47 protein-coding genes (2 of these 47 running past the window's edge) are annotated in these 57,405 nt (G+C 67.3%); 24 read left to right on the top strand and 23 right to left on the bottom strand.

Translation table 11 applies throughout. The annotated features are described in order from the left end of the window. The 10 genes in view from ABD693_RS01715 to ABD693_RS01670 are tightly spaced (at most 55 nt apart) and all read right to left on the bottom strand, a layout consistent with a single transcriptional unit that may run on beyond the window. Nucleotides 1-720, bottom strand: partial view of a glucokinase gene (locus ABD693_RS01715; protein WP_344695229.1) — the 5' portion only. It extends 252 nt beyond the left edge of the window; only the first 720 of its 972 coding nucleotides appear in the window; its start codon is at nt 718-720; its stop codon lies off the left edge, out of view. Continuing rightward, nucleotides 717-2,534 (bottom strand): phosphogluconate dehydratase, encoded by a 1,818-nt coding sequence (gene edd / locus ABD693_RS01710; protein WP_344695228.1) that lies wholly within the window; start codon nt 2,532-2,534, stop codon nt 717-719. The genes ABD693_RS01715 and edd overlap by 4 nt, the downstream gene beginning before the upstream one ends. After that, nucleotides 2,527-3,969 (bottom strand): glucose-6-phosphate dehydrogenase, encoded by a 1,443-nt coding sequence (gene zwf / locus ABD693_RS01705; protein ID WP_344695227.1) that lies wholly within the window; start codon nt 3,967-3,969, stop codon nt 2,527-2,529. The genes edd and zwf overlap by 8 nt, the downstream gene beginning before the upstream one ends. Continuing rightward, a complete protein-coding gene (locus ABD693_RS01700; RefSeq protein WP_344695226.1) occupies nt 3,969-5,474 on the bottom strand; it encodes a tryptophan halogenase family protein in 1,506 nt (501 codons plus the stop codon). Before ABD693_RS01700 ends, zwf begins: the two co-directional genes overlap by 1 nt. Further along, entirely contained in the window at nt 5,471-6,382 is a 912-nt protein-coding gene (locus ABD693_RS01695; RefSeq protein WP_344695225.1) for an alpha/beta hydrolase, read from the bottom strand. The genes ABD693_RS01700 and ABD693_RS01695 overlap by 4 nt, the downstream gene beginning before the upstream one ends. Next, nucleotides 6,379-8,412 (bottom strand): glycoside hydrolase family 97 protein, encoded by a 2,034-nt coding sequence (locus tag ABD693_RS01690; protein ID WP_344695224.1) that lies wholly within the window; start codon nt 8,410-8,412, stop codon nt 6,379-6,381. Before ABD693_RS01690 ends, ABD693_RS01695 begins: the two co-directional genes overlap by 4 nt. A gap of 5 nt (nt 8,413-8,417) precedes the next feature. Then, a complete protein-coding gene (locus ABD693_RS01685) occupies nt 8,418-9,998 on the bottom strand; it encodes an alpha-amylase family glycosyl hydrolase (protein WP_344697553.1) in 1,581 nt (526 codons plus the stop codon). Nucleotides 9,999-10,008: 10 nt separating this feature from the next. After that, nucleotides 10,009-11,802 carry an alpha-amylase family glycosyl hydrolase gene (locus ABD693_RS01680; protein WP_425567240.1) on the bottom strand — a complete coding sequence of 598 codons (1,794 nt, stop codon included), beginning with the start codon at nt 11,800-11,802 and terminating at the stop codon, nt 10,009-10,011. Next, nucleotides 11,799-13,316 (bottom strand): tryptophan halogenase family protein, encoded by a 1,518-nt coding sequence (locus ABD693_RS01675; protein WP_344695223.1) that lies wholly within the window; start codon nt 13,314-13,316, stop codon nt 11,799-11,801. The genes ABD693_RS01680 and ABD693_RS01675 overlap by 4 nt, the downstream gene beginning before the upstream one ends. Before the next feature lie 55 nt (nt 13,317-13,371). After that, complete coding sequence (locus ABD693_RS01670) at nt 13,372-16,089, bottom strand: TonB-dependent receptor (RefSeq protein WP_344695222.1); 2,718 nt, start codon at nt 16,087-16,089, stop codon at nt 13,372-13,374. 142 nt (nt 16,090-16,231) lie between these two features. Between ABD693_RS01670 and ABD693_RS01665 the strand changes: the two genes are divergently transcribed. Continuing rightward, on the top strand, nt 16,232-17,257 hold the full coding sequence (locus ABD693_RS01665) for a LacI family DNA-binding transcriptional regulator (RefSeq protein WP_344695221.1): 1,026 nt from the start codon (nt 16,232-16,234) through the stop codon (nt 17,255-17,257). Here the strand turns inward: ABD693_RS01665 and ABD693_RS01660 are convergent. Next, complete coding sequence (locus ABD693_RS01660; RefSeq protein ID WP_344695220.1) at nt 17,243-18,532, bottom strand: sugar MFS transporter; 1,290 nt, start codon at nt 18,530-18,532, stop codon at nt 17,243-17,245. The genes ABD693_RS01665 and ABD693_RS01660 overlap by 15 nt on opposite strands. A gap of 140 nt (nt 18,533-18,672) precedes the next feature. Between ABD693_RS01660 and ABD693_RS01655 the strand changes: the two genes are divergently transcribed. From ABD693_RS01655 to ABD693_RS01625, 7 genes are all read left to right on the top strand, one after another. Continuing rightward, on the top strand, nt 18,673-20,181 hold the full coding sequence (locus tag ABD693_RS01655; RefSeq protein ID WP_344695219.1) for an MFS transporter: 1,509 nt from the start codon (nt 18,673-18,675) through the stop codon (nt 20,179-20,181). A 33-nt stretch (nt 20,182-20,214) separates the two neighbouring features. Further along, nucleotides 20,215-20,973, top strand: coding sequence for an inositol monophosphatase family protein (locus ABD693_RS01650; protein WP_344695218.1), 759 nt, complete (start codon nt 20,215-20,217; stop codon nt 20,971-20,973). A gap of 48 nt (nt 20,974-21,021) precedes the next feature. Beyond that, nucleotides 21,022-22,104 carry an ABC transporter ATP-binding protein gene (locus ABD693_RS01645; RefSeq protein WP_344695217.1) on the top strand — a complete coding sequence of 361 codons (1,083 nt, stop codon included), beginning with the start codon at nt 21,022-21,024 and terminating at the stop codon, nt 22,102-22,104. Then, a complete protein-coding gene (locus ABD693_RS01640; protein WP_344695216.1) occupies nt 22,101-22,988 on the top strand; it encodes a carbohydrate ABC transporter permease in 888 nt (295 codons plus the stop codon). The genes ABD693_RS01645 and ABD693_RS01640 overlap by 4 nt, the downstream gene beginning before the upstream one ends. Then, entirely contained in the window at nt 22,978-23,820 is an 843-nt protein-coding gene (locus tag ABD693_RS01635) for a carbohydrate ABC transporter permease (RefSeq protein WP_344695215.1), read from the top strand. Before ABD693_RS01640 ends, ABD693_RS01635 begins: the two co-directional genes overlap by 11 nt. Then, entirely contained in the window at nt 23,817-25,121 is a 1,305-nt protein-coding gene (locus ABD693_RS01630) for an ABC transporter substrate-binding protein (RefSeq protein ID WP_344695214.1), read from the top strand. The genes ABD693_RS01635 and ABD693_RS01630 overlap by 4 nt, the downstream gene beginning before the upstream one ends. A 138-nt stretch (nt 25,122-25,259) precedes the next feature. Continuing rightward, nucleotides 25,260-28,037 (top strand): TonB-dependent receptor, encoded by a 2,778-nt coding sequence (locus ABD693_RS01625; RefSeq protein WP_344695213.1) that lies wholly within the window; start codon nt 25,260-25,262, stop codon nt 28,035-28,037. 34 nt (nt 28,038-28,071) lie between these two features. On the opposite strand, the gene ABD693_RS01620 is transcribed toward ABD693_RS01625, so the two are convergent. Further along, the gene (locus tag ABD693_RS01620) at nt 28,072-29,085 is read right to left on the bottom strand and encodes a glycoside hydrolase family 43 protein (protein ID WP_344695212.1); all 1,014 of its coding nucleotides are present in this window, start codon (nt 29,083-29,085) and stop codon (nt 28,072-28,074) included. A gap of 29 nt (nt 29,086-29,114) precedes the next feature. Further along, nucleotides 29,115-30,467: a glycoside hydrolase family 43 protein gene (locus ABD693_RS01615; RefSeq protein ID WP_344695211.1), complete on the bottom strand. Its 1,353-nt coding sequence runs from the start codon at nt 30,465-30,467 to the stop codon at nt 29,115-29,117. Between the two features lie 86 nt (nt 30,468-30,553). Here ABD693_RS01615 and ABD693_RS01610 point away from each other — a divergent pair, with 86 nt between their 5' ends. After that, nucleotides 30,554-31,591, top strand: a complete 1,038-nt coding sequence (locus ABD693_RS01610; RefSeq protein WP_344695210.1) for a glycoside hydrolase family 43 protein — start codon at nt 30,554-30,556, stop codon at nt 31,589-31,591. Here ABD693_RS01610 and ABD693_RS01605 read toward each other — a convergent pair. Genes ABD693_RS01605 through ABD693_RS01595 form a run of 3 tightly spaced genes read right to left on the bottom strand, consistent with a single transcriptional unit; the run spans nt 31,581 to nt 34,014 of the window. Further along, complete coding sequence (locus ABD693_RS01605; RefSeq protein ID WP_344695209.1) at nt 31,581-32,510, bottom strand: Gfo/Idh/MocA family protein; 930 nt, start codon at nt 32,508-32,510, stop codon at nt 31,581-31,583. The genes ABD693_RS01610 and ABD693_RS01605 overlap by 11 nt on opposite strands. Further along, on the bottom strand, nt 32,507-33,136 hold the full coding sequence (locus tag ABD693_RS01600) for a 2-dehydro-3-deoxy-6-phosphogalactonate aldolase (protein ID WP_344695208.1): 630 nt from the start codon (nt 33,134-33,136) through the stop codon (nt 32,507-32,509). Before ABD693_RS01600 ends, ABD693_RS01605 begins: the two co-directional genes overlap by 4 nt. Continuing rightward, nucleotides 33,133-34,014, bottom strand: a complete 882-nt coding sequence (locus ABD693_RS01595) for a 2-dehydro-3-deoxygalactonokinase (RefSeq protein WP_344695207.1) — start codon at nt 34,012-34,014, stop codon at nt 33,133-33,135. Before ABD693_RS01595 ends, ABD693_RS01600 begins: the two co-directional genes overlap by 4 nt. Before the next feature lie 85 nt (nt 34,015-34,099). Between ABD693_RS01595 and ABD693_RS01590 the strand changes: the two genes are divergently transcribed. Genes ABD693_RS01590 through dgoD form a run of 3 tightly spaced genes read left to right on the top strand, consistent with a single transcriptional unit; the run spans nt 34,100 to nt 37,476 of the window. Then, nucleotides 34,100-34,963, top strand: a complete 864-nt coding sequence (locus tag ABD693_RS01590) for an SMP-30/gluconolactonase/LRE family protein (RefSeq protein WP_344695206.1) — start codon at nt 34,100-34,102, stop codon at nt 34,961-34,963. Nucleotides 34,964-35,014: 51 nt separating this feature from the next. Further along, nucleotides 35,015-36,322: a family 1 glycosylhydrolase gene (locus tag ABD693_RS01585; protein ID WP_344695205.1), complete on the top strand. Its 1,308-nt coding sequence runs from the start codon at nt 35,015-35,017 to the stop codon at nt 36,320-36,322. Further along, the gene (gene dgoD / locus ABD693_RS01580; RefSeq protein ID WP_344695204.1) at nt 36,319-37,476 is read left to right on the top strand and encodes a galactonate dehydratase; all 1,158 of its coding nucleotides are present in this window, start codon (nt 36,319-36,321) and stop codon (nt 37,474-37,476) included. Before ABD693_RS01585 ends, dgoD begins: the two co-directional genes overlap by 4 nt. Nucleotides 37,477-37,534: 58 nt before the next feature. Here the strand turns inward: dgoD and ABD693_RS01575 are convergent, their stop codons facing one another. Further along, nucleotides 37,535-37,843, bottom strand: a complete 309-nt coding sequence (locus ABD693_RS01575; protein ID WP_344695203.1) for a hypothetical protein — start codon at nt 37,841-37,843, stop codon at nt 37,535-37,537. A gap of 125 nt (nt 37,844-37,968) precedes the next feature. On the opposite strand from ABD693_RS01575, the gene ABD693_RS01570 reads away from it, so the two are divergent. The 3 genes from ABD693_RS01570 to ABD693_RS01560 are packed head-to-tail and all read left to right on the top strand — an operon-like array spanning nt 37,969 to nt 40,422. Then, nucleotides 37,969-38,853, top strand: coding sequence for an aldose 1-epimerase (locus ABD693_RS01570; protein WP_344695202.1), 885 nt, complete (start codon nt 37,969-37,971; stop codon nt 38,851-38,853). Then, the gene (locus tag ABD693_RS01565) at nt 38,850-39,635 is read left to right on the top strand and encodes a ZIP family metal transporter (RefSeq protein ID WP_344695201.1); all 786 of its coding nucleotides are present in this window, start codon (nt 38,850-38,852) and stop codon (nt 39,633-39,635) included. The genes ABD693_RS01570 and ABD693_RS01565 overlap by 4 nt, the downstream gene beginning before the upstream one ends. A gap of 34 nt (nt 39,636-39,669) precedes the next feature. Next, nucleotides 39,670-40,422 carry a TonB family protein gene (locus tag ABD693_RS01560; protein WP_344695200.1) on the top strand — a complete coding sequence of 251 codons (753 nt, stop codon included), beginning with the start codon at nt 39,670-39,672 and terminating at the stop codon, nt 40,420-40,422. On the opposite strand, the gene ABD693_RS01555 is transcribed toward ABD693_RS01560, so the two are convergent. Together ABD693_RS01555 and ABD693_RS01550 are read right to left on the bottom strand one after the other, a co-directional pair. Next, nucleotides 40,419-41,222, bottom strand: coding sequence for an energy transducer TonB (locus ABD693_RS01555; RefSeq protein ID WP_344695199.1), 804 nt, complete (start codon nt 41,220-41,222; stop codon nt 40,419-40,421). The two genes, ABD693_RS01560 and ABD693_RS01555, sit on opposite strands and share 4 nt — an antisense overlap. Nucleotides 41,223-41,265: 43 nt before the next feature. After that, entirely contained in the window at nt 41,266-41,961 is a 696-nt protein-coding gene (locus tag ABD693_RS01550; RefSeq protein ID WP_344695198.1) for a potassium channel family protein, read from the bottom strand. A 150-nt stretch (nt 41,962-42,111) separates the two neighbouring features. Between ABD693_RS01550 and ABD693_RS01545 the strand changes: the two genes are divergently transcribed. Both ABD693_RS01545 and ABD693_RS01540 read left to right on the top strand, forming a co-directional pair. After that, nucleotides 42,112-43,242: an alpha/beta fold hydrolase gene (locus ABD693_RS01545; RefSeq protein WP_344695197.1), complete on the top strand. Its 1,131-nt coding sequence runs from the start codon at nt 42,112-42,114 to the stop codon at nt 43,240-43,242. 26 nt (nt 43,243-43,268) lie between these two features. Continuing rightward, nucleotides 43,269-43,580: a hypothetical protein gene (locus ABD693_RS01540; protein WP_344695196.1), complete on the top strand. Its 312-nt coding sequence runs from the start codon at nt 43,269-43,271 to the stop codon at nt 43,578-43,580. A 7-nt stretch (nt 43,581-43,587) separates the two neighbouring features. Here the strand turns inward: ABD693_RS01540 and ABD693_RS01535 are convergent, their stop codons facing one another. Further along, nucleotides 43,588-44,100: a PilZ domain-containing protein gene (locus tag ABD693_RS01535; RefSeq protein WP_344695195.1), complete on the bottom strand. Its 513-nt coding sequence runs from the start codon at nt 44,098-44,100 to the stop codon at nt 43,588-43,590. A 230-nt stretch (nt 44,101-44,330) separates the two neighbouring features. Here ABD693_RS01535 and ABD693_RS01530 point away from each other — a divergent pair, with 230 nt between their 5' ends. The 6 genes from ABD693_RS01530 to ABD693_RS01505 all read left to right on the top strand — a co-directional run bounded on the left by ABD693_RS01530 (nt 44,331) and on the right by ABD693_RS01505 (nt 54,138). Further along, nucleotides 44,331-44,828 (top strand): Csu type fimbrial protein, encoded by a 498-nt coding sequence (locus ABD693_RS01530; protein WP_344695194.1) that lies wholly within the window; start codon nt 44,331-44,333, stop codon nt 44,826-44,828. Further along, the gene (locus tag ABD693_RS01525) at nt 44,829-45,527 is read left to right on the top strand and encodes a fimbrial biogenesis chaperone (protein ID WP_344695193.1); all 699 of its coding nucleotides are present in this window, start codon (nt 44,829-44,831) and stop codon (nt 45,525-45,527) included. 2 nt (nt 45,528-45,529) lie between these two features. Next, nucleotides 45,530-47,857, top strand: a complete 2,328-nt coding sequence (locus tag ABD693_RS01520; RefSeq protein ID WP_344695192.1) for a fimbria/pilus outer membrane usher protein — start codon at nt 45,530-45,532, stop codon at nt 47,855-47,857. Next, entirely contained in the window at nt 47,854-48,333 is a 480-nt protein-coding gene (locus tag ABD693_RS01515; RefSeq protein WP_344695191.1) for a Csu type fimbrial protein, read from the top strand. Before ABD693_RS01520 ends, ABD693_RS01515 begins: the two co-directional genes overlap by 4 nt. Nucleotides 48,334-48,529: 196 nt before the next feature. Beyond that, the gene (locus ABD693_RS01510) at nt 48,530-51,364 is read left to right on the top strand and encodes a S8 family peptidase (RefSeq protein ID WP_344695190.1); all 2,835 of its coding nucleotides are present in this window, start codon (nt 48,530-48,532) and stop codon (nt 51,362-51,364) included. Between the two features lie 83 nt (nt 51,365-51,447). Next, on the top strand, nt 51,448-54,138 hold the full coding sequence (locus tag ABD693_RS01505) for an EAL domain-containing protein (RefSeq protein WP_344697551.1): 2,691 nt from the start codon (nt 51,448-51,450) through the stop codon (nt 54,136-54,138). A gap of 15 nt (nt 54,139-54,153) precedes the next feature. Here the strand turns inward: ABD693_RS01505 and ABD693_RS01500 are convergent, their stop codons facing one another. Both ABD693_RS01500 and parE read right to left on the bottom strand, forming a co-directional pair. Beyond that, nucleotides 54,154-54,420 carry a hypothetical protein gene (locus tag ABD693_RS01500; RefSeq protein ID WP_344695189.1) on the bottom strand — a complete coding sequence of 89 codons (267 nt, stop codon included), beginning with the start codon at nt 54,418-54,420 and terminating at the stop codon, nt 54,154-54,156. A gap of 135 nt (nt 54,421-54,555) precedes the next feature. Continuing rightward, nucleotides 54,556-56,535 (bottom strand): DNA topoisomerase IV subunit B, encoded by a 1,980-nt coding sequence (gene parE, locus ABD693_RS01495; RefSeq protein WP_344695188.1) that lies wholly within the window; start codon nt 56,533-56,535, stop codon nt 54,556-54,558. 182 nt (nt 56,536-56,717) lie between these two features. Between parE and ABD693_RS01490 the strand changes: the two genes are divergently transcribed. Then, entirely contained in the window at nt 56,718-56,888 is a 171-nt protein-coding gene (locus ABD693_RS01490; protein ID WP_344695187.1) for a hypothetical protein, read from the top strand. An 80-nt stretch (nt 56,889-56,968) separates the two neighbouring features. Here the strand turns inward: ABD693_RS01490 and ABD693_RS01485 are convergent, their stop codons facing one another. Beyond that, nucleotides 56,969-57,405: the 3' portion of a GcrA family cell cycle regulator gene (locus ABD693_RS01485; RefSeq protein ID WP_344695186.1), read on the bottom strand. It continues 271 nt past the right edge of the window; the window shows 437 of its 708 coding nt (coding positions 272-708); the start codon falls outside the window, past its right edge; it ends in the stop codon at nt 56,969-56,971.

Genomic DNA, 57,405 nt, shown 5'->3' with positions numbered 1-57,405 from the left:
GTCGAGCGCGGCGGCGGCCAGGCTGTCGCTGCCGTCGAGCGCGGCGCCCCACAGCAATTTCTCGTCGCGAAGCTCGGCCGGACGTCCTTCGATCGACGCCAGCGCTTCGTAGATGTTCATCAGGCCGCGGCCGGACAGGATGCGCTCGACCGACACGCGGCGGAAGCTGCGGCGAAGCTCGGCGAGGATCCGGTCCTCGAGAGCATCGAGCGGCGCGAAGTCGACGTGCCCGCCCTCGGTCTCGATCACGCGATAGTCGGCGCCGTCTCGCAGGAGGCCGGCCACTCCCAGACCCGTGCCCGGGCCCAGGATGGTGATCATTCCCTCGGTCGGAAGCGGCCCATCGGGTCCGCACAGATGCATGTAGGCCGTGCCGTCGAAGGCGGCGACGGCATGGGCGACCGCGCCGAAGTCGTTGACGACGACATAGTCCTTTACGCCGAGCTTTTCGGGGATGAGCGCCGGCCGAATCACCCAAGGGTTATTGGTCAGCTTGAGGAGTTCGCCGCCGACGGGACCGGCGAAGCTGATCGCGAGCGCGTCGGGGAGTGGAGCACCCACCCGGCGGCCGAATTCCTGCCATGCGAGCTGGAAGCTGCCGTGGTCGGCGGTCTTGAGGGTGACCGGCTCGTCGAGCGTCAGCGTGCTTCCCTCGCAGGTCGCCAGCGCAAAGCGGGCGTGCGTTCCGCCAATGTCGGCGGCCACGATCTGACGGGTCATGCGGTTTCGGTTTCCATGAGGTGGAGCATGGCGGACGCGCCCCGTTCGGCATCGTCGGCCTCGCGGCGCATCAGCGCGAAGAGTTCGCGGCCGGTGCCGACGGGCGGCGGCGGCGCATTGGCCGGCGACCGCGTGGCAAGGTCGACGCCGACGGCTTCGAGCGTGCCGGTCTCGGCGCACAGGCGCACGACGTCGCCGTCCTGCAGCTGCCCGAGCGGGCCTCCGCCGAGTGCCTCGGGCGAGACGTGGATTGCGGCCGGCACCTTGCCGCTTGCTCCCGACATGCGGCCATCGGTGACGAGCGCGACGCGGTGGCCGCGGTCCTGCAGCACGCCGAGCGTCGGCACGAGCTTGTGAAGCTCGGGCATGCCATTGGCGCGCGGGCCCTGGAAGCGGACGACCACCACGACATCGCGGTCGAGTTCGCCGGCCTGGAAGGCCTGTAGCACCGCGTTTTGATCCAAGAACACACGGGCCGGCGCCTCGACCGTCCAGCGGGCCCGCTCGACCGCGCTCGTCTTGAAGGTCGCGCGACCGAGGTTGCCCTTGACCAGGCGCATGCCCCCGTCGGGCAGGAAGGGCTTGTCGACCGTGCCGAGCATGGTGTCATTCCGGCTCTCGGTGACCTCGCGCCAGACGAGTCGGTCGCCGTCGAGCTCGGGATGGCTCGTCCACGCCGCAAAATCATCGGCACCGGCCGCGAGGATGTCGGTGTGAAGCAGTCCGGCGTCTCCCAGCTGACGGGCGATCCACGCGATGCCGCCGGCATAATGGAAGTCGTTCACGTCGCCCGAGCCATTGGGATAGACGCGCGCCAGCAGCGGCACCGCTGCCGAGAGGTCGTCGAAATCTTCCCAGTCGATGACGATCCCAGCCGCGCGTGCAATCGCCGGCAGGTGGATGGCGTGATTGGTCGAACCACCCGTCGCCATCAGCCCGATCATCGCGTTCACGATGGCGCGCTCGTCGACGCAATGGGCGAGCGGCCGCTCGTGCTTCGCCGCGAGGTCGGCAAGGCGGTGCACCGCTGCCTGCGTGAGACGCGGGCGGAGCGGGGTATTCGGCTGGACGAACGCGCTGTTGGGGATGTGCAGCCCCATCAGCTCCATCATCATCTGGTTGCTGTTGGCGGTGCCGTAGAAAGTGCAGGTGCCAGGCGAGTGATAGCTGGCGCTTTCGGAGGCGAGCAGTTCGTCGCGGCCGACCTTGCCCTCGGCATAGAGCTGGCGGACGCGGACCTTTTCCTTGTTCGGCAATCCCGAGGGCATCGGCCCGCCCGGCACCAGCAGCATCGGCAGATGGCCAAAGCGCAGCGCGCCGATCAGCAGGCCGGGCACGATCTTGTCGCAGATGCCGAGCAGCGCGGCCGCGTCGAACATGCCATGACTCAAGGCCACTGCCGTGCTCATCGCGATGACGTCGCGGCTGAACAGCGACAGGTCCATCCCGTCCTGCCCCTGCGTGACGCCGTCGCACATGGCCGGAACGCCGCCCGCGACCTGCGCGCTGGCGCCGACCTCGCGGGCATAGATCTTCATCTGCTCGGGAAAGCGCGCATAGGGCTGATGCGCCGAGAGCATGTCGTTGTAGGCGGTGACGATGCCGATATTCGGACCGGCCATGGTCCGGATCCGGTCCTTGTCGCCCTCGGCGGCGGCGAAGCCGTGCGCGAAGTTGCCACAGCTCATTCGGGCGCGCGAAATTCCGCGCTCGGCCTGCTCGGCCATGAGGTCGAGATAGCGGCGCCGGCCGGGCTTCGAGCGCTCGATGATTCGGTCTGTGACGCGCGCGATGCGGGCGTCGAGGCTAGTCATTCCAGCTTCTCCCGTCGCGCTCGATCAGCGCGATCGCCGCCGACGGACCCCAGGTGCCCGAGGCATAAGGGCGGGGCTGCATGCCGGCCTGGGCCCAGGCGGCGCGGATGCCGTCGACCCATTGCCATTGTGCTTCGACCTCGTCGCGGCGCACGAACAAGGTGGGATCGCCCTCGATGAGGTCAAGCAGCAGCCGTTCATAGGCAATGCGGCGGCGAACGTCGGCGAAGGCGTCGGCACGACCGATCGCCAGCGGCACCTCGCGCAGGCGAATCCCGCCGCGGTCGAGACCGGGCTGCTTGGCCATCAATTCGAGGGTGATGTTCTCCTCGGGCTGGATCGCGATGATCAGCCGGTTGGGCGCCGCGCCCGCCCCCCGGCTGGCGAACATCGAATGGGGGACGTCCTTGAACTGGATCGCGATCTCGGTCTTGCGCTCGGGGCAGCGCTTGCCGGTGCGGAGGTAGAAGGGGACACCGGCCCAGCGCCAGTTGTCGACATGAGCCTTGAGCGCCACGAAGGTCTCGGTCCCGCTCGTCCGGCCGAGGTCCTCGGCATAGGATCCGACCGGCTGGTTGCCGACCGCGCCGCCGGCATATTGGCCGATGACACTGTCCTCGGCGCGGATCGGGCGGAGAGAGCGGAGCACCTTGACCTTCTCGTCGCGCACCGCGGTCGCGTCGAAGTGCGACGGCGGTTCCATCGCCACCAGCGCGAGGAGCTGGAGCATGTGGTTCTGGACCATGTCGCGCAGCGCGCCAGCGCCGTCGTAATAATCGCCGCGTCCTTCGAGCCCGATCGTCTCCGATACGGTGATCTGGACATGGTCGATGAACCGCGCGCTCCAGACCGGCTCGAACAGCAGGTTCGCGAAGCGCAGGGCGAGGAGGTTTTGGACCGTCTCCTTGCCGAGATAATGGTCGATCCGGAACGTTTGGCTTTCCGGGAAGGCCGAGGCGACGGCGTCGTTGATCTGGCAGCTCGAGGCGAGGTCCGACCCGAGCGGTTTCTCGAGCGCGAGGCGGACGTGGTCGCCGGCGAGGCCGACCGCGGCGAGGTTGTCGATTGTCGGCTTGAATAATGAGGGGGCGGTCGACAGGAAGATCGCAGTCTCGCCCGGGGTCCCGGCGGCCTCGGCCAGGCGCTTGTAGCCGTCCGCATCGGTCGCATCGAGGGTGACATAGGAGACCTTCTCGAGGAACCGGTCGGCGGCCTCGGGCTCGAAGGCCGCGGCGGGCACGTGTGCCTTGAGGGCCTCGAGCGCGAGCGCGCCGAAGCTCGCATCGTCATGCGCCGATCGCGCGGTTGCGACGATGCGCAGGTTCTCGGGCAACAGTCCGTCGCGGACGAGGCCGTAGAGCGACGGCAGAAGCATGCGTGCGGCGAGGTCGCCGGTCGCGCCGAACAGGATGAGGGTCGTGGCCTTGTCGGGCATCAGGCAGCCTTGGCGGCAGCGAGGCGGGACAGCACCTCGGCATGGGATGGGAAATTGAGGGCGCATCCGCTGACGAAGCGGTCGACCTCGGCGAGATCCACGGGCGATGGCGCCAGTGGTTGAAGCTTTTCGGGCGGCGGGAAATTGCCGTAGCCGGCGAGCATGACGTGCCACGACATGGGCGAATAATAAGCCGCAATGTCCTGCCGGTGCACCTCTTCCTCGAGGTCGCCGCCGGTGAACCAGGTGGTGATGATGCTCTTCAAGCTGTCGCTCAGCCGATCGTGGGACGTCGCATCGCGCCAATAGTCGGTGTCGCGCCGCTGGGCCATGCGATAATGGCAGACGACATAATCGCGGATGCCCTCGTAGCGGCGGGCGATGCTGGCGTTGAATCCGTCGCGGTCACCGCGCTCCCACGCGTCGGTGAAACCCTTCACGGTCGCCAGCACGATGTGGAGAGCTGTTGCTTCCAATGGCTCGAGGAAGCCCTGCGCGAGGCCGATGGCAAGGCAGTTCTTGACCCAGCTTCGCTCGACCCGCCCGCACTTCATCGAGAGATGTCGGACCTCGGCGTCGGGTGGCAGGCCGCAATGCCGGCGAAGCTCGGCGGCGGCATCATCGCGATCGATGTAACGGCTCGAGTAGACGTAGCCGTTGCCCGCCCGCGTGGTCAGCGGGATGTGCCAGATCCATCCAGCAGACGCCGCGGTCGCGCTGGTCATCGCCTTGGCGCCATCGGGCGGCAGCGGGGTCGGGGTGACCACCGCGCTGTCGTTGAAGAGATTATCGCCAAAGCCGCGATGGGGTTCGCCGAGCGCCCCTTCGATCAAGGTCGCGCGAAAACCGCTGGCGTCGAGGAACAGGTCGGCTGCGAAGTCGCGGCCGTCATCCGAACGCAGCGAAGCGATGTCGCCGGTCTCGCCCAGCACCACCTCGGCGATGGTTGCGATTTCGTGCCGGACTCCGCGCCCGACCGCGATCTCGCGCAGGGTCGCGCCGACGAGATAGGCGTCGAAATGATAGCCGTACTGGACAGGGAAGGGGAAGTTCGCCGGGGCGAGCGGCGCCCGGCAATCTCGGGCAATCCGCGTCGTGAGGAAGAAGGGATCGGGATGCGCCGGCACCGCCGCGCCGCGCCGCCGCAGCGCCGCAGCCTGAAAGAAGGTCTGTTCGGTGAACGGATCGACGGCGGTCGCGAAGGGATGGAAGTAGCGCTCGGAGCCAGGCTTGTCCGACCAGCCGACGAACTCGATCCCGGCCTTGTAGGTGGCGTTGCAGCGCGGCATCCATTCGGCCTCGCCGACGCCGAGTTCATCGAAGAAGGCCTTGAGTTGCGGTGTCGAACCCTCGCCGACACCGATGATTCCGATGTCCTTGCTTTCGATCAGCGTGACGGTCGTCCCCGACCCGCCCCAGCGCTGCTGAAGGAGGTTGGCGGCCATCCAGCCGGCGGTGCCGCCGCCAAGGATGACGACGGACCTTGGAGGCGGGGTGGGAATCAAGGACGCCAGTCGCTCAGCAGCCAGCCGAAAATCTCCGGCAGCCGGCGCGCCCAGCTATTCTCCTCATGCTCGGCGCCTTCGTAGACCTTGCTCTCGAAGTCCTTGCCGCGCGCCCAGCCGGCCCCGGCGAGATAGCCTTCGACCGGTTCGCTGTAGGGGCGATAGCTCGCGTCCAGCGTCCTGGTGCCGTGGTCCATCCACAGCTTGCGACCGCGCGGCGCGCCGAGGCGATTGTCGATCCAGTTCTTCCAGTCGGCCAGGATTACCGGCTTGAGACCGGCCGAGGTCGCGGGGTCGACGAGGATCCAGTGGATCGAAACCGCGGCGGCCTTGCCGAACACGTCGGGCCGTTCGCCCAGCGCGTAAAGGCTGATGAGGCCGCCCATGCTCGAGCCGGCGGTGGCGGTGTAGCGGGGCGTCGGCTTGGTCCGGTAGGCCTTGTCGACCGCCGGCTTCACCGTGTCGGCGAGGAAGGCGAGATAGTCGTCGCCTTGGGTCTTGCCCTTGGCGAAGCCTTCGATGCCGGCGAGCAGCTTGGGATCCGCCACGCGGGTCGGGAAGTACCGCAGGTAGCGTGCAGGCCCGGGGTGATCGACCGCGACGATGATGAACGGCGCAACCTTGCGGGCACGGATCAACTGCAGCGCGGCCTTGTCGGCCGCCCAGACCTTGTTGAAGCCCGAGCGCTTGGGATCGAAGACGTTCTGCCCGTCATGCATGTAGAGGACGGGGTAGCGGCGCCCCTTGTCGCGATCGTAGCCCGGCGGGAGCCAGATCGTGACCTTGGCGCTGCCCAGCGTCGCCGACGGCTGGTCATAGGTGACGAAGCGCCCGTTGTCCGGCGTCGCGGCCGAGGCGGTGACGGGAACGAGGAACAGTGACGCGAACGCGAGCAACCAGCGGATCAACGGCCAATCTCCACCAACCGGACGGCAAAGCCGCCGCCCGGTGCCATCCTTAGCGCGAGGCGGTCGGTGCTGCGCAAGACCTTCTTGTCGATCGCGAAGGCACGCGGGTTGGTGCGGAAGTCCGCGCCTTCGCCGTCACGGTAGATTTCTGCCCGGTAGCGCTTGCCCGGATCGAGGAAGCTCAGCGGCAGGTCGAGGTTGCGGCCTTCCTCGTCGGTGAGGCCGCCCATGAACCAGGTCGGCTTGCCCCGCTCCTTGCGAGCGAAGACCGCGTATTTGCCGACTTCGCCCGCGAGCATGCGACTGTCGTCCCAGTCCACCGCGACGTCCTTGATGAACTGGAAGGGGCCGGGATTGGCCGCGTAATTCTCGGGCAGGTCGGCAGCCATCTGGATCGGCGAATAGAGGACAACGTAATAGGCCAGCTGCCGCGCGAGGGTCGACGGGATCGGCGTGTTTCCGCGCCCCATCAGGCTGAGCACGCCGGGCGTGAAGTCCATCGGGCCGCCGAGCATCCGGGTGAAGACCAGCTCCGCATCGTAATGCGGCGGGTTCTTCGGGCTACCCCAAGCGTTATATTCCATCCCGCGCTGGCCTTCGCGGCTGACCCAGTTGGGATAGGTGCGGCGAAGCCCGGTGTCCTTGATCGGCTCGTGTGCGTTGATCGCGATGTGCCGCTTCGCGGCCTCGGTCACGACCTTGAGGTGGTGCCGGCTCATCACCTGGCCTTCATGCCACTCGAAAGTCTTGGCGCCGTCGGGACCGATCGCCTGCACCCCGCCCGCGTCGGCGACGTAACCGGTCTTGATCGCCTCGAAATCCATCGACTTGGCATAGTCGAGGCCCGCGCCGAGCTGCCGCTCGTAATTGGCGATGTTGGCGCTGGTCTCGTGGTGACCGATGATGTGGACACCCTTTTTCTTGCCATACCAGCTGAGGAAGGGGAGATCGTAGTCGGGGTAGGGCTCGGTGAAGCTGAACTCGTCGCCGGTCGCAAACCAGTCGCCGTCCCAGCCCTTGTTCCAGCCCTCGACGAGCACGCCGCGGAAGCCGTTCGCAGCCGCGAAGTCGATCATCTTCTTGGTGTATGCGGTGGTCGCGCCGTGCTTCGCGCCCGACGCCCAGCTCTGCGTGTCGAGGTGCATGCCCCACCAGACGCCGACATATTTCTGCGGCTTCACCCAGCTGACGTCGCCGAGCTTGTTGGGCTCGTTCAGGTTGAGGAAGACGGTGTTGGCGTGGTAGAGCGACGGCGCATCCGCGGTGATGAGGATGACGCGCCACGGGGTGGTGAAAGGCGCCTCGCGCACCACCTTCGCGCCGCTCGATGAGGGCGTCAGTACCGCCTTCAGGTTGCCGTCCTGGACGCGGGCAACGTTCATGCCCGAATAGTCGACCAGCGCCGCCTCGTGGATTGCGACATGAAGCCCGCTCCGCAGCTTCATGGTGAAGGGCGTCTGCGCGGTGCCGATGCCGTCGATCGGCGTGTGATTGTAGAGATATTCCTCGCGGTTGCTCTCGAATGCCGGCGCCCACCAGGCCTCGCCCAAGTCGGCCATGTTGAACTGGGTCAGCTCCTCGGCGATCCGCGCGGTCTTGAGGTTGGGCTGCTCGGGAAATTCGTAGCGGAACGAGACCGCATTATCGAACAGGCGGAAGCGCACCAGCATCTTGCGCTGCAGCTTGTCCTTCTCCTGGAAGGTCAGCGCCAGCTCCTCGTGCCGGTCGCGAACGTTCTTCCACTCGCCCCATGGCTGTTGCCACGTCTCGTCGAACGAGCGGCGCGCGGTGTCGCGCAGGACGAAGTTGCGCAGCATCTGCGGCGCGTCGGTGAACAGGAAGCCGAGATGGCTCTCGTTGATCACCGGCTGGTTGCCGCGGGACACGGCATAGCCGATCCGCCCCTCGCCGTTGAGCATCACGCTGAGCTTCAGTGTGCCCGACGGCGAACTTGCCTCGGCAACGGCGGGAGACTGCGCCAGCGCGGGCGCGGCGAGGAAGAGGGCGAGGAAGGCGAGCAGGAAACGCATGATAGTTACAGGACCTCGATCGATGCGGCGTAGGCGCCGAGGGTGTCGGCGGAAACATCGCCAGTCTCGGAGATCCGTCGGCCCTCCGCGGGAGAGCGGACCGGATGATCACCAAGGTTGAAGCGGCAGCGGATCGTCTGCCCCTCGAAGCTGCGGTCGAAAACGAGCAGCGTCTCTTCGGCCGTGACGATCCGCAGGTCTCCCCAGCGAAGCGCCGGCTGGCTATTGCGAAAGGCGATCGTGCGCTTGGTGAAGTGCAGGAGCGAGGCAGGGTCCTCGATCTGCGTCTCGACGCTCAGCCCGGCATGATCCGGCCCGAACGGCAACCACGGCTTGCCGCGCGTGAAGCCATGCCCCTCGTCCGATGCGAGCCACGGCATCGGTGTCCGGACACCGTCGCGGCTCAGGGTCTGCGGCCAGTTGGCGATCGCCTCGGGATCCTGGAGTTGCTCGAACGGGACGTCGACCTGGGTGAGTCCCAGTTCCTCGCCCTGAAAGAGAATGATCGTCCCGCGCAGCGCCGCGAGCAGGAGCACCTTCATCCGCGCGAATTGCGCGCGGTGCTCGGGCGCGACCCAGCGGGAGACGGCGCGGGGCGCGTCGTGGTTCTCGAACGCCCAGCTCGGCCAGCCCGCGACTTCGCTCGCCGCCCAATGCGCCGCCGACTGCGCGACGAGCGCCGGGGTCAGGCGGTCGGCGTAAAGGTAATCGAAGCCGTAGGCGCTGTGGAGGCGACCGTCGGCGGTATAATCGTGCATCTCGCGGAACGCCTGCTCACCGCCGACTTCGGCCACTGCAAAGGCGCCATAATCGTCGAGCAGGGTGCGGACGCGCTCGAGGAACTGCGCGATCTCGGGCTGCGATTGATTGTTTAAATGATGCTGAAGGTCGAAGGGCCGCGTGCGTTTGGCCGGATCCTTGACCGGCGGATTATCGGTCAATGCCGGATCATGCATCATGAAGTTGATGGCATCGAACCGGAACCCGTCGACCCCACGCTCAAGCCAGTAACGCACGATCTCCAGCAGCGCGTCCTGCACGGCCGGATGATGGCCGTTGAGCTGCGGCTGCTCCTTGAGGAAATTGTGGTGGTAATATTGCTCGCGCCGGGCGTCCCAGGTCCAGCTCGGCCCGCCGAACACCGACTGCCAGTTGCTCGGCGGCGAGCCGTCGGGCTTGGGATCGGCCCAGACATACCAGTCGGCCTTGGCGTTGGTGCGGCTCGAGCGGCTTTCCCTGAACCACGGATGCTCGTCGCTGGTGTGCGCGAAGACGAGATCGATCAGCACCTTGAGCCCGAGGCCGTGTGCGCGGGCGATCAGCGCATCGAGGTCCTCGTTGCTGCCGAAGATCGGATCGACCGAGCGATAGTCGGCGACGTCGTAGCCGAAGTCGCGCATCGGCGAGGTGAAGAAGGGCGAGATCCATACCGCGTCGGCGCCGAGCCCGGCGACATGGTCGAGCTTGGCCGTGATCCCGGGAAGGTCGCCGATCCCGTCCCCGTTCGAATCGCAGAAGCTGCGCGGATAGATCTGATAGATGGTGGCGCCCTGCCACCAGGGGAGGGTGCTGCGCGACTGCGGCATGATGAGGCTCTCAGCGCGCTGCACGGCACACCGCATAACCGAAGGCAGGAAGCGTGACCTGTACCGTGCCGGGCGCGATCGGGCGCACCGGGCAGGCGCCGGTCAGTCTTGCCAGCGAGGTGATGTCAGTCGGCACCGCAATGTTGCGGGTGATTTCGCTCGCCGAGGTATTGGCGGCGACGATCACCTGTTCGCTGGTCGCGGTGCGCGAGAAGGCGAGGAGCCCGGGTTTGTCCTCGGTCGCGAGGATGCGGGTGTCGCCCATCCGCAAGGCTTCGCTGCCGCGGCGAATGGCCGAGAGCTCGGCGATGAGCTTGTAGAGCGGATGCTGCGGATCGAAGTTCTCGGTCGCCGTCGTGCGGGTGGTGCCGAGGAGGAAATCCTCGTTGTAGCTCGCGACCTTCGAAGGAAAGAGCGTCTGGCGCGAATCCTGGTCGCCACCCTTGCCGACAAAGCCCTGCTCGTCGCCCGAGTAGACGGTCGGCACGCCGCGCCAGGTGAACAGCAGGACGTTGCCGACCATCACGCGTTGCAGGAGTTCGGCCGGGGTCGCGGTCTTGTTCTCGTTGCGCACGTAGGAGGCGAAGTGGCCGGCGTCATGGTTGCCGAGAAAGGTCGGCAGCTGCCGCGCGGTCGTCTCGCCACCCGGATAAAGCACGTCCTGCGACTGGAGCGTGCGGAAGAGCTCGGTCGGCTGGTTGCGTGCGATCGTCTTCACAGCGGTCGCGAAGAAGGCGAAGTCGAGCACCGCGGGCAGCTGGTCACGGACGACATGCTGCGCGAGCCGGCCGGGCTCACCGCTGTCGTCATAGACTTCGCCGAAGATGTGGAAGTTCGGAATGCCGCGCGCCGCCGCGCGCGCCTTCATCGCCGGCGCGAACTGCTGCCAGAATTCGGGGTTCACATGCCGCGCGGTATCGATCCGGAAGCCGTCGATCCCGAACCGGTCGATCCAGCTTCCATAAACCTCGATGAAGCCCGCCACGACCTTCGGATTCTCGGTCATCAGATCGTCGAGCCCGACGAAATCGCCCATGGTCGAGCTCTCGCCGGTAAAGGTGCTGTCACCACGATTGTGATAGAGCAGGGGGTCGTTCAGCCACGCCGGCTTCTTGGCGTTGAGTTCCGACTTGGGCGTGCTGAGCGTGTAGGCGTAATTGGGGTCGGTCAGCTTGGCGAAGTTCCCGGGCGAACGGTCGGTCTCGCCGGTGAAGCCGGGGTTGATCGCCTTGCCGCCAGGCCCGCCACGGCGCTGATAGGGGTAGTCGGCGATCGAGCGATACGGACAGGCGTTGGCCGCCTCGCATTCGGCAAACTTGATCACGTCCGCGGTGTGGTTCGTGATGATGTCCATGTACACCTTCATGCCGCGCGCATGCGCCGCTTCGACGAAGGCCTTGAACTCGTCGTTGGTGCCGAAATGCGGGTCGATCGAGGTGAAGTCGGTCACCCAATAGCCGTGATAGCCCGCGCTTTCCTTGCCCGCCGGACCCTGCACCGGCTTGTTCTTGAAGATGGGCGCGAACCAGATGGCGGTGACGCCGAGGCCCTGCAGATAGTCGAGCCGTCGGGTCAGCCCCTTGAGGTCACCGCCATTATAGAAGCCCTTCGACGTCGGGTCGAAACCGGTCTGCAGCGGCCCACCCTTGAGCCCTCCGCGATCGTTGCGGGGATCGCCATTGTCGAAGCGGTCGGGAAGCAGGAAGTAGATCACCTCGTCCTGCGGCAGGCGCTGGCGCAGATCGGCAGCCGGAGCTTGCACGGACAGGGAGGCGACCGCCGCGGCGGCAAGGGACAGGATCACGCAGGTTCCTTCATGGAAGAGAGGCCGAGCAGGCTCGCCACATGCTCGCGGTGCGAGGGCATGGCGGCGGCCTTTCGGCGGTAGGCATGGACGAGTGTTGCGAGATAGTCGCGCAATTCCCCGGACGGGATGGTGTCGGCGAGCGGGGACCAGCTTCGGGGCTCGAGGCCCTGACCGATCATGACCTGTCCCCAGCCTTCCTCGGTGAACAGCTCGCCTTCGTCACGGACGATCGCACCCGCTTCTTCGAACAGGGCGATCTTGGAAGCGAGGCTGTCGGGGATCGGCATGGCGCGAAGCTGGTCCCAATAGGGTTCGCCGACACGCCCATTCGCCTTGTAATGCAGGATCAGGAAGTCGCGGATCTGCGTCCATTCGAGCGCCGTCACGCGGTTGAAGGTCGCCCGCGCCGCGGCGAATTCCGCCTCGCGCGGAAGAAGCTCGAGGAGCCGCGCGATGCCCGACTGAACGAGGTGGATGCTGGTCGATTCCAGCGGCTCCATGAAACCCGCCGCAAGCCCCAGCGCCACGACATTGCCCGACCAGGCCTGCGCACGCCGGCCGGCCTTGAAGCGCAGCGGGCGCGGCTCGCCGAGGGCCGCGCCGTCGAGATTGGCGAGGAGGATGTCCGCAGCTTCGTCGTCGCCGATGGCGCCGCTGCAATAGACATGCCCGTTGCCGGTGCGGTGCTGTAGCGGAATGCGCCACTGCCACCCCGCCTTGCGCGCGAGCGACTGTGTGTAGGGTCGAAATGCCGCGCTGCTCGCACAGGGCACCGCGATTGCGCGATCGTTCGGAAGCCAGTGCGACCAGTCCTCGAATGGGACCCCGCAGGTTTCGCCAAGGAGCAGGCTGCGAAAGCCGGTGCAGTCGATGAAGAGGTCGCCGGCGACGCGCCGTTCGCCCTCCAGCTGCAGCGCCGTGACCGAGCCGCTTGGGCCGTGCTGCTCGACGTTGACGATGCGCCCCTCTTCGCGTCGTACGCCGCGCGCCTCGGCATAATTGCGCAGGAAGGCTGCGAACAGCGACGCGTCGAGATGGAAGGCGGTGACGAGATCGGGGATCGACGTCGGCTGAGGAGAAGGCGGCGCCATCCGTCCGGCCAGCGCTGCGACGCCATTGGGCGAATAGGCGCCAAAGTCGTCGGCAAAGCCTTCGGCCCGTCCGCGCAGCCAGAGCTGCCGGAAGGGGATAAGCCCGCTGCCGCGTCCGGTCGCGCCGAACGCATGAATGTAGCTGTGATCGGGTGCGCGCCATCCGCCAAACTCGATCCCGAGCTTGAAGGTCGCATTGGTGGCGGCGAGGAACTCGGCCTGCGCGATCCCGAGCGCGGCGAGGAAATTGTGGATCTGCGGAATGGTCGCTTCGCCCACCCCGACGGTTCCGATTGCCTCGGACTCGACGAGCGTGATGCGGCTTCCGTCCTCGAGGAAGCGGGCGAGGGCGGCGGCCGCCATCCATCCGGCCGTTCCGCCGCCGGCAATGACGATATCGAGTCCGCCTGGATCGCCCATGGTTCGCCTCGAAAAAGCGGCGCCGCGATGGCTCGCGGCGCCGCTCCCGATGGGTTTAGCGGAACTTGTAGGTGAAGCCCGCCAGGAACCGCCGCCCGTAGGTGGCGTAACGCAGATACTCCTGGTCCGACACCGCATTGCCGGGAAGGGTCCGCGACGGCTCGTCGGTCAGGTTCTGGCCCTGCAGGTAGAGCGACAGCCCTTCGAGGCGCGAGCCCTTCTGGAAGTCGTAACCGACCTGCGCGTCGTACACCGTTTCCGCCAGCACGTTCTCGCGAACGATCGGACCGTCGAAGGCGCGGAAGTCGCCCTGGAACTTCGAACGGTAACGCATCGACCCGCGCACCCCGAAGCCACCCCGCTCGTAGAAAGCGGTGAGGCTTGCGACATGCTTCGAGTAGCCCGGAATGACGTCCGGCTGATTGGTGAAGTTCTTCACCTTGGTTTCGGTGTAGCCGTAGCCGCCGGTCAGGCCGAAGCCGTCGAGCGCCGGGGTCAGCATGTCGAACGGCAGGGTGCCGGCGATTTCGAGACCGCGGATGTACCCGCCCTTGGTGTTGGCCTGCGCCGTCAGGAAGCCGATCGGGCCACGCGTCGGCGCCACGGGCGGAGCCGGGAAGGCGCTGTAGTCGAACGGGATCGTGCCCTTGGCGATGTAGCGCAGCATCTTCTTGTTGAAGAGCTGGAGCGCGATGTAGCCCTTCGAGCCGAAATACTTCTCGATGTTGAGGTCGACCGCAAACGCCTTGTGCGGCTTGAGGTACGGGTTGCCGCCGCTGCCTTCGATGAAGCCGGTGTTGGTGTTGGTGCCGTAGCCGATGTTGACCGTCAGATCAGGCATGCGCGGACGCATGATCTGGATCGAGGCGGCGCCGCGGACCACGATGTCGTTGGGCATGCGCAGCGCGAGGTTGGCGCTCGGCAGATAGTCCCAATAGGTCTTCTTCGCGGTCAGCTGAGTGCGAACGCCGCTCGGGAAGGTGAAGCCGGTCGACGACTGCTCGGCGCGGACGGCCTGGAAGCCGACGTTGCCGGTCAGCTCCGACGAACCAAGCGGCTGCTTGATGTTCGCCATGATGTACGGCTGGAGCAGCTTCTCGGTGACGTTATAGCCCTTGTCGGCGCCGAAGTTGTTCGGCTGACGCGCGAGGACGCCGGCATTGACCACCGCACGCGGATCGAAGGTCAGGATCGGGCCGATGCCCCGGCCGACCACGGTCGGCTCGAGCAGCAGGTTGGTCGGAACCGCGATCGCAAGCGCGCCGCCGGCGGGAACGAGATAGGCCTCGACCGCCGACAGGTTCTTGCTGCGATCGGTGTAGCCGATGCCGACCTTGATGCTCTCGATCGGACCGCCGATCTCGCGCTCGATCTCGGCCTTGTACTGGGCGAGGTCGTCGCGCGTGGTGCGGACGTTGTCATAGCCGGCCTGAATGGTCGAACCGCCCCAGCCCTGCGTATCGGTGAGGAAGATCTTGGTCGGATCCGAATAGTTCACGCTGTTGGTGAAGGTCGGACCCTTCGGACCCATCTGGAAGGTGATGGTGGTCGGCTGACCCGAGCGGGCATAGCCGGTGCCGGCGGTCGCCTGCAGATTCTGGTCGGTGCGGTCGGTGCGCGACCAGGCCGCGTCGATGAAACCGCGCCAGCCGTTGTTGCCGTTGTAGGCGATGTTGCCGCCGACCGAGTAGAGGTCCGCCTTGCGGTCGTTGGTGTCGTTGCGGGCGATGCCGAAGACGTTGTTCAGCGTGCCGCTGGTGACGAGGCCATTGCTGTCGACCTGCGCGTTGCTGAGCACGGTGCCGGCATAGGCCGGGAACGCCGGGAACTCGAACCAACGCGAGTCGAAGCGGTCCTTGAAGTTCGAATAGAAGCCGTCGACCGTCGCGGTGATCGTGTCGCTGACTCGGCCCTGCACGGTGGCGTTGAGGCCGAAGCGCTTCAGCTGGCTCGAGTTGTTGTAGGTCTTCGAACCGGTGAAGAGATACTGGCCCGGGTTGACCGGGTCATAGCCCCAGGCCGCCCACTCGCGCGAGTGATAGGGCTCGTCGGTGTACGAGGTCGACAGCGCGACGCCGATCCGGTCGTCGGCGAACTTGTCGACGAAGGTCGCATAGGCACGATAACCGAGGTCGCTCGTGTCCTTGTTGAGCTTCATGTCGGTGTAGGTGCCACGGGCGCCCACCGCGAGGACGCGCTTCGACACGTCGAGCGGGCGGATGGTCCGCAGGTCGATCGTGCCGACCAGGCCCTGGCTGATGAGGTTCGCGGCCGCGGTCTTGTAGACGACGACCTGGTTGAGGATTTCCGACGGGAACTGGTCGAATTCGACCGCGCGGCTGTCGTTGGTGGTGGTCTGCTCGCGGCCGTTGAGCGTCGTCACCGAGAAGTCGGGACCGAAGCCGCGGATCGAGATGATGTTGGCGCGGCCCTGGGCGCGCTGGGCCGAGAGGCCGGGGAGGCGGGCGATCGATTCGCCGATGCCGTTGTCGGGGAGCTTGCCGATGTCTTCGGCGGTGACCGATTCGACCACCTGCGCCTGGCGCTTCTTGGTGTTCACCGCGCTCTGCAGCGAGCGGCGGAAGCCGGTGACGACGATCGTGTCCTTGTCGGTGTCGGTCGCGGGCTGCGTGGCCGCGTCGGCGGTGGTCGGCTGGGCGGTCGCCGTGCTGTCGGCGGTCTGCGCGCTCGCGGGTGTCGCAAGCATCGCCATGCCGAGTGCCAGCGGGCTCGCCGCCATTGCAAAGCGGCTCGTAAACTTCGTCGTATTCATCCTGATTGTCCCCTCCAAGGACCGGCGCAGAACGACCCAGACAGGCGCCTGTCACATGGTGGAAACTTACCAGTCATTTCGCAGGAGAACAGGATAAGGGGCGGGTATACATACGTATTCAGGTCGCTACACTGTGTCCGCAATGACGCAGAGGCGCCCGACTTCATTCGACATTGCGGCCCTGGCGGGGGTGTCCCAGCCGACCGTGAGCCGCGCCTTGTCCGGCAATCCCGCGGTCAGCGCGGAGACACGCGCCCGCGTCCTCGCGGCCGCCGAGCAGCTCCAGTACAAGGTCGACAAGAACGCCAGCGGGCTGCGCCGCCAGCAGAGCCGGACGATCGCGCTGCTGTTCTTCGAGGACCCGACGCCCGACGAAACGCTGATCAACCCTTTCTACCTCAGCATGGTCGGCTCGATGGTGCGGACCTGCGCCGCGCATGGCTACGACCTCTTGATCAGCTTTCAGCAGCTCTCCGACGACTGGCACGTCGATTATGAGGACAGTCGCAAGGCCGACGGGATCATCCTGCTCGGCTACGGCGACTACACCCTTTATCGTCCGCGGCTCGAGCAGCTGGTCCGGCGCGGCGCGCATTTTGTCTGCTGGGGCAATCCGCGCGCGGGCGAATTCGGCATCGTGGTGGGCTCCGACAATGAAGGCGGAGGCTTCGAGGCGACGCGCCACCTGCTCGGAACCGGCCGGCGGCAGGTCGCCTTCGTCGGCACCGCGAGCGACGCCTATCCCGAATTCCTCGACCGCTACGCCGGCTATGTCCGCGCGCACGACCAGGCCAACCTCAGCGTGCTCGACGGGCTCCGGGTCGATGCGGGGCCAAGTGAGGAGGAAGGCCGCGCCGCCGTTGCCGAACTCGAGCAACGGCGCGTGCCCTATGACGCGATTTTCGCCGCATCGGACCTGGCCGCAATCGGAGCGATGAAGGCGCTGCAGGAAAAGGGCCGCCGTGTGCCCCAGGACGTGGCCGTGGTCGGGTTCGACGATCTGTCGGCCGCCGGTTATTCGACCCCGCCGCTGACCACCGTTGCGCAGGATGCCCGCGCCGCCGGTGTGGCGCTCGTTGAAGCCTTGATCGAACGGATCGAGGGCCGCGACAGCGCCGCGACCCTCCTACCCGTTACCCTGAAGGTCCGCGGCTCAAGCCTCGTCTGAGGCTGGCCGGCGGGCATAGAGCCCGTAGGCCGCGATCACCGCATAGCAGGCAGCCGGAAGCAGCAGCGCGATGCCGAGCCGTCCGCTGGTGTCGGCCAGCATGCCGGTCAGCAGCGGCACCACCGCGCCGCCGAAGATGGCGATGTTGATGATGCCCGAACCGTCCGCCGCGCGTGCGCCGAGCCTCTCGCAGGCGAGGCTGAAGATCGTCGGGAACATGATCGAGTTCATCAGGCCGATCGCAAGCAGGCTGTAGGCCGCGACCGCGCCGGTGGTGTTGGTCGAAATGAGGATGAGCGCGATCGCGCCGGCGGCGACCATCGCCAGCAGCTGGCCGGGATTGATCACCCGAAGCAGTGCCGAGCCGATGAAGCGGCCGATCATCGCGCCGCCCCAGTACATGAAGATCATGTCGCCCGCGCCGCGCTCGGTCAGGCCGAGAACGTGCTTCTGCTGGAGGTAGCTGACGATCAGCGAGCCGATCGACACTTCGGCGCCGACATACAGGAAGATGCACAACGCGCCCCAGCCGAAGCGCTTGCGGCGAAGGAGCGAGAAGCCGGCCAGCGGAGAGCTGTGCTCGTGATGCTCGCCATGCAGGCGATTGCGGAACAGATAGACCGCACCCGCAATCACCAGCAGCGCGACTGCGAGGCCGATATAGGTGTGGACGATCGCGCTGGTCTCGGCCGCGCGATAGCTGTCGAGCGCAGCGCCGGTCAGCTTGCTCGCATCGACATTGGCAAGGCTGCCGAGGATCAGCGCGGAGCCGACGATCGGGAAGACGGTCGTGCCGAGGCTGTTGAACGCCTGCGCGAAGGTCAGCCGGCTGTGCACCGTCTTTTGCGGCCCGAGCATACTGATCAACGGGTTGGCGACGACCTGCACGACGACGACGCCGCTGGCGAGGATGAACAGCGCGAACAGGAACAGGCCGTAGGTCGCGGTGCTCGACGCGGGAATGAAGAGGAGGCAACCCGCCATCATCACGAGCAGGCCCGTCATCGCGCCGCGCATGTAGCCGATCCGCTTGACGAGCTGCGCGCCCGGGATGCCGATCACCAGATAGGCGGTGAAGAAGCAGAACTGCACCAGCATCGCCTGCGTGTAATTGAGCGTGAACAGCTCTTTCAGCTTGGGCAGAATGACGTCGTTGAGGCTAGTGATGCCACCGAAGATGAAGAACAGCGCAAAGACGAAATAGCGCAGTTCCGGGGCATCGACGCCGCCCTCGGTCGCTTGCGCGTCTGTTGCAGTCGGAGCGGCCACTGCCATCTTGTATCCCCCAATGTGAGCGTTCACTTGTGACCATAGGGCGCACCCGTGTCATCTGTGAATACCTATTCTGCTGCAGCGCACAAAGGATTGTTACGGCGCGATTATCCTGCTTTCGTCCGCGGCAGGAGGAGTGTTTCATGGATCAGGTGACGGGCCGGCTCGAAAAGCCGCGGCAGAGCTGGGCGGGGTTGTGGAACATCTCGTTCGGCTTCTTCGGGATCCAGATCGGCTTCGCGCTTCAGAATGCGAACATGAGCCGTGTCTTCCAGTCGCTGGGCGCAAGCCTCGACGACCTTCCCGCCTTGTGGATCGCGGCCCCGCTCACCGGCCTTCTCGTCCAGCCGATCATCGGCTTCATGAGCGATCGCACCTGGCTCGGTCGCTTCGGCCGACGCCGCCCCTACTTCGTGGCCGGCGCCCTGCTGGCCGCGCTGTCGCTGCTGCTGATGCCGCTCGCGCACGTCCTCCTGATGGCGGCGCTGTTGTTGTGGACGCTGGACGCCAGCCTCAACATCTCCATGGAGCCGTTCCGCGCCTTCGTTGGCGATCAGCTGCGCAAGGACCAGCATACGGCTGGCTATGCCGTGCAGACCGCCTTCATCGGCGCGGGCGCGGTGATGGGCTCGATCTTCCCCTATCTCCTCGAGCATTGGGGCGTCTCCAACGTCGCCGCGACTGGCAACATCCCCGACACGGTGAAGTGGAGCTTCTGGGCCGGCGGCGCGGCGCTGTTCGGTGCGGTCATGTGGACCGTGCTGACGACCCGCGAATACAGCCCCGAGGAAATGCGCAGCTTCGGCGAAGAATCGCTCGGCAGCGACGGCGAGACCATCCGCGCCCTTGCAGCCCGCAACTATCTTTCCAGCCTGCTGTGGGCGGTCGCCGGTGGGGTCGTGATCCTTGCCGTCGCCGAACTCAAGCTCGAGAAGGAGGTCTACCTCCTCGGTGCCCTGCTGGTCGGCTACGGCCTCTTGTCGGCCATCGCCATCACCTTCGCCAAGCAGGGTCGGCCGGCCAACATGCTCGGCAGCCTCGTCGGCGATTTCGCTGGCATGCCGCCGGTGATGAAGCAGCTCGCAGTCGTGCAGTTCTTCAGCTGGTCGGCGCTGTTCATCATGTGGATCAACACGACCCCGGTGGTCGCGCAGAACTTCTTCGGATCGAGCGACGCGTCGAGTGCGGCCTACCAGGAAGCCGGCAACTGGGTCGGCGTGCTGTTCGCTGTCTACAACGGCGTCGCCGCCGTCGCCGCGCTGGCGCTATTGCCCGCGCTCGCCAAGCGCATCGGCAAGGCCCGCACCCACGCTTTGTGCCTCACGGCGGGTGCGCTCGGCTACGCGAGCTTCTTCTTCTTCCGCGATCCCCAGCACCTGCTGATCGCCGAGATCGGCGTCGGCATCGCGTGGGCTTCGATCCTCGCCATGCCTTACGCCATCCTCGCCAGCAGCCTGCCGCAGGCCAAGCTCGGCACGTACATGGGTCTGTTCAACATCTTCATCGTCGTGCCGCAGCTTCTCGTCGCTACCGTCATGGGCTCGATCATGAAGGCGTTTTTCCCCGATCAGCCGATCTGGACCATGGCTTTTGCCGCCGGCGTGATGGGACTGGCAGCGCTCGCCACGCTTCGCGTCCGCGAAGAGGCCTAGGCGATCGGGGTTTATCCTTACTAAACACCGGTGATGACCGACCTCCGATCGTTCCTCGAGCAACTCTCCGCAACGGCCCGCGGCGTCACCTTGGGTCAGCCGGTGCCTCAAGCCGACAACAAGGCGGGGGCGGGCTACGATCCGGTGACCGAGATCGACCGGGCGGCGGAGCGGTCGCTTCGGGCCGAGATCGAACGGGCCTTCCCCGAGGACGGGATCGAGGGCGAGGAATATGGGATCGTGCGGGCGGAGGCGCGGCGGCGCTGGCTGCTCGATCCGGTCGACGGGACCCGGGCCCTGGTGTGCGGGCTGCCGAGCTGGACCACGCTTGTGGCGGTGATGGACGATGGCGTGCCGGTCGCGGGCTTCATCGATGCCCCGGTGCTGGACGAATTGCTGGTCGGGCTGCCGGGCGAAACGCTGTGCAATGGCGTGCGTGTGGCGGTGTCGGGGTGCGAACGAATGTCCGACGCACGGCTGTCGACCACCGATCCCTATCTGTTCGAAGGCGAGGAATATGACGCCTTCTCGCGGGTGCGGAGGGCCGCGCGGCTGGCACGCTACGGCTACGACGCGCTGGCCTATGCGCGGCTCGCGGCGGGACATCTCGACCTCGTCGTCGAGAACAAGCTTCACCGCCACGACTGGGCCGCGCTGGTACCCGTGGTGCGCGGCGCCGGCGGGGTCATCGGCAACTGGCGCGGCGAGGACGATTTCGCCGAGGGCGCGGTGGTCGCGGCGGCGAGCCAGCCATTGTTCGACGAAGCGGTGGCCCTCCTCCAGCGCCACTAAAGGATCACGCGTGTTGCAGGGGCGCGAACTTACGCTAGGTTAGATTTCGTGCCTGGTCTCCAACTCCGCAGCGTCTCCAAGGCATTCAAGGGCGTGGCGGTGCTGGAAGCGATCAACCTTGACCTCGCACCGCGCGAGTTCATCGCTTTTCTGGGACCCTCGGGATCGGGCAAGACGACCCTCCTCCGCATCATCGCAGGGCTCGAAACCGCCGACGCGGGCGAGGTCGTCCTCGACGATCGCCGCATCGACCAGCTTGCGCCCGGCGCGCGCGACGTCGCGATGGTGTTCCAGTCCTACGCTCTCTACCCGCACATGAGCGTGCGTGAGAACATGGCGTTCGGCCTCAGGAACGCGCGCGTGCCGCAGGGCGAGATCGACACGCTTATCGCCGACGCCGCCAAGGTGCTCGAGATCGAGCCGCTGCTCGAGCGCACGCCGGCGCAACTGTCGGGCGGGCAGCGCCAGCGGGTCGCGATCGGTCGCGCGATCGTCAAGAAGCCGCGGCTATTCCTGCTCGACGAACCCTTGTCGAACCTCGATGCCGCGCTTCGGCTTCGGACCCGGGTCGAACTCGCGCAATTGCGCAAGCGGGTCGATGCGGGGGTGATCATGGTGACCCACGACCAGGCCGAGGCGATGACGCTGGCCGACCGGATCGTCGTCTTCAACGACCGCCGGATCCAGCAGGTCGCGGCGCCGATGGAAATCTACCTGCGGCCCGCGAACCGCTTCGTCGCGCAGTTCGTGGGCTCGCCCGCGATGACGATGCTTCCGGTCCGACTGGCCGATGGCGGCGAACATGCGAGCGTGACGCTCGGTACCGGCGCGCGGATCGACACGCGGGTTCCGCGTGCGGCGCTACCGGCGGGCTCGGCGTTCGACCTTGGACTGCGGCCCGAGCATGTCCGGGTCGCCGCCGACGGAGTCGAGGCCGAGGTGCTGCTGGTCGAGCGGCTTGGCGAGCGCAGCCTCGTCTATGCGAGCCTCGCCGACGGCAGCGCGATCACCGCCGAGGCCGACGGCACGACCGAACTCAAGCAGGGCGACCGCGTTCGGCTGGCGATCGACGGCCAGGCGGCGCATCTCTTCGGACCCGACGGCACGGGCTACCACCGGACCGGCGCTTGAGCGCGGGAACGGCTAGGCGCGGAGATCCGGGTCTCGCCTTCGTCGGGCCGTTCCTCCTCGTCTATCTTCTGGTCCTCATCCTGCCGATGCTGCACGGGCTGTGGCTGTCGCTGAAGGTGATCGACATTTGGGGCGACGGGCGGTTCGCGGGGCTCGCCAATTATGCGCGGCTGTTTGCCGACCCGGTGTTCGGGCAGAGCCTGATCAACACCTTCCTCGTCGCGCTGATGATCGTGCCCTTGCTGACGATCATTGCGCTCGGCCTCGCGCTCGCCCTCAACCGCGCGGGGCGCGGCGCGGCGGTGCTGCGCGGCATCTTCTTCAGTTCATCGATCCTGTCAGTGACGATCGTGACCCTGATCTGGCGCTTCATCCTAGCGCCCGACGCGGGCCTGCTGGGCGAGGTCGCCAAGGGGATGGGGGTCGAGCCGCTACCATTCCTGTCATCGCCGGGTCTGGCGCTCTGGGCGCTGGCGATCACCACCATCTGGTGGTCGATCGGCCTGCCGATGCTGCTGTTCCTTGCCGGACTGCAGCAGGTCCCGGCCGACCTCTACGAAGCCGCCGCGCTCGACGGCGCGAGTCGCTGGCGAACCTTCGCAAGGATCACAGTGCCGTCATTGCGGCGCACGACCATCCTGGTCGTCATGCTCCAGACCGCGGCGCAATTGCAGCTGTTCGGCCAGTCGCAGTTGCTGACCGCCGGCGGCCCGAGCGGGGCCTCGCGCACCGTGGTCCTGTTCATGAACGAGGTCGCCTTCGGGCGCTGGGAACTGGGCTACGCGCAGGCTGCGGCGGAAGTGCTGTTCGTCATCATCCTGTGCGTCACGCTGACGCAATATTGGCTGACCGGCCGGGCGGGGGAGGGCGAGGGTGGCCGATGATCCCGTCACCCGGCGCAACCGCCTCCCGCTCCCCGCCCTGATCGGCGTGCTGGTCGGCGCAGCGATCATGCTGACGCCGCTCGTCTGGACGCTGCTGCTCAGCGTGAAGTCCAATGCGGCGCTGATCGGCAACAGTTCGGCGGCGCTGAGCCCGCCGTGGACGCTCGGCAATTATGCGGCGATCCTCGGCAACGGCCAGACGCTGCGATGGCTGCTCAACAGCCTGATCGTGTCGGTGGGGACGATGACGGGCGTGCTCGTGCTGTGCAGCCTCGCGGGCTACGGCTTCGCGCGGCTCGAATTCCCGGGTCGGCGACCGTTGTTCCTGCTCGTGCTCCTCGGGCTCGCCATCCCGGGGCAGGCGGTGATCCTGTCGCAACATCAGCTGTTCGCCTGGGCCAATCTCCACAACAGCTATCCCGGCCTCATTCTACCCGGACTGACGACCAGCTTCGGGGTCTTCTTCATGACCCAATATATGCGGGCGATCCCGAAGGAGCTCGACGAAGCGGCGCGGCTCGATGGGGCGAGTCACTGGCGGATCTTCACCCGCGTCATCCTGCCGCTGACCGTGCCTGCGCAGTCGACGCTGGCGGTGTTCACCTTCCTCGGCTCATGGAACGATTATTGGTGGCCTTTGATCTCGGTCACGCGCTCGGACATGTACACGCTGACGGTGGGACTGGCCGCGGCGCAGATGAATTATGCGCAGACCAGCGGCCTCGGCTTCCTGATGGCGCAGGCCGTCTTCGCGAGCGTGCCGATCTTCATCGTCTATCTCATTTTCCAGAAGCAGATCATCCAGGCGATGGCCGGGACGGCGCTCAAGTGAGGTGGCTCGGCGTGGTTGCGGCGGCGCTCGTGCTCGGCAGCTGCTCGAGCGGGGAACGCGGGCAGGGGCTCTACATCCAGCGCTTCTTCGGCGAGTGCACCAGCGACTACGGCACCGCTACCGACATCGCGAAGGCGGAGGGCGAATGCGGGATCATCACGACGATGATCAACGCATTCCGCCAAGCCGATCCGGCGGCGAAGGTCAGCCAGAACGTCGTCGCCTGGCCGGGCTACAGCCAGCTGACCGCGCAGCTCGCCGCGCGTCAGCCGCCCGACCTCGTCACCATGCATACGGGCGTCATTCCCGATTATGCGGGCAAGGGGCTGCTCGAACCGGTCGAGCCCTATCTTCAGGCGGCGGGGCTTTCGCCGGCGATGTTCACCCCCGCCTCGCGGCAGGGGGTGACGTGGCAGGGCCGCATGTACGGGCTGCCGTGGGACACGCATGGCGGGCTGTGGCACATCAACACCGCCTTGTTCGCCAAAGCCGGGCTGATGAAGGACGGCAAGCCGATCCTTCCGCGCAGCCCCGAGGAATTGCTGAGCCAGGGGCGGCAGTTCCGCGCACGGACGGGAAAGCCCTATCTGCTGCAGAGCCTCGTCGCCGATCCCGCCGGCGCGGCGCGGATCCTCTACACCTACATGATGGCGCAAGGTGCACCGGTCTTCACCGATCCCCGGCACATCGACCTCGACAATCCCAAGGGCCAGGCGGTCGCCAACCTGTTCCGGCAGGTGACGGCCGAAGGGATCGGCACCAGCAACATGGATACGCCCGCCGCCATCGCCGCCTTCATGAGCGGCGAGGGCGGGGTCTATCCGACCGGCACGTGGATGATCGGCCAGTTCGAGACCGAGGAGAAGACCACTGGGCGGCCGCTGTTCAAGAGCTATGCGGTGCAGCCCTTTCCGCAGCTTTACGCGAAGAACGTGATGTTCGTGTCGGGGCACAGCTGGGTGGTGCCCAAGCGCGAGCGGACGGCGGCCGAGCGCCAGGCGATCGTCGACTTCTTCCGCTTCATGGTGGCGCGTAACGGCGACTGGGCGCGGACCGGACACCTGCCGGCGGTGCAGTCGGTGATCGACGGGCCAGCCTTCCTCGGGCTGCCGCACCGCAGCGACATCGCGATCGTCGCCAAGATCGGCCGCGCGCTGCCTGACGGCGTGCTTCGCCAGAATGCGGTCGAGGGTCTGGTCGGCGAGGAGATGGCCGCGGCGATGACCGGCCAGAAGCCGGTCCGCCGCGCGCTTGCCGACGCGGATCGGCGAGTGAACGAGTTTCTGGCCGAAGTCCCCTAGTCTCCCGAGGGCAACAGCGCGTGTCCTATCGGCAAGAAAATAAACTAGATCATTGTTACGTTATGGGTGCGAGGTGTAGCCTCGTCGAACAGGGGGCGCGGGGATAGCCCAGCGCCGAGGTTTCTCGGAGATAATCCCATGCGGATCAGGACCATCGCGCTTTCGACCGCGAGCTTCACGGCGCTCATCGTCGCGACGCCCGCCATGGCGCAATCCACGGCGACGACCGATCCCAACGCCACTGCGCAGACCAATCCGGCTGCAGATGCGACGGCCACCACGCCCGATCCGGCGACCGACGATGCGATCGTCGTCACCGGTCTTCGCCGCTCGCTCCAGTCGGCCAAGAATATCAAGCGCAACAGCGATCAGCAGGTTGACGCGATCGTCGCCGAGGACATCGGCAAGCTGCCCGACATCGCGGTCGCCGAGACGGCGGCGCGCATCCCGGGCCTGCAGGTCGTTCGCCGCGGCGGCGAGGCCGACAGCGTCCTCGTCCGTGGCCTTCCCGATTTTGCGACCACCTACAACGGACGGGAAATCTTCACCGCCGAGACCCGAGTCGTCGCACTGCAGGACTTCCCGAGCGCCAACATCGCCGCGCTCGAAGTCTTCAAGACCTCGACCGCCGATCTTGTCGAGGCCGGCCTTGCGGGCGAGGTGAATGTCCGCTCGCGCCGTCCGTTCGACTTCAAGGGTACCGAGATCGCGGGCTCGCTATGGGCCCTCTACACCAAGCAGGCGCGCGAATGGACGCCCAACGTCAACCTCCTCGCCTCGACCCGCTGGGGCGTCGGCGACGGCGGCGAAATGGGATTGCTGCTCAACTACAGCCGGACCGAGCTCAGCTATCTCGACAGCGAGCCGAGCAACACCGACTTCATCGCGCCGAGCCCGAGCGGACGCCTGCCCGATATCCAGCGCCTCTTCTACCGCCAGGGCAATCGCGTCCGGCCGAGCATCAACGGCGCCTTCCAGTGGCGGATCAATCCTGACATCCAGGTCTATGTCGAGGGCCTTTATCAAGGCTTCCGCAACCGGATCGCCGACCGCCTTTGGGAGCAGCCGCTGTACGGCGGAGTCCAGAGCAACATCGTCTATCGTCCTGGCACCGACCTCATTTCGCGCGGCACGGTAACCAACCCGGGCGGCGACATCTTCACCTTCCAAGGCGCGACCTACAACAAGACCGACACCTATCAATTCGCGGCGGGCGGCAGCTACGATCTCGGTCGGCTGAAACTCACCGGAGACGTTGCAAGGACCAAGTCGACCTTCCGCGGTTCGACCGAAAGCTTCGACCGCGTCTTCCGTCCGACCGGGACAGTCGTGGTCAATTTCGATAACGAGGTGCCGCAGTTCAGCTACGGCGCGCTGCCTGGAATCAACGATCCGGCGAACTTCGTCTTCCGCGGCCTGTTCGAGGAAGCGCAGAAGGCGGCCGGCGACGACTGGCAGGCGCGGCTCGACGGTACGTACGAGACAGGCCTGTCCTTCATCCCGACCATTCAGGCCGGCGTTCGCTACACCGATCGCGATGCTTTCCGTCGCTATGGCAACCGCTACCCCTTCTTCCTCCCGCTTAACGTCAGCGCGGCGCAGTTGCCGACCTTCTATGTACCGAGCGATCCGGGTTTCCGCGGTACCGACGTGCAGAGCGGATTTCGCTCTTGGCTGTCGCCGACTTACGATGGCATCCGCGACAACATCGCCGCCCTGCGCCAGTTCATCATCAGTCGCTGCCCGGCGCTGGTCGCGATCGATCCGCCCAACGGCTGCGTCGCGTTCACCACCGGCGATCCTGTCGCCAACCCCAATTCGACCTATCGCGCCAACGAGAAAAGCTACGCGGGCTATCTCCAGGCGAAATATGCCATCGGCGAGAACATTGATGGCGTGATCGGTATCCGCGCGGTCCAGACCAAGAGCGAGGTCGCTGGAACGACCAATCGCGCCGGGCAGCCGGCCGTCCCGGTCGACGAGAGCAACAAGTACACCGACTGGTTGCCCAATGCGTCGGTCCGCTGGCGGATGACGCCCGGCCTGCAACTTCGCCTGGCGGCGACCCAGACCCGGACCAAGCCGAACTTCTCCGACCTCAATCCCGCCGTCGACTTCGGGCAGCCGGTCGGCCAGTGCGATGCCAACGGCAATTCGACGTCCACCGATCCGTTCGGCTGCGTCCGCAATGGCGGGGGCGGCAATCCCTTCCTCAAGCCGTTCACGTCGAACAATTATGACGCCAGCCTCGAATATTATTTCGGGCGCACCGGGTTGATCGCCGGCGCGGTGTTCCGCCGCGACCTCAAGGGCTTCTTCCAGAACCAGACGATCCGCTATGTCGATCCGATCATCGGTCCGGTGTCGCGGACGCAGCCGGTCAACACCAACAGCGGCCGGATCGACGGTGCCGAGGCGCAGGTCTCGACGTTCTTCGAATGGGACTTTGTACCGAAGTTCCTGCGCGGGTTCGGCGCCCAGGCGAACGTCACCTATCTCGACACCAGCGTCAGGGATCCAAACCCGATCATCGGCGATCGCGACATCTACGGCGTGTCCAAATGGACCTACAACCTCGTCGGCATGTACGAGGGCGGCGGTTTCTCGGCGCGCGTCAGCTACAACAAGCGCGGCAAGTTCCTCGGCTTCATCGACGTGCGCGACAACAACAATCCGGCGAGCTTCGGCGGCGATTATTACTATCAGTACGGCAAGCCCGCCGGGCGTCTCGACCTGTCGACGAGCTACACGCTCAACGACAAGTTCACGGTGTTCGGCGACTGGACCAACATTCTCGAGCGTCCGTACAAGGAGTATCTGAGCTCGGCACGGAACGGCGCCGCGCGGGCGGATTACATCCGCTTCCGCCGCTACGAGGAGACTACCTTCAGCATCGGCGTTCGCGCCAGGCTGTGATCGGCGAGTCGGCCGCTCCGGAAAACGGGGCGGCCTAGTTCGCGCGCAGGCTCGGCGCGATCACCGGGCCGCCATTCTCCCAGCCGAACGGGGCGACGTAGAGCACGCGCTTGTCGGTCGCCTTGCGGCACCCCTTGGTCGTCTCCCAGCCGTGGAAACTGATGAAGGTGCCACCTTGCGCGCGGAACACCGACTGGTGGCCGGGGCCCGACAGGCAGCCGGCGCCGCCCGGATCACTGTAACTGTAGAGGATGGGCTTGGGGGTGGCGTCCTTGCACGGACCCAGCGGCCCCGCGCAGCGCGCCCAGTTCATCGCATAGGGCGAGAGCCGCTGGTTGTCGTTCCAGCCAAAATAGCCGCCCGAAAACAGCATCGCATAGCCTTCGGGAACGCGAAGCATGGTCGGCGCCTCGATCACTTTCTGCTCCCACTCGTCCTCGTCAGTGAGGCCGATGTCCCTAGGCTGGCCGGCAAGCGTCTTGCCGTCTGCGGCGAGTTCCGCGCCCCATAGCCGGCTGCGCTTGCCGATGCGGTTCCCGTCGGCCTTCCAGTAGAGATAGAGCTTGCCGTCCTTGTCGCGGAACGGGCTGGCGTCGATCGACCCGCCCAGTTCGAACTGGCAGACGAGTGGCGCGTCCGAACGGTCGACGAACGGGCCGCGCGGGGAGGCGCTCTGGGCGACCCCGATGCACTGCTTGTCCTGCTTGGCGTGATTGGCGGTGTAATAGAGAAGATAGGTCGCACCGACCTTCATCACCTCGGGTGCCCAGGTGAAGCCCGGCTTCACCCACGGCGCGAGGGACGGCATGGCGTCCGCCTTCTTCCCGCTCGCATCGCGCACGATGGTCCAACCCACGAGGTCGCGGCTGGTCGCCATGGGCACGTTCTGGCCGTCGTTGGTGGCGTAGGCGATGAAGCTGCCGTCGCCCGCGGGCATCACGAAGGCGTCGGGAAAATTCTCGCGAAGCACCGGCTCGAAGACCGGCGGCTTGGCGGCGGAGGCGGCGGTGGAAAGGGCCAGGAGGCCGAGCAGAATCGAATGACGCAACGCTTGCACTCCCAAGTCCGGCCGGGCCGTCAGGGGACGAGCCGTACCTCCTCGCCGCTGAACGAGAGGCCTACGGTCAGCAGCGCACGGAAGACGTTATAGCCGCCGGTGCCCGGATGATAGGCGTGAAAGAACAGCCGCGGTTCGCCCTCCTTGCCGACCGAGACCGAGGCATGGCCCGGCGCCGACCAGTCGGGATGCGATTTGAGGAGCGGCTCGGCGGCCTTGCGATAGGGGCCGGTGATCGTATCGGCGACCGCGTAGCCGATGCCGTAGCTGGGACTGGTGAAATCGTTGCCCGCGTAGAACAGGAAATAGCGGCCGTCCCGATAGGTCAGATAAGGCCCCTCGATGAGATGGCCTTCCCAGTCGAGGTCGTTGGCGAGCAGCAGGTGGCGCTCGCCGACGAGGCTGCGGCCGTCCGCCGACAATTGCTGCGCATAGATGGGCGTCGCCATGTTCTCGACGACGTGCGCGGCAATCCCGCTTTTCTCGAGCGTGGTCCGGACCTCGCGCCAGTTGGCGAGCGCGGCGCGGATCAGCGGCTGCATCAGGAAAAAGCGCTCCATCGGGCGGCGCGTGTTGGCGAAGGGCTGGATCGCGGCGCAGAAGGCGGCGGTTCGGCGGTCGCCCTCGTTGTCGAACAGGATCGGGATGAGGTCCGGGTTCTCGCGCAGCAGCCCGGCGAGCGGCCGCGGCCAGTGGCTGTTGCTGTCCTTCTTCCACAGGAGCCAGGGCGTGCCCGAAGCATCGACATGGACATGGCTGTCGATGACGGTGCCGGTGAGCAATGGCTCGCCATTATCGACCCAAGGGCCGGCCGGATGCGCGGCGCGGGCGAGGCCGATCGACAGCGTTCGGTCGGCGGCCCGGGCGGTGTAGCTCAGCCAGAATTCGTCGCCGACGCGCGCGATCTCGGGTGCCCAGAAGTCGCCGACCTTCTGGCCGGCCGCGGTCCAGCCCGGCGTCGTACCTTCCTCGAATACGAAACCCCGGGGCTCCCACCGCTCGAGGTCTTCGGAGTGGAGGATCGGAAATGCGTCGGGCGCGTCGTTCGAGGTCGCGACCAGCCACCAGCCATCCACGCAGCGCATCACCGCCGGATCGCCATAGCCCGACAGAATCCGGGTCGACAGATTGTCGGTGATGAGCGGGCGCCACGGCGGCGCGGCATAACCCTCGATCGGATCGAGGTGATGAGGCCGGCGGGTGCCGAAATCCTCGTGGAGCCGATCGAAAAAGGCTTCGAAGGCGGCGGGGTCGGGTCCCTCGATCGTGTAGCTGCGGACACCGCTCCCGTCGCTGGGCGAGACATTCAGGAGGAAGCCATCCCCCTGTTCGAGCGGCTCGACCGCGAAGGTCAGCAGGGGCTGATTGAGCATGGCAGGGGAAAGTAGGGGCGCGACAGGGGAGCACAAGCCGTGGCTGCGCTTTCTTTTGCGGACCGAGGCACTTAGGCTCGGCGGCGATGCGTATCCTCGTCCTCGCCGCCGCGCTGGCCCTCTCGGCCTGCGCCAGCCTCCCCCCGGCGGGCCGCTACGCCAATCCGGTGATCGACCGCGACTTTCCCGATCCCGCGGTGGTGCGCGGGGGCGACGGCAAATTCTACGTCTATGCGACGCAGGGCGGCGATCCGGTGCGCAACATCCAGCTCGCCCGCTCCGACGACCTCATGACCTGGGCCGATGCGGGCGACGCGCTGCCGGTAAAACCCGCCTGGGCCAGCCGAACGCAGGACTTCTGGGCGCCCGACGTCTTCCGCATGGGCGACCGGTGGCTGCTCTATTATTCGGCCAAGCCCGACGCCGCATTGACCGACGACAAGCGCGGCCTGTGCCTCGCGGTGGCAACCGCCAGCCGACCGGAAGGTCCCTTCACCGACAAGGGCACGCCGCTCCTGTGCGGCGATGGCTTCGTCAACATCGATCCCCATGCCTTCACCGATCCGGCGAGCGGCAAGACCTATCTTTATTGGGGATCGGGCTTCGGGCCGATCAAGGTGCAGGAACTAAGCCCTGACGGCCTGTCCTTCGCGGACGGATCGAGCCCGGTGCCGCTGGTCGAGACGGTCAAGTCGGACGATCCCGCGGAGTACCGACGCCTGGTGGAAGGCGCTTGGGTGACCGTACGCGACGGTTATTATTACCTCTTCTTCTCGGGCGACAATTGCTGCGGACCCAAGGCGCATTATGCGGTGATGGTGGGGCGATCGCGATCACCGACGGGGCCGTTCGAGGTCCGCGCGCGGCCACTCTACCTGGTGCTCGAAGGCAATCGCCAGTGGATCGCACCGGGGCACAACAGCATCGTCACCGACGAAGCGGGGCAGGACTGGATCCTCTATCACGGAGTCGATGCACGCCGGCCGCGGACCAAGCCGACCGACGACGTCAACACCCGCCGCGTGATGCTGCTTGACCCCCTCGCCTGGCGCGATGGCTGGCCCGAGATCGCGGGTAAGTCCCCAAGCAGCGGGCCGCAGCCGGGACCGGTGGTCAGACGGTGACCGGCTCGACGGTCTCGCGGCGGCTGACCAGCATCGCGTCGGCGACGATTCGCAGTGGTTCGGCGTCGACCAGGCTCTGCCGCTCGTCGATCAACCTAGCGAACGTCGCATAGAGGTCGGGATATTCGCCCGCCTTGCTGCCCGGCACCTCGTCGCCGTCGAGGATCAGCCGCGCGCCGCCCTCGACCAGCTTCATCCTGGCGCCGTCCCCGGTCTCGATCTCGATCGTCCATTCCTCGCCATCGGTCTTGCGCCAGTCGAGGCTTGCGCTGAGCGGACCGTCGGCGGCCGGGCTGGTGAAGGATAGCTCCGCCGCGATCGGAGTCTGGGCGTTGGCGGGCATCGACAGCATGCCCTCCTTCACGAACATCGGCGCGGGCAGGATCGCGGTCGCGACCGAGAAAGCATTGATGCCGGGATCGAAGACGCCGAAGCCGCCGGGTTCGAACACCCATTGCTGGCCGGGATGCCATTTGTGGACGTCCTCGTGCCAGGTGATGCGCATCGACCTGATGCGCTGGCCGACGAGGAGCTTGGCGGCCGCCGCAACACCTGCATTGTGCTGCGCGTGCCAGCTGGTGAAGAGCGTGACGCCCTTGGCGGCGGCCATGCGGCGAAGGTCTTCGACCTCGCCCAATGTCGCGCAAGGCGGTTTCTCGAGCAGCAGGTGAAGCCCGCGCGCGATGCATTCGGCTGCGATGTCGTGACGGGGCGCGGGCGGGGTGGTGATCGCCACCGCTTCGATGCCTGGCACCGTGTCGAGGAGCTCGCGCCAGTCGGTGAAATTGGGGGCGGGGCCATTGCCCTGCCGGCTGCTGCTCCCGGCAATCTCGAACCGTCCGCTGCCTTCGATGGCTGGGACGTGCTGGTCCTCGGCGATCTTGCCGAAGCCGATGATGGCGATCTTCAAAGGCTTCACTTGGCGACTCCCGCGACATAGGCCTTGGCGCGAGCGTGCACTTCCTCGGCGCTTCGACCCGGCGCGAACAGGCCCGAACCGAGGCCGAAGCCGTTGGCGCCCGCGTCGGTCCACGGCGCCATGCCGTCGGACTGGACCCCGCCGACAACGAGGATCGGCACATCATTGGGCAGCACCGCGCGCTGCGCCTTGAGAACGGTCGGCGACGCACCCTCGGCCGGGAAAAGCTTCAGCGCCTGTGCCCCGGCGTCGAGTGCGGTGAAGGCTTCGGTCGGCGTGAAGTAGCCGGGCGCCGCCACCATCTCGGCCTGGACCGCGGCAGCGATCACCTTGGCGTCGGTATTGGGGGCGACGACGAGGCGGCCGCCGGCGTCCTTGACGCGGGCGACGCTGAGGACATCGAGGACAGTGCCCGCCCCGATCAGTGCGCGGTCGCCGATCGCCCTGGCCAGGCGGTCGATGCTCTCGAAGGGGTGCGGGCTGTTGAGCGGCACTTCGATGATCCTGATCCCGGCCGAGAATAGCGCCTCGCCGACCGCGACCGCTTCATCGGGCGTCACCCCGCGGATGATCGCCACGAGCGGGCACTGGCCGAGATAGGCGGTGAAATCCTGATGCGCGCTCATGACAGTCGCTCCGTGATGGCCTGGGCGCCGGCGAGGAAGGCGTCTTCCCCGTCGACCTCGCGGTTCTGCCGTCCGACCTGGGTCAGCGCGGCGGAGAAGAGGCGCGTAAGCGCGCCGCGGCCCATGACCACGACCTCGCCTTGCGGGAGGTCGGACAGGCCGGTGCGCAGGTCGGCGCCGATCAGCAGGCCCGAGACGAAACTTGCGACCTGATATTCGGGCAGCGTGCCGAGCAGTACGCGGGCACGGACGGTGAAGAGATCGGCGGTCAATGCTCGGCCTTCCCACCCTTGCGCGACGCCGGCAGCGAAATGCTCGCCCGGCGCTGCCTCGGTCTCGAGCCACGCCCTGAGGAGGCTCCCGTTCTTGAGGAGATTGTACATCTCGCCGGTCATGACCGTTCGAAAGCGGGTCAGCCGGCCGCCCTCGAGCAAGGCCCATTTGTTGTGCGTGCCCGGGTGGCAGATGATCGCGTCGGGCGCGCAAAGACCCGCCGCCACCGCGCCGAAGAATTGCGTCTCCTCGCCGCGCATGACGTCGGCACGGCTGCCATCCTGATAGGAGGCCCCGGGGATGATGAAGGCGCGCGGATCGGGGGTGGCGACCAGCCCGGCGACGAGGCGATCGAGGTCGAGCGGACAGGGCAGATAGGGCGCGTCGACCCAGCCGCCGCGCGCGCCGACCATGCCGGCAAGGAGCAAGGGCACGTCGCCCAGCCGCCGGCGGATGTTGGCGACTTCGTCGGGAAAGCCGCCGGGGGAAACGCTGGTGAAGCCAAGGTCGTCGGCGAATTCGGCGGAGACACGCCCGCCCTCGACCCGCCACGCCCGCCGATTGGTCGTTCCCCAGTCGGCCGTGATGTATCCGTCTGTCCACATGCCCGCGCTCATACCCCAAGAAAAGCGACGAAGCGCCTCATGTGTCCCTACCAATGCGCGTGGGCGGCGCTATTTTCCCGTCCCCATGGACGTCACCTGCGTAGCCGACGTGAAAGCGTTGCTCGGCGAGGGCCCGCACTGGGACCCCGAAGCCGCCGCCCTGACCTTTGTCGACATCAAGGGGCGCCGCGCCTTTCGCTGGCGCGATGGCCGCCCGCTCGAGGAGTTCAGCACGCCCTATCGCGTCGGTAGCCTGATCCCGCGCGCGTCCGGCGGGCACATCGCCGGGACCGATCGCGGGATCGCCGCGGTCGATCTCGAACTCGAGCGCTTCGACCTGTTGTTCGACCCCGAGGAAGACCGCGAGACCAACCGATTCAACGACGCAAAGGTCGATCGCGTCGGCCGTCTCTTCGCCGGCACGATGGACGACGAGGAACGCGCGGCGAGCGGCGCCTTCTACCGCGTCGACAAGAACCTCACCTGCCGCCGGGTCGACGATGGCTTCAAGGTGACGAATGGCCCCGCCTTCAGCCCGGACGGCAAGATCATGTATGCCAACGACAGCGCGCTGCAGGTGACCTATCGCTACGACCTCACGCCCGACGGCACGCCGATCAACCGCCGCGAACTCGCGCGCTTCGGGGAGGGCGAGGGCTATCCCGACGGGCTGACGGTCGATGCCGAGGGTTGCCTGTGGATCGCCTTCTGGGACGGATGGTGCCTGCGCCGCCTGTCGCCCGCCGGCGAGCGCCTCACCGAGCTTCGCGTTCCGGTCCAGCGGCCAACCAGTTGCGCCTTCGGCGGCGCCGCCCTCGACCGGCTGTTCATCACTTCCGCCCGGATCGGGCTCGAGGAAAAGGACCTCGCTTCGCAACCATATGCGGGCGGGCTCTTTATGTGCTCACCGGGTGTGACCGGGATCGCCGAACTGCCCTTCGCGGGGTGATCGGCGAGCGGAATTCGAAGCTGCCCTGAGGAGGCAATCATCGCCAATTTCATGTTCGCCACGGGAATCGAGAACAGCATCCCGACCATCAACGGCGGGCGTACCCGCGTCGACCAGATGGAGGCGTCCAACCATTACAAAAGATGGCAGGAGGACTTCGACTGCGTCGAGGACATCGGGATCCAGTATCTTCGCTTCGGCCCGCCGATCCACAAGACGTTTCTGGCGCCCGGCAAATATGACTGGGAATTCGCCGACCTCACGCTGAACGACCTCAGGAAGCGCGACATCACCCCGATCGTCGACCTCTGCCACTTCGGCGTGCCCGACTGGATCGGCAATTTCCAGAACCCCGACTTCAGCCAGCACTTCGCCAATTACGCCGCCGATTTCGCCGAGCGCTATCCGTGGATCCAGCTCTACACGCCGGTGAACGAAATGTTCATCTGCGCTGCCTTCAGCGCCAAATATGGCTGGTGGAACGAGCAGGAGCGCACCGATCGCTCGTTCGTCACCGCCCTCAAGCACATCGTGAAGGCCAATGTGCTGGCGATGACGGAAATCCTGAAGCGGCGGCCCGACGCCATCTTCATCCAGTCCGAATCTTCCGAATACTTCCACGCCGACAGCCCGGCCGCCATCGGTCCGGCCGAAGTCCTCAACAGCCGCCGCTTCCTCAGCCTCGACCTCAACTACGGGCGCCGGGTCGACAGCGAGATGTACGAATATCTGATGGATAACGGCATGACCCGGGAGGAATATCACTTCTTCCTCGGCAACCGCCTCAAGCAGCACTGCATCCTCGGCAACGATTATTACTGGACCAACGAGCACCGGGTCCATGCCGACGGTCGCACCGAGGCGAGCGGCGAGGTGTTCGGCTATTGCGAGATCACCCGCCAGTATCACAATCGCTACCGGCTCCCGATCATGCACACCGAGACCAACCTCAAGGAGGGGCCGACAGGGCAGGAAGCGGTGCAGTGGTTGTGGAAGGAATGGGCCAACGTCCTGCGGCTGCGCAACGTCGGCATCCCTACCGTCGGCTTCACCTGGTATTCGCTGACCGATCAGGTCGACTGGGACACCGCGCTTCGCGAGCAGAACGGCAACGTCAATCCGCTCGGGCTCTATGACCTCAACCGCAACATCCGGAACGTCGGCAAGGCCTACAAGCAGCTCATCAGGGACTGGCGCGACGTGCTGCCGGCCTCGTCGGTCTGCCTCGCGGTGCCGGTCAAGCCGCTGCACCAGTCGGTCTGGCCGCCGATGACCACGCCGCCCGGTGACCGCAAGGAGCCGCAGGACAAGGGCCTCGCCTTGGGCAACCAGGACCAGCAGACGCCGGAGGCCGCATGACCGGCTGCCCCGAACTCAAGATCGGGCGGATCGAGACGTTCCTCGTGCCCCCGCGCTGGCTGTTCGTCCGGGTCGAGACGGTCGACGGCGCGCACGGCTGGGGCGAAGCCAGCCTCGAGGGTCATGCCGAGGCGGTGAACGGTGCGTTCGAGGCGATCCGCGACCGCTTCATCGGCCACGACGCGCGGCGGATCGAGGACATCTGGCAGATCGCCTATCGCGGCGGCTTCTACCGCGGTGGCCCGGTGCTGATGAGCGCGCTCTCCGGCCTCGACCAGGCGCTGTGGGATTTGAAGGGCAAGGCGCTCGGCGTGCCCGCGTGGGAACTGATGGGCGGCCGCGTGCGCGACAAGATCCGGGCCTATGCCTGGATCGGCGGGGACAAACCGCACGAGATCGACAGCGCCGCCGCCGCCCGCAAGGCGCAGGGCTTCTCGGCGGTGAAGATGAACGCGACCGCCGAGCTCGACTGGATCGGTACCCCGCGGCTGTTCGACGACGTCATCCGGCGCGTCGAGGCGGCGCAGGCGCAGGGCATGGACGTCGGCCTCGACTTCCATGGCCGGGTGCATCGCGCAATGGCCAAGCAACTCGCCAAGGTCCTCGAGCCGATGGGCCTCCTCTTCATCGAGGAGCCGCTGCTGAGCGAAAATCCCGAGGGCCTCGCCGACATCGCCAACCTCGTGTCCACCCCGATCGCGCTCGGCGAGCGGCTCTACAGCCGGTGGGATTTCAAGCGCTTCTTCGAGACCGGCGCGGTGGACATCATCCAGCCCGACCTCAGCCACGCGGGCGGGATTTCGGAATGCCGCCGGATCGCGTCCATGGCCGAGGCCTATGACGTGGCGGTGGCGCCGCATTGCCCGCTGGGCCCGCTCGCGCTAGCCGCCTGCCTTCAGCTCGCCGCGAATGCGCCCAATGTCGCGATTCAGGAGATGAGCCTCGGCATCCACTACAACGTGGGCCACGACCTGCTAGAGTTCATCACCGACCCCGAGGTTCTGACCCCGGTCGACGGCTATCTGCTCATGCCCGAAAAGCCCGGGCTCGGCGTGACGATCGACGAAGCCAAGGTGCGCGAGGTGGCGAAAGACGGCCATCGCTGGCGCAACCCGATCTGGCGCCAGCACGACGGCAGCTTCGCGGAATGGTAACGGGCGACCAGCGCCTTCAAAGACGAAGTCCCGGCCTCAGCCGGGACCTCGAATGGGATCACGCCGCGCGGCGTGCCTTGGGCTTGTCGTAGGGCACGTCGTCGAGCTTGGCGGTCAGCGCCTTTAGCTCATCCGTCACTGCCTGGTCACGCGCGTGATATTTGGCGTCGAGCGCTTGCTCCTCGGCGCTCAGCTCGCGAAAGTAGGTGATCGAGAGGCGGCGGCCGAAGATGTCGTCGCCGCGCAGCTTGAGCTCGGGGTCGGCGCCCTCGGGCAGGCTGTCGCGAATGGCCGTCAGCGTGGTGATCAGCCGGTCGAGCGACGTGTAGTCGCTGACTTCGATATAGTCCTTCACTCGGGTGCGCATCGTTCCGTCCCTCCCCGCAACCGGGGGTTTCATCTGCCCTGACGCATCGTCGCGCAAGGCGATTTGAGCCACTTATCCCCAGATCAGTTGCCGCCGACTGAACATCGGGCCAATACCGGGTTCATATGATCGATCAGACCCATCAGCTCACGCTTCGTGCCGGCCCCCTCGAACTGGTGCTAAGTCCTTCATTGGGCGGGTCTATTCATCGCTTCACCTGGACTTCCGAAGGGCGCCGCGTCCCGCTTTTGCGCGAAAGCCACAGTGGAGAAACAACCGTTCTCGACCAGGCGAGTTTCCCGCTGGTGCCTTACGTGAACCGGATCCGCGATGGCCGGTTCGTGTTTCGCGGCGAGGAGGTCCGGTTGGCGCCGAACATGGCGGGCGATCCCTCGCCGCTCCACGGGCAGGGCTGGCTCGGGGCCTGGAATGTCGCGACGGCGCACGAAAGGTCGGCCGAGCTTCGCTTCACCCACGAGGCAGGCGAATGGCCGTGGGACTGGAAAGCGCGGCAGTCGTTCGCTCTCGACGAGCGCGGCCTGTCGCTGACGCTCGAGTGCCGCAACACCAGCGACCGGCCGATGCCCTGCGGTCTTGGCCAGCACCCCTATTTCCCCTGCACCAGCGAGACCCGGATCCGGACGCAGGTCGCAACCGCGTTCGAGATCGACGAGCATGTCCTGCCGACGGGCGAAGTGCCCGCGACCGGGCGCTACGACCTGTCGGACCGCGCGGCCTGCGGGCAGGGGCTCGACCATGGCTTTGGCGGATGGGGCGGCGAGGCGCTGCTGACCGACCCGGCATGGCCGGCGACTCTTCGCCTGACGAGCCCCGAGGCGCGCTTCTTCCAGCTATACTCGCCCGAAAGCGGCGGCATCTTCGTCGCCGAGCCCGTGACCCACGCCAATGCCGCGCTGAACGAACCCGAGGCGCGCTGGGCGCAGCTTGGCATGCGCGTTCTCGAGCCCGGCCTGTCCATGCGCCTCACCATGCGGCTCGAACTCGCATGAGCCTAGGCCTCATCGCCACCGGAACGCTCGGCAGCTTCCTTGCGGGGCAGGCGACGACGCTTGGCGCCCTGCCGGTCTTCTTCATGCGCTCGATCGGCAAGCGCACCGAAAACGCCTTTCTCGGTTTCTCGGCCGGGATCATGCTGGCGGCGAGCTTCTTCTCGCTGATCATCCCGGGGCTGGAGGCCGCGGGCGATCTTCACGGCGGCAACAAGACCATCGCAGCGACCATCATGGCCGCCGCGGTCCTTCTCGGCGCGACCACCCTCCAGCTCGTCAATCGCTACGCCCCGCACGAGCATTTCATTTCGGGCCCCATGAGCGGCGCGGAAAAGAGCAAGCTCGCGCGCATCTGGCTGTTCGTGATCGCCATTTCGCTCCACAATTTTCCCGAAGGCCTGGCGGTCGGGGTGAGCTTCGGCAGCCCCGACCAGACCGCCGGCTATGCCACCGCCTTCGGCATCGGGCTCCAGAATGTCCCCGAGGGCCTCGCCGTCGCTTTGAGCCTCGCGGCGGTCGGATACAGCCGAACCTTCTCCTTTCTGATCGCGGTGCTGACGGGACTGATCGAGCCTGTCGGCGGCTTCCTCGGGATTTCGGCCATTTCGGTCTCGAGCGAGCTTCTGCCGTGGGGTCTGGGCTTTGCGGGGGGCGCGATGATCTGGGTCGTGTCGAGCGAGATCATCCCCGAAACGCACCGCGAGAAGCAGGAGGGAATCGCCACCTTCGCCCTCATGCTGGGGCTGGCGGTGATGATGTTCCTCGACTGGACGTTCGGCTAGGGAGCCGGTGCGGGTCCGCCGCGTTGTGCCGGACATGCAACGATCGTGGGTCAGCAATCGGGATCGCGTGACGGCCTTGGGCGCCGTGGTGCTGGTGCATGCGGGTATCCTCGCGGCGCTGCTGACGCTCGGCCCCGGGAAAGCGGTCCTCGAAGCGGTCAATCCGCTGAAGGTGTTCGACGTCCTTCCCGATCCTCCGCCACCCCCGCCGCCGCCACCCGCGATCCAGGAATCGAAGAAGTTGCCCAAGCCCGAGGGCGCCTCGGCGCCGCCGGCGAAAAAGGCCGAAGCGACCCCGATCGTGAAGCCGCCGCCCAAGGTCGTCCTTCCTCCGCCCCCGCCGCCGGTGGTCGCAGCGCCGACCCCGGGCACGGGCGCGGCCCCCTCGCAAGGCGCGGCACCGGTCGATGGGCCGGGCACGGGTGCGGGCGGGACGGGCAACGGCACGGGCAGCGGTGGCAGCGGCTCGGGTCCGGGCGGCGGCGGCAGCGGCGGCCAGGGCGTCGGCCCCTCGGTCATCGACAGCACCAAGCTCACCGGCCGGAGCTATCCCGCCGCCGTGCTCCGTGCCTGGCCGCGCGGGCGCCGCGTGCTGGTCGCGGTCCGCGTTCAGGTCGACGGCCGCGCCACCGACTGCAAGATCAACGGGTCGAGCGGCGATCCCAACGTCGACGCCTGGACCTGCCGGCTGGTCGAAGAGCGGGTGCGCTTCAAACCCGCGCTCGACGACAACGGCCGGCCTTATGTGCGCTGGTACGGCTACATCCAGGCGCCGGTGAACTTCTAGTCGCGCACTTCCTGTGCATCGACCCAGCGGTCGGCGCCGGGCCGTGGCCGCCACAGGAAGCTGCTCGGAACCCAGGCTTCGACCGGCCGCCCCGCCGTGTCGCGCGCCGGCCGCCAGCGCAGGCGGCGGACGGCCGAGGCGCAGGTGGCCTGGTCGAGCGCGGCGATCCCGCTTCCGCGTGCAATCCGGCAATCGCGTACCGATCCGTCGCGCCCGATCAGCAGGCGGAAGGCGACCGGGAGCGGCCGGGTGAGGTTGAGACCGCGCGGCGCATCACGCTCGAGGATGTCGCCCGCGACATATTCGGGTTCGGCCGCGACTCCGCCCGCACCGCCGCCGCCCGTTCCGTCGCCGAATCGACCCGCGCCCAGTCCATCGCCCTCGCCGCCGCGGCCGGTGCCGGGTCCGTCGATCGGCGCCGCCCCGGCCTTGGGCGCGGTGCCGGTGCCGGCGACGGGGGCGGCGGGGAGGGGCGGCGGCACCGGAAGACGAACCTCCGGCGGCGGCGCGACGACTTCGGTCGGGGTATTCTTCTTGGCAGGCGGCGCGGCGGCGCCCTCGGGGTCCTTGGCGCGCTCGGTCGGCTTGGGCGCTTTTTCGGGCGTCATGGGGACGGCCGGCGGCTCGGGCGGCGGCGGGTCGGTGAGGTCGATCAGCGCGAGCGGCTGCTCGAGCACCTTGGGCACCGGCGTCACCCCGAGCCCGGTCAGCAGCGCCCAGCCGAGCGCGACGTGGATGAGCGCGGCGAGCCCGACGGATCGGGCGCGGTCGGTTCGGCTGGCGATCTGGCGGCGCATCATGGGTCTGATGCCCGCGCACGGCTGAACCCGGCCTTGCCCGGTGTCAGGCCGGGGCCATGCCCTCGGCAAGGAGCGCCGCGGTCACCGTCACCGGATTGACGACCAGGCTCGCCCCCGCGGCCCCGGCAATATCCTCATTGTCCTCGTTACGAATGGTGATGGCGATGTGGAGCGCGGGCGCGAGCTTGCGCGCGCTCAATGCGATGAGGATGCTGGTGTCGTCCCGCCCGGCGGAAATGATCATCCGCTGCGCCGCGCGGATGCGAACCGCCTCGAGCAGTTCATCGCGGCTGGCGTCGCCCTGGATCACCGCCGCGCCAAGCTCGCGTGCCGCAACGCAGGCGACCTCGTCGCAATCGATGACGACCAGCTTCTCCGCGGCCAGCCCGCTGCCGAGCAGATGCGCCGCGGTCGTGCTCCCGTTCTTGCCGAAGCCAGCGACCACGACATGGCCCTCGAGCCCTTCCTGGATCCGCGCCATGCGCATTCTCTCCCAAACCCGCTTGAACAGAAGCTCGAACGCCGTGCCGAGGAAGATCAGCCAGATGAAGAGGCGGATCGGGGTCAGCAGGAAGGCGTCGATCAGCCGCGCCTTTTCGGTCACCGGCACGATGTCGCCATAGCCGACCGTCGTCACGGTGATCATGGTGAAATAGAGCGTGTCGGCAAAGCTGACCGCCCCGTCGATGTTGTCGCGTAAGCCGTCGCGGTCGATCCACAACAATAGGAATGCGCTCACCAGCAACCCGAGCGCGAGCAGCGCGCGAAGCCCGAGCTTGCGCCAGGGAGAGGCTTTGGACCGTCTTGAGAGGGGCGGTAGCTCGCGCTTCATTGCCGGAACGAAACGGATGTTGCGGCATTAGGGTCCAGCAGCAAATGCAAGGGGCGGATGATGGAATCGCTTGGTTCGTTGCGCAACGTGCTGGCGCTTGGCGCCCTGATTCTGGCCAGTCCGGCCGCCGCGCAGAGCGGTGGCCAGCTCATCGCTTCCGAACCGATCGTCCAGACCCCGCCCGGAACCCAGGCATGGCGGGTCCGCTATCTCACGCGAAGCGATCGCGGTGCGGCGCAGGAGGTGACTGGGGTGGTCATCGCACCGCGTGAAGCCATTCCCGCGCGGGCACGTCCGGTCATCGCCTGGACCCACGGCACCTGGGGTGTGGCCGAGCGCTGCGCGCCGTCGCTCAGCCCGAACTTCTTCGCCGCCACGCCCGCGATCGACGCCGTGTCGCGAGGCTATGTCGTGGTCGCGCCCGACTATCCCGGGCTCGGAAGCCGCGGGCCGCATCCCTATCTCGTCGGCACCGTCACGGCCCGCTCGGTCCTCGATGCGGTGCGCGCGGCGCAGGCCATCCCCGGCGCGGCCGCCGGCAATCGCTTCGCGGTCTGGGGGGAGAGCCAGGGCGGGCATGCCGCGCTGTGGACCGGACAATTGGCAAGCGCCGAGGGCGCCGGCCTCACCCTCGTCGGCGTTGCGGCGGGCGCGCCGCCGACCGATCTTGCCGCCAATTTCCGCCTGTCGAGCGATCCCAATGCCAAGGCCTTTCTGACCGCGCTCGCGGCCGACAGCTGGAGCAAATATTATGGCGTGCCGCTGCGGCTCGGCGCGCGGCGCACCCCGGGCATCATCACCCGCATGGCGCAGAACAATTGCGTGTCGATCGGCTCGACCCCGAAGCTCGGCACCATCCTCGGCATGCTGGCACTTCGGCAGGACCTGAAGAATGTCGACTTCGGTCGCACGGCCCCCTGGTCGTCCTATGTCCGGGCCAATAGCCTTTCGCCCGTCAGCCGCGTGCCCGTCCTGATCGCGCAAACGCGCGAGGATCCGCTGGTCGCGCCCGCCGTCACCCGCGCCTTCGCGCGGCGGATGTGCGCCAACCGGGTGCGGGTGCGGTGGATCGATCTGCCAGGCAAGGATCATGCGACCACCGCCAAGCAGAGTGCCGCGCAGACCATCGACTGGATCGACCAGCGCTTCGCCGGAACGCCCGCGCGCAGCGACTGCGGCCGCATCTGAAGACCAGCCCGGGAGGAACCATCGCCATGAACAAGCTTGCCCTGACCGCCGCGGTTGCGCTCGCCGCCACCGGTGCCGCATCGGCCTCCACGCCTGCCGCCTGGGCAGCGCTCGACCGGCAGGTCAACCGTGCCTGCCTCGTCAATTCGGGGTTGAAGCAGGCGAAGATCATTGCCGACAAGGCGAGCTTTCCCGACCGCGTGCCGGTCGAAATCCGGATCGTCGAAGGCTATAATCGCGGCAACGTGATCGACGTGAAGCTGTGCGCCTACGACCGCCGCACCAAGCGCGCCGCGTTCACCGAGGGTCAGGGCCGGCTCGGGGTCAACCGCCGCTGACCGGAAGCTAGCGTAGCGCGGCGGTGACCGCGTGTATCGGCGTCCCAATGGCGTCGCCAACCACGCTCGCGCCGAACATCGCCACCCCGACAATCCCGGCAAGGACGAGGCCGAACTCGATCGCGCGGCCGGCGAAGCGGCTTTGCTCGAAGGCTTCCGCGACCGAAGAGGGGCGGGGGTGGAGCCGCCGCTCCTGTGCTTGCGCGTTGTCGGAAGCGGCGGTGGCGGTCTCGTCGCGATCGGCCGCGACCGCGTCGACCGGCACCGCATCCTGCGTCAGCGCGCCGAAGCGGTCCTTCTTGGTCCAGACGACCCGCGCGACGATGACGTGCCGCCCGCGGCGCACTTCGATGTAGCTGCCGGTGGGCGGGGTCCGCGGGCATTTCACCTGAAGGCCCCGCGTGGACAGGTCGAGCAGGCAGACGTCGGCCCAGGCCGCGCCCGAGCGCATGCGAACCGGAAGATAGAGCTTCCGGCGCGGCGCTCGCGGCCTGTGATGCTGAATGCGTCCCTGTTCCATGACCATGTGTCCGATCGTTCGGCACAGGCTTGCGCGATCATGATGGGCAAAGAGTGGAGCAAAAGTCCGAAACGGCGGAAGTGACCCGCACGGCCACCGATCGCGCGGCTGCGTGGCGGTGGCAGGTAGGCCCAGTCCCTTTGAGCAAAGCTCAGTCCATATTGGCGGAACGCGAAAGGTAACGTTGAGCGCGGTCATATACTTGGCGACCAGCCAAGGAACACATCGCCATGACTTTGAAGCCCAAGAAAGCCCTGTTGCTCGCGCTCGTCCTGTTGCCGTGTGCGCAGGCGGCGCATGCCGGCACCGCGCAGACGACGATGAGCGTCTCGACGACGGTGCTAAACTCCTGCCTCGTCAGCGCCGCGCCGCTGGCATTCGGCAATTACGATCCGGTCAGCACCACCGCCACCAATGCGACGAGCTCGATCACGGTCACCTGCACGCCGGGAACGAGCTTCGTCGTGGGCCTGAATGCCGGCACCGCCTCCGGCGCGACGGTCTCGACGCGGCAGATGTCGTTCGCGTCCAATCGCCTGGGTTACGCGCTGTTCACGGACCCCTCGCGCACCAGCAACTGGGGCAACACGTCGGGTGTCGACGCGCTGGCGCCGGTGACCGCGACGAGCACGCCGAGCGTACTCACCGTCTACGGCCGCATCGCCGCCGAGCAGAGCGTCCCCGCGGGTGCCTATGCCGATGTGGTGACGGTCACGGTGACTTATTGAATGACGCACCTCGGCCGGCATTGCTGGGGTATTCTCGCGCTCGCGCTCGCCGCGGGCCCGTGGCTTGCGCCGCCTGCTTCGGCCTCGCGGATCGCGGTCGCGCCGATCAGGATCGAGCTTGGGACCGACGCCAATTTCTGCGCGCTCACCGTCAGCAACCTCGGCCTGGAAAAGGTCGCAGTGCAGGTGCGCGGCTTCGCCTGGTCGCAGAAGCCTGACGGCACCGACCAGCTCGATCCCGCCGACATCAGGGTCAATCCTTCGGTGACGGAAGTCGCGCCCGGCGCCAGGAGGCTGGTGCGCTGCAGCCTCCCACCCCACGGTGGCGCGACCGAGAGCAGCTATCGCCTGCTGGTCGACGAAATCCCGCAGGGCGAGGCGCCGCCGGGCACCATCAAGGCCGTGCTTCGCTTGAGCATCCCCATCTTCCGCACGCCCAAGGCCGCCGCGCCCGCGCTGCGCTGGCAACCCGGCCCGCCCGGCGCGATCGAGATCAGCAATAATGGCCGCATGCACACGGTTGTCGGCAAGCTCGTCATCCACCGCGCCGGTGAGGCACCCGAGACGATCACGCGCGGCTTCTACCTTTTGGCGGGGGCGAGCCGTCTTGTTGTGCCCGCGCAGGGCGGCGCGATCACGAGCATCGAGGCGGTGACCGCCACCGGGCGCGTCGAGGCCATAACCAAGCGCCAGGACTGACCATGCGCGCGGGTGGCCGTCCCCGGCCCAAGCGGCAGAATTTCGAACCGCCTGCGCTGCTGCTCGCCGTGCTTCTCGGCGGCGCCTCGCCGACTACCGCCCTTGCCGATCCTGGCGAAACGGGGGTCACACCGGTCGAGCTGGTGCTGAACGGTCAAAACCAGGACCGGCCGACGCTGGCCGTGCGACGCGGGACGACCCTCCTGGTCCTGCGTGACGACCTCTTGGCCATCGGGATCTTCATCCCCGACACGGCGGCGACGGTCTCGATCGACGGTCAGGCATTCGTCTCGATTGCCGACGTGCCCCAGCTTGCCGCCCGCCTTGGCGACGATGGCGCGACCTTGTTTCTCCAGGCCGGACCCGATGCGTTCGGTCCGCCGCAGCGCGCGCTTCGCGCCGAGCCTGCCTCCCCGTCGCTGAGCCCGATCGCGCCGCTCGCATTCCTCGGCTACGACCTCTCCCTCGCCACCGATGGGGGCGGGGCGCGGCTGGGCGGATTGTTCGACGCGGGCCTGTCGGGCGCCTGGGGCGTCGCCGGCACCACCGCGCTCCTGCCGCCGGCCGGCCACCAGCTCGTGCGGCTCGACAGCGCGTTCCAGCGCGATCTTCCCGCGCAGCGGCTGCGGCTCGTCCTTGGCGACACGATCAGCCGGGGCGGGGACTTCAGCAGCCCGCTGCGCTTCGGCGGGATCCGGATCGGCACGGACTTTTCGCTCGACCCCGAAGCCGTCACCACCCCGCTTGCCACCATCGCCGGCTCGGCGCTGCTGCCCTCGACCGTGGAGCTGCTCGCCGCCAGCGGCCGGGTCACGCGCGAGGTCCGTCCCGGGCGCTTCCTGGTCGAGGGTCCGGTGACCGTGAACGGCGCGGGCGAACTGGTCATGCGGATCGAGGACGCGACCGGAGGCGTGCGGCAGATCAGCCAGCGATTTTACTCGAGCGCGCGGCTGCTTCGACCGGGACTCGACGACCTGTCGTTCGAGGCGGGTGCGCTTCGCCGCGATTATGGCCTTCGCAGCAATACCTATGGCGACGTCTTCGCGGCGGTCGGCTGGCGGCGCGGACTGACCCCTTACCTCACGGCCGGGGCGAGGGTCGAAGCCACCCCGTCGCGCGCGGTCGGCGGGCTGTCGGTCAATGCGGTGATCGCCAGCCTCGGCGAGGTCGCGCTGGCAGGCGCAATGTCGAACGATGGCGACGGCACGGGCTCGCTGTTGCGCGCGCAGGTCCAGCGGATCGGCCGCGACGCCTCGTTCAGCGCAAGCTACACGGTCGAGAGCGCCGGCTTCGCGCCCGTCGGCGAGGAGCGTCCGGCGACCGACCGGCGCGGCCGCCAAGAGCTGGGCATCACCGCGAGCCTTGCATTGCCCGTCGGCGAGATCAGCCTCGGCCTGGTCGACGCAAGGCTCCGCGACGACACCGGTTATCGGCTCGGGACGCTCGGCTATTCGGCCTCACTCGGCCCCTTGTCCCTTTACGCCAGCCTTCGCAGGAGCCGGATCGGCGGAAGGCGGGACGACGGCTTCTTCGTGTCGCTCAGCCGGACACTCGGGAGCCGGAGCAGCGCCGCGCTGACCGCCGAGCGCGGACTGGTAACCGCAAGCTTCCAGCAGGCCGCGCCGCCGGGCGGAGGGATCGGCGTCGGTCTCTCTGCCAGTCGCGGCAGCGCCGGCGCACGCTGGAACGCCTATGCGCTGGCGACAAGCGGGATCGGCGACCTCGAGCTGACGGCCGCAGGATACGACGGACGGCTGGCGACCCGCACGAGCCTGCGCGGCGCGCTCGTCATGGTCGACGACCGCCTTGTCCCGACTGGGCGCCTCGATGATGGGCTCGCGCTGGTCGAGGTGGCGGGCGAGGGCGATGTCGCGATCACGCAGGAAGGCCGGCCGGTGGCGCGGCGGGCCGGGCGGGGCAAGGCCGTGATCCTGACCGGCCTCGTGCCCTACGCCGCCAATCGCATCGGCATCCGCACCGAGGACGTCGCCCTCGCGGTCGACCTCGACGAGGCGGAGAAGCTCGCGGTTCCGGGCTTTCGCCAGGCGGCGATCGTCCGCTTTGGCCGCGCCCGCGCAGGGACTTCGGTCACCATCGCGCTGATCGACGAGCGCGGCCAGCCGCTCGCGCCGGGGCTCGAGGTCAGCCTCGGCGGCACGCGCAGCGGCGTCACCGGCTATGATGGGCAAGTGTTCATCGACGAATATCGGGCCGGAACGGCGATCGAGGTGCGGCGGGCGAGCGGCAACTGCCTCGCGACCCTGCCGGCGGCCGACACGCAAGGCGAACCGCTTCGCTGCACCGCCATCCGCGAGGCGCGGGCGCGGTGAGCGTAAGGCACATCGTCCTCGCGCTCGCCGCGATGCTGGTGGCCGCGATCGCGACCCCGGCGGAGGCCTGCACCCTGTGCAGCTGCATCACGTCGACGACCGCGCTGAACTTCGGCAATTACGATCCGACCGTCGCCAGCCCCGACGACGCAAGCGCCACCGTCTCGATCGACTGCAGCGGCATCGTGTCGTTGTTCGGGCTCGTCGAGGTGAAAGCGGGCACGGGACAGTCGAATAGCTTTAACCAACGGACGATGCGGCGGCTCGGCGTGTCGCTCAACTACAATCTCTTCGCCAATTCGCCGCGGACACAGATCCTCGGCGACGGCACCGGCGGGACGACGACGGTCACGTCGTCACTCAATGGGCTGCTCTTCTTCAGCACTTCCGTGCCGGTCTACGGGCGGGCGCCCGCCGGCCAGTGGGTCGCCGCGGGAACCTACACCGACACGATCCAGATCACCGTCCAATACTGACGGTCGCACGCGCCTTCGCCGCGCAATGATTAACATCCATTCTGGACCAAATAGCCTGCGTCGTGGCGCATTCCCTCTCTACGGCGACGGATTTTGCCGCACATGCTTACCGGAGGGTTAAGCGCGCTTGCAAAGAAACCGCTCACCTCATTCCGTTAAACGAAAGGATAACAGCAAGGATCTGAGGAGCCGGAAAGTGGCGCGACGTTTTGCCTTCCGAAAGCGTGCGATTGTCCTGACGACGGCGCTCGCGGCGTGGCCGGGCGAGCCGGCGTCGGCGCAGCTTCAACCCAATTATAGGAACATCAGCCCGTTCTACGGGAACATCAGTCCGTTCTACGGCAACATCAGCCCATTCTATGGGAACATCAGCCCGTTCTGGGGCAACATCAGTCCCTTCTACGGCAATATCGCGCCCTTCTCGGGCACCGGCGGGACGACCAGCTTCACGCAGGGCTGGGCGGGCGACCCCTTCTGGGGGACGCTCGGCACGATCAACCCCAAGGCGCCGGCCTACGCACGGATCGGCGACTATTGGCAGGCGTTCGGTTCGACCTGGCAGCAGGCCGCGCCCTTGTGGACCGACCCGGCCCGCGCAGGTGAATTGTCGCAGAGGTTGTCGAGCCTGATCGCGGCCACCGAGACGACCTGGGGCACCGCGCTGCTCGATGCCACCGGCAAGAGCTTCGCCGAGGGGATCGGCCGCGAACTGTTCGCGCGCTACGGCATCGATCCCGCCGACGGCGCCAGCCTCCAGCGGCTGAGCGACAATCGCCGCAACCAGTTCCTGCTCGACTGGTACGACACGCTGATGGGCTATTCCGGCCGCGACCGGATCGACCACTGGATGCCGACCGTCCGCTGGAACCCCGCCTTGTCCCAGCAGCAGGGACTTGGCGCGAGCAGCATCATCGGCATCCTCGACGGCCGCCTGTCCGACGACAGCGACGTGCGCAACAACATCGCCTGGCAGGGCGGCAGCACCGCCCAGGTCATGGGCCACGGCGTGGGCGTCGCGAGCCTCATCGTCGGCGGGCATGACGGGGTCGGAGTGATGGGCATCGCCCCCAACGCCCGGATCGCGACCTACAATCCGTTCGACAGCACCAACACTGCAAGCTGGCAGGACGTCGCCACCGGCGTCGTCGCGCTTGCCGGACGCGGCGCCAGCGTCATCAACATGTCGCTTGGCGTTCCCGGCCAGACGCTCGGTGCCGACGTCCGCAACGTCCTGTTCGATCCCAACGTCACGCTCGCGACCAAGGGCAAGACCGTGTTCGTCGTCTCGGCCGGCAACGACGGCGTCGCGCAGACTTCGAACCTCGCGTGGCAGTGGCTCAAGGACCCGGCACTGATCGTGGTCGGCTCGACCGGGGTCGACGGGACCATCTCGAGCTTCTCGAACACGCCCGGCACCGCCTGCCTCCTGTCGACGCTCAACCTCTATTGCCAGGAGCAGCTCGCCAATCGCTTCATCGTCGCGCCGGGCGAGATGATCTTGATGTCCGACGGCATGGGCGGGGTCGTGCGTCGCTCGGGTACCTCGTTCGCCGCGCCATTGGTGTCGGGCGCGATCACCCTGCTCCACGACCGCTGGCCGTGGCTCGCCAAATATCCGACCGAGACCGTGGACATCATCCTGCGCTCGGCCCGCGATCTCGGCGCGCCGGGCACCGACCCCGTCTACGGCCGCGGGATGCTCGACGTCACCGCCTCGCAGGCGCCGCTCAGCTTCAGCAACCTGACCTTCTACGAAGTGGTCAACGGCAATGCCGTGATGCGCACCGCCGACCAGGTCCGAAGCTCGGGCGTCAAATCGACCTGGGAAGCCGACGGCGCCTTCTTCGTCCTGTTCGAGAATATCGGCGCGACCCGCCGCGACTTTGCCGTTCCGCTGTCCTCGCGGCTCGTTGGCACCGTCTCGATCAATGGCGGCAACCAGGAGCAGTTCCAGCGCTTCATCAGCCAGCGCTTCGTCGACTGGATCCGGCGCGGCGTCGGCTTCAGCGACATCGCCGAGGCCCGCGTTGGTGCGCCCGGCGGATGGCAGGCGCGCTGGTCGATGGCGGCCGGCGGGGTCAGCGAACCCGCCTTCGGCCGCCGTCGACCCGAGGCGCTCACCGCGTTCGGCCTCGTCGACCCGTCCGAGCGGCTGTCGATCACCGCCGGCCGCGGGGGCGGAGCGGCCATCCTCGGCGAACGCGACGGCTTCGGGCTGACGAGCGACTATGGCCGCGAGGGCGGGATCGACCCGCTGCTGGGCTTCGCGCAGGGCGGCACCTTCCTCCGCTCCGAGTTTCGCCTCGGCACCGGAACCAGCGTCTCGTTCGGCTTCACCAGCCGCACGCAGGCCGCCGAGGAAAACGAGGCGCTGTCCCCGGCCGAGCAGCAGCTTCTCCGCTCGCTTCCCGACTATCGTGCCAAGGGCCAGAACTTCCGGATCGAGCAGCGGATCGGTGGACGCCTCAAGGCCAGCCTCGCACTGTCGCGGGTTAGCGAAGGGGACGCCTTGTTCGGAGTCCAGTCGAGCCTTCCCTCCGATTTCGAAGGCGGCGCGCGGAGCACCACGCTGACGCTCGGCGCCAGCCTCAAGCTGCCGGGCAAGACCACGCTCGCCGGGTCGGCGACCACGGGGCGCACCAGCGTAGGCCGCGACGGCAATGGCCTGCGCACCGACGGCGCGGCGATCCGTACCTCGGCCTGGGCGCTGTCGGCGACAAAGGACGCTCTCTTCGGCAGCAACGACAAGCTTCGCATCTCGCTTGCGCAGCCGCTCCACATCGACCGAGGCCAGCTCACCTACCAGTCGATGGAAGTCGTCGACCGCCAGACGGGCGAGATCGGCCTCGTCGACCGGACCTTCGACATCCGCAGCAAGACCCGCCGCTTCACCGGCGAAGCGCTCTATGCGACGCCGTTGTTCGGCGGGAAGGTCGAAGGCAGCAGCTTCGCGCGGATCAATCTCAGCAAGGGCGGCCAGACCAAGGTCGACGATGTCGTCGTCGGCGGCCGGCTCAGCATCGGCTTCTGACCTGAAAGGCAGGGCATCGCCCTATAAAGAAAAGGGTGGCGATTGATCGACACCTTGTGGGGTTGTCGGGACGCATCTTGATCATGCCGAAAAACATCCTTTTCGCCCTGCTGGTGCTGACGGCCGCCGCCGCCGCGACTCCGCCGGCGCGCGCCGCCGCTCCCGCCGTGACCGCCGGCAGGGAGAGTGCCGTTCAGCAGCGCTTCGATGCCACCATCGCCGCGAGCAAGGCCGCGATGATGAGCGAACCCGACGTCGCGCTCGCCCGGGCGAAGGACGCCATTCACCTCGCTTACGGCCTGCCCGCGCCCGAAGCCCCGCTGGCGGTCGCGAGCGGGCAGTGGCTCGCGGGCGAGGCGCTGACCCGCCTCAACCAGCCCGACGCCGCGCGGCCGATGATCGAGGCGGCGCTCAAGACAGTGGAGACCGCCGCCCCCTCGACCAAGCTCCACGCCGACCTCCTCCGCTCGCGCGCGGCGCTCGCCTCGCTCGACGGCAAGGTCCAGCAGTCGCTCGAGGGGATGCACCAGGCCTATCGCATCTATGCCGCCCTCGGCGAAGCGCGCTCGCAGTCGATCATGCTGCAGAACATCGCCTCGCTCTATCAGGACGCGCGCGATTTCCCCCGCGCGCTCAACTATCTGGGCCAGGCCGAGGACGTCTATTCGCAGGACCCGGCGCTGTCGCTCGCGCTCCACAACAATCGCGGCAACGCCTATCGCGACATGGGCGAGCATGCCCGCGCCGAGGGCGAGTTCCGCAAGGCACTGATCGAAGCCCGCGCGATGCAGAGTCCGCTGCTCGAAGCGCGCATCATCAGCAACATCGCCGCAACTCAGCTCGACCAGGGCCAGCTCACCAAGGCGGCGGCGACCATCGACCAGGGCCTCGCCATCCGAGCCAGCGCCGCGGCCGAGTGGCGCCCCTTCCTGTGGGGACTGAAGGCCCGCCTCGCCGACAGGCGCGGCGACCAGGCGCAGGCGCTCGTCATGCTCGGCCGGACCTTCGCAGGCGTCGACCTTGCCCAGTCGACCATGCCCTTCCGCGACTTCCACGAGCTCGCCTGGAAGGTCTTCGCGCGGGCCGGCCGGAGCGACGAGGCGCTGCTCCACCTCGAAGCCTTCAAGCGGCTTGACGACGATGCGCGCGAGGTCGCGGTCTCGACCAACGCGGCGTTGATGGGTGCCCGCTTCGATGCCGCCAACCAGGAGCTGCGCATCACCCGCCTCAAGGCCGAGCGTGCCCAGCGCGACCTCGAGCTCGCCCGCTCGACCCAGCGCCTTCACAACGTCCTGCTGATCGCCGGGCTCGCAGGGCTCGCTGCGGTCAGCGTCATCGGCGCGGTCGGCTTTGCCTTCCTCGCGAGCCGCCGCAGCCGCGATCGCATCAGCGCCGCCAATGCCGAGCTCGAGCATGCCGCGCGCCACGACCACCTGACCGGGCTCGGCAACCGCGCCTATTTCCGCGAATGCCTCGGGCAGGAACTCGCCACCGCCACGCCCTCGTGCAGCGTGATGCTGGTCGACCTCGACCGGTTCAAGCTCGTCAACGACACCTTCGGGCACAATGCCGGCGACGAACTGCTGCGCCAGATCGCCGGGCGGCTGCGCAAGCTCTGTTCCGGCCAGCGCCAGGCATTCCGCCTCGGTGGCGACGAATTCGCCATCCTCCTCACCGACCCCACCGAGGACATCCACGACTTCGCCGAGACGCTGATCGCCAATCTCAGCCAGCCGTGCGACCTCGGCGAGGCTTGGGCCGATGTCGGTGCCACCGTGGGCTTTGCCATCGCGGGCGAGCACGGGAGCGAACTCGACCACCTCGTCCGCTGCGCCGACCTCGCGCTCTACCGCGCCAAGGATGCCGGCCGTGGCCGCGTGTGCCGGTTCGAGCCGTGGATGCAGGACGAGGCGGACGAGCAGCGCAGCCTCGAGAACGACCTCCGCAGCGCGCTTTACGACGGCCAGCTCAGCCTCGCCTACCAGCCGATCGTGCGCAGTTCCGACGACCAGGTCGTCGCCTATGAGGCACTGCTTCGCTGGCAGCATCCGACCCGCGGCTCGATCTCGCCCACCGTCTTCGTGCCGATCGCGGAGGAAGCGCGGCTGATCAACGAGATCGGCGCCTGGACGCTGCGGCAGGCCTGCCAGCAGGCGACCGGATGGCCCGAGACGGTCAAGGTCGCGGTCAACCTGTCGGTGCTCCAGCTCGAGGCCGAGAACCTGTTCGGCACCGTGATCCACGCGCTCGCGGTCACCGGCCTCGCGCCGCAGCGGCTCCAGCTCGAAATGACCGAGAGCGTGTTCCTCCGCCACGGCTCCAAGCTCGAAAGCACCCTGACCAAGCTGCGCGATCTTGGGGTCAGCCTCGCGCTCGACGACTTCGGCACCGGCTATTCCTCGCTCGGCTACCTCCAGCGCGCGGACTTCGCGGCGATCAAGATCGACCGCAGCTTCGTTAAGGCGGCGACGCTGGGGAGCGCCGAGAGCGCGGCGATCATCAAGGCAATCGTCGCGCTCGCCCGCGGGCTCCAGATGGAATGCACGGCCGAAGGCATCGAGACGGTCGCCGAGCAGGCCGCGATGCGGCGCCTCGGCTGTTCGCAGCTTCAGGGCTTCCTGTTCGGCCGTCCCTCGCGCGAACAGCGCCCCGCCGAGGAAACCGCGTTTGCCGCCGAGGTCCACCGCCTCCCCGTGCCCCCGAGCGGGGACAGGCTCCCGCGCCAGGCCAAGGGCCGCTCGCCCCGCGATCGCCTCGGCCGGAGCAGCGGCTGAGGCGCGGCCTTCGCCTCAGTCGTGGTGGCGGGTCGCGTCGGTGACGCTTTGGTCGTGCCCGCTCTTGTCGCTGTAGAAGCTCGCCGCGAACAAGCCACAGCCGAGCACCACCGAGATGAATACCCCGCCGATCACCGCGATCACCATGTGCAGGTAGAGGTTCCCGGTCGCCCCGAGATAGACCAGCGCCCCCACCGTCATCAGCACCCCCGCGACCACGATCCACTTCATCACCCGCCGGAACTCGGCGGCGGCCTGCTGCTGTTGCTGCTGGATGGGCATAAGGTGGATGTAGGAGGAAGGGCGGGCAAGCGGAACTGGACATAGTGTCCCAAGGTCGAAGAGCCGCTTCCGACCCATTGCGGACGCCCAAGACGCATTCGGTCTGTCAGTCTCGCCCGAAGCCGGCATGGCTCCTCAGGCGTCGAGTTCCTCGTCGCTCACCGCCGCCGCATGGCTCTGGATGAAGGCGAAGCGGTGTTCGGGGTTCTTGCCCATCAGCCGCTCGACCAGGTCCTTGACCGGCTGGCGATCCTCATACTGGCTCGGGAGCGTGACCTTGAGGAGCGAGCGGGACGCGGGGTCCATCGTCGTTTCCTTCAATTGGTTGGGGTTCATCTCACCGAGCCCCTTGAACCGGCTGACCTCGACCTTCTTGCCCTTGAACTCCTTGGCCTCGAGCTCGGCGCGGTGGGCGTCGTCGCGGGCGTAGAGCGTCTTCGCGCCGGCGGTCAGGCGGTAGAGCGGGGGCTGCGCCAGGAACAGGTGCCCGCGGCGGACGAGCTCGGGCATTTCCTGGAAGAAGAAGGTCATCAGGAGGGTCGCGATGTGGGCGCCGTCGACGTCCGCGTCGGTCATGATGATGACCTTTTCGTAGCGCAGGCTTCCCTCGTCGAACTTGTCGCGGATGCCGCAGCCCAGCGCCAGCTGGAGATCGGCGACTTCCTGGTTGGCGCGGATCTTGTCGGCGGTGGCGCTAGCGACATTGAGGATCTTGCCGCGGATCGGCAGGATCGCCTGCGTCTTGCGGTTCCGGGCCTGCTTGGCCGAGCCACCCGCGCTGTCGCCCTCGACGATGAAAAGTTCGGTGCCGGGCGCGTCGTCCGAGGCGCAGTCGGTGAGCTTGCCGGGAAGCCGCAGCTTGCGGGAGGACGTCGCGGTCTTGCGCTTGACCTCGCGCTCGGCCCGACGCTTCAGGCGCTCCTCCATCCGCTCGACGATCGAGCCCAGGAGCGCACGGCCACGATCCATGTTGTCGGCGAGATAATGGTCGACATGGTCGCGCATCGCCGCCTCGACGAAGCGCGCGGCCTCGAGGCTGGTCAGCCGGTCCTTGGTCTGGCTCTGGAAATGCGGATTGCGGATGAACACCGACAGATAGCATTCGCACGACGCCATGACGTCGTCGGCGGTGATGTCCTTGGCGCGCTTGTTGCCGACCAGATCGCCGAACGCGCGGATGCCCTTTGTCAGCGCGGCGCGCAGGCCCGCTTCATGCGTCCCGCCATCGGGGGTGGGGATGGTGTTGCAGTAATAGGAAGTGAAGCCCTCGCTCCACAGCGGCCAGGCCACCGCCCATTCGGCGCGCCCCTGACCCTCGGGGAAGTCGGCCCGCCCGGCGAAGGGCACGTTGGTGACGCATTCGCGCCCCTCGAGCTGCTCGGCGAGCGCGTCGCCGAGCCCGTTGGTGAACTGGAGGACGGCGGTCTCGGGGACCTCGGCGCTGGTGAGCGACGGATCGCACTTCCAGCGGATCTCGACCCCGGCGAAGAGATAGGCCTTGGAACGCGCGAGCCGGTAGAGCCGGGCGGGGTCGAAGGCGAGGTCGCCGAAGATCTCGGGATCGGGGTGGAAGGCGACGCTCGTCCCGCGGCGGTTGGGGGCGGCGCCCACTTCCTCGAGCGGGCCGGTGGCGAGGCCCTTCGAAAAGCGCTGCCGATAGAGCTTCTTGTCGCGCGCGACCTCGATCACCGTCTCGGTCGAGAGCGCGTTGACAACGCTGACTCCGACCCCGTGAAGGCCGCCCGAGGTGGCATAGGCCTTGCCTTCGAACTTGCCGCCCGAATGGAGCGTGGTGAGGATCACCTCGAGCGCTGACTTGCCCGGATATTTGGGGTGGGGGTCGACCGGAATGCCGCGGCCGTTGTCGGTGACCGTCAGCCGATTGCCCGGCATGAGCGTGATCTCGATCCGGTTGGCGTGGCCCGCGACGGCCTCGTCCATGCAGTTGTCGATGACCTCGGCGGCGAGGTGATGGAGCGCGCGCTCGTCGGTCCCGCCGATATACATGCCGGGGCGGCGGCGGACGGGTTCGAGGCCTTCGAGGACCTCGATCGCGCTGGCGTCATAATCGCTCGAAGGGGTGGGGGCGGGCTCGGCGCCGAAGAGGTCGGTCATTGCGGTCGTGGTTGTAATGGGCGCGGGGGCGGAAGGGAACAGGGCGCGAACGACGCGATGTGGCCGGATTCGATATTGTCACAAAGATACGGTATAAGGGCGGTATCGACGGCCATGTTCTCGCGACTGCCGTCGGCTGAGAGACGTCCCGTGCTCCCTCGCCAGTCCGCCGGAGCTTGCCGATGTCCGATCTTCACCGCCAATCCGCGCCCGAGGGCGAATATTTCGCCCAGCGCGCCGAGACCGAGCGGCGCCGCGCCGCCGAGGCCAGCGACCCGCGTGCCCGTGCGGTCCATCTCCAGCTTGCGCAGGAATATGACGATCTGTCGGAGTGCGGCGCGGCGAACGACTGACCGCCCGCGCATCGCTCTCAGAGAAAAGGGCTTCGGAAGGCAGATGCTTCCGAAGCCCTTTTCGTGTTCGGGAATGACCCTTAGCGGACCCGCGGACCGCCATAAGGCAGCGGCGGGGGCGGACGGCGATCGCGGCGCGGAAGCTGCGCCTGGTAGGCGACGCCGCAATGCTGGACGCAATAGGGATAGCCGGGGTTCGCCTGTTGCCCGCAGAAATGGAAGTCGGGCTCACCCGGATGGCCGAGCGGCCACTTGCAGATGCGGTCGTTCAATTCGAGCAGGCTCGTCTTGTCGGCGATTTCGGGCGAGGGCTTGGCGGGAACCAGCCGGCGCGGCGGCGCGGGCGGGATCGGGGCCTGCTGTTCGCCCGGACCCTGCCGGACGAAGCCGCCCGGACCGATCGATCGATAGACGAGGGTCGTGGTGGTCGAGTCGCCGGGCTTGGCGGGCGCGGCCGCGGGGGCCGCCGACGGGGCCGGGGCAGGCGCGGACTTGGGCTCGACCACCGGCACGGCGC

It is taken from the genome of Sphingomonas rosea (assembly GCF_039538065.1).
In the GTDB taxonomy this organism is placed as follows: domain Bacteria; phylum Pseudomonadota; class Alphaproteobacteria; order Sphingomonadales; family Sphingomonadaceae; genus Sphingomicrobium; species Sphingomicrobium rosea.
Note: the sequence above shows the minus strand (reverse complement) of the source record. Positions and strands in the feature narration are given on the sequence as shown.

What these genes read in the sequence shown, in the direction of transcription:
- edd (WP_344695228.1), bottom strand. Translation starts at nt 2,534, where the DNA reads ATGACTAGCCTCGACGCCCGCATCGCGCGCGTCACAGACCGAATCATC.
- zwf (WP_344695227.1), bottom strand. Translation starts at nt 3,969, where the DNA reads ATGCCCGACAAGGCCACGACCCTCATCCTGTTCGGCGCGACCGGCGAC.
- ABD693_RS01690 (WP_344695224.1), bottom strand. Translation starts at nt 8,412, where the DNA reads ATGCGTTTCCTGCTCGCCTTCCTCGCCCTCTTCCTCGCCGCGCCCGCG.
- ABD693_RS01685 (WP_344697553.1), bottom strand. Translation starts at nt 9,998, where the DNA reads ATGCCGCAGTCGCGCAGCACCCTCCCCTGGTGGCAGGGCGCCACCATC.
- ABD693_RS01675 (WP_344695223.1), bottom strand. Translation starts at nt 13,316, where the DNA reads ATGGGCGATCCAGGCGGACTCGATATCGTCATTGCCGGCGGCGGAACG.
- ABD693_RS01670 (WP_344695222.1), bottom strand. Translation starts at nt 16,089, where the DNA reads ATGAATACGACGAAGTTTACGAGCCGCTTTGCAATGGCGGCGAGCCCG.
- ABD693_RS01665 (WP_344695221.1), top strand. Translation starts at nt 16,232, where the DNA reads ATGACGCAGAGGCGCCCGACTTCATTCGACATTGCGGCCCTGGCGGGG.
- ABD693_RS01660 (WP_344695220.1), bottom strand. Translation starts at nt 18,532, where the DNA reads ATGGCAGTGGCCGCTCCGACTGCAACAGACGCGCAAGCGACCGAGGGC.
- ABD693_RS01655 (WP_344695219.1), top strand. Translation starts at nt 18,673, where the DNA reads ATGGATCAGGTGACGGGCCGGCTCGAAAAGCCGCGGCAGAGCTGGGCG.
- ABD693_RS01650 (WP_344695218.1), top strand. Translation starts at nt 20,215, where the DNA reads ATGACCGACCTCCGATCGTTCCTCGAGCAACTCTCCGCAACGGCCCGC.
- ABD693_RS01625 (WP_344695213.1), top strand. Translation starts at nt 25,260, where the DNA reads ATGCGGATCAGGACCATCGCGCTTTCGACCGCGAGCTTCACGGCGCTC.
- ABD693_RS01615 (WP_344695211.1), bottom strand. Translation starts at nt 30,467, where the DNA reads ATGCTCAATCAGCCCCTGCTGACCTTCGCGGTCGAGCCGCTCGAACAG.
- ABD693_RS01610 (WP_344695210.1), top strand. Translation starts at nt 30,554, where the DNA reads ATGCGTATCCTCGTCCTCGCCGCCGCGCTGGCCCTCTCGGCCTGCGCC.
- ABD693_RS01600 (WP_344695208.1), bottom strand. Translation starts at nt 33,136, where the DNA reads ATGAGCGCGCATCAGGATTTCACCGCCTATCTCGGCCAGTGCCCGCTC.
- ABD693_RS01595 (WP_344695207.1), bottom strand. Translation starts at nt 34,014, where the DNA reads ATGTGGACAGACGGATACATCACGGCCGACTGGGGAACGACCAATCGG.
- ABD693_RS01590 (WP_344695206.1), top strand. Translation starts at nt 34,100, where the DNA reads ATGGACGTCACCTGCGTAGCCGACGTGAAAGCGTTGCTCGGCGAGGGC.
- ABD693_RS01585 (WP_344695205.1), top strand. Translation starts at nt 35,015, where the DNA reads ATGTTCGCCACGGGAATCGAGAACAGCATCCCGACCATCAACGGCGGG.
- dgoD (WP_344695204.1), top strand. Translation starts at nt 36,319, where the DNA reads ATGACCGGCTGCCCCGAACTCAAGATCGGGCGGATCGAGACGTTCCTC.
- ABD693_RS01575 (WP_344695203.1), bottom strand. Translation starts at nt 37,843, where the DNA reads ATGCGCACCCGAGTGAAGGACTATATCGAAGTCAGCGACTACACGTCG.
- ABD693_RS01570 (WP_344695202.1), top strand. Translation starts at nt 37,969, where the DNA reads ATGATCGATCAGACCCATCAGCTCACGCTTCGTGCCGGCCCCCTCGAA.
- ABD693_RS01565 (WP_344695201.1), top strand. Translation starts at nt 38,850, where the DNA reads ATGAGCCTAGGCCTCATCGCCACCGGAACGCTCGGCAGCTTCCTTGCG.
- ABD693_RS01560 (WP_344695200.1), top strand. Translation starts at nt 39,670, where the DNA reads ATGCAACGATCGTGGGTCAGCAATCGGGATCGCGTGACGGCCTTGGGC.
- ABD693_RS01555 (WP_344695199.1), bottom strand. Translation starts at nt 41,222, where the DNA reads ATGATGCGCCGCCAGATCGCCAGCCGAACCGACCGCGCCCGATCCGTC.
- ABD693_RS01545 (WP_344695197.1), top strand. Translation starts at nt 42,112, where the DNA reads ATGATGGAATCGCTTGGTTCGTTGCGCAACGTGCTGGCGCTTGGCGCC.
- ABD693_RS01540 (WP_344695196.1), top strand. Translation starts at nt 43,269, where the DNA reads ATGAACAAGCTTGCCCTGACCGCCGCGGTTGCGCTCGCCGCCACCGGT.
- ABD693_RS01535 (WP_344695195.1), bottom strand. Translation starts at nt 44,100, where the DNA reads ATGGAACAGGGACGCATTCAGCATCACAGGCCGCGAGCGCCGCGCCGG.
- ABD693_RS01530 (WP_344695194.1), top strand. Translation starts at nt 44,331, where the DNA reads ATGACTTTGAAGCCCAAGAAAGCCCTGTTGCTCGCGCTCGTCCTGTTG.
- ABD693_RS01525 (WP_344695193.1), top strand. Translation starts at nt 44,829, where the DNA reads ATGACGCACCTCGGCCGGCATTGCTGGGGTATTCTCGCGCTCGCGCTC.
- ABD693_RS01520 (WP_344695192.1), top strand. Translation starts at nt 45,530, where the DNA reads ATGCGCGCGGGTGGCCGTCCCCGGCCCAAGCGGCAGAATTTCGAACCG.
- ABD693_RS01505 (WP_344697551.1), top strand. Translation starts at nt 51,448, where the DNA reads ATGCCGAAAAACATCCTTTTCGCCCTGCTGGTGCTGACGGCCGCCGCC.
- ABD693_RS01500 (WP_344695189.1), bottom strand. Translation starts at nt 54,420, where the DNA reads ATGCCCATCCAGCAGCAACAGCAGCAGGCCGCCGCCGAGTTCCGGCGG.
- parE (WP_344695188.1), bottom strand. Translation starts at nt 56,535, where the DNA reads ATGACCGACCTCTTCGGCGCCGAGCCCGCCCCCACCCCTTCGAGCGAT.
- ABD693_RS01490 (WP_344695187.1), top strand. Translation starts at nt 56,718, where the DNA reads ATGTCCGATCTTCACCGCCAATCCGCGCCCGAGGGCGAATATTTCGCC.